53 protein-coding genes and 1 pseudogene (1 of these 54 only partly in view) are annotated in these 55,631 nt (G+C 73.3%); 27 read left to right on the top strand and 27 right to left on the bottom strand.

Features of this window, described 5'->3' with window-relative positions; genetic code table 11:
• Positions 1–573: the 3' portion of a phosphodiester glycosidase family protein gene (locus tag AC3EUJ_RS11965; protein WP_431961073.1), read on the top strand. It extends 669 nt beyond the left edge of the window; 573 of the gene's 1,242 nt are visible here — the last part of the coding sequence; its start codon lies off the left edge, out of view; it ends in the stop codon at positions 571–573.
• A 31-nt stretch (positions 574–604) separates the two neighbouring features.
• Here the strand turns inward: AC3EUJ_RS11965 and pspAB are convergent, their stop codons facing one another.
• From pspAB to AC3EUJ_RS11950, 3 genes are all read right to left on the bottom strand, one after another.
• Positions 605–1,189, bottom strand: coding sequence for a PspA-associated protein PspAB (gene pspAB, locus AC3EUJ_RS11960; RefSeq protein WP_431961072.1), 585 nt, complete (start codon positions 1,187–1,189; stop codon positions 605–607).
• Positions 1,189–2,091: a zinc metalloprotease HtpX gene (gene htpX / locus AC3EUJ_RS11955; protein WP_431961071.1), complete on the bottom strand. Its 903-nt coding sequence runs from the start codon at positions 2,089–2,091 to the stop codon at positions 1,189–1,191. The genes pspAB and htpX overlap by 1 nt, the downstream gene beginning before the upstream one ends.
• Positions 2,092–2,202: 111 nt before the next feature.
• A complete protein-coding gene (locus AC3EUJ_RS11950) occupies positions 2,203–3,165 on the bottom strand; it encodes a quinone oxidoreductase family protein (protein ID WP_431961070.1) in 963 nt (320 codons plus the stop codon).
• A 160-nt stretch (positions 3,166–3,325) separates the two neighbouring features.
• Here AC3EUJ_RS11950 and AC3EUJ_RS11945 point away from each other — a divergent pair, with 160 nt between their 5' ends.
• Together AC3EUJ_RS11945 and AC3EUJ_RS11940 are read left to right on the top strand one after the other, a co-directional pair.
• Complete coding sequence (locus tag AC3EUJ_RS11945) at positions 3,326–3,601, top strand: isoamylase early set domain-containing protein (protein ID WP_431961069.1); 276 nt, start codon at positions 3,326–3,328, stop codon at positions 3,599–3,601.
• 538 nt (positions 3,602–4,139) lie between these two features.
• Entirely contained in the window at positions 4,140–4,604 is a 465-nt protein-coding gene (locus tag AC3EUJ_RS11940; protein ID WP_431961068.1) for a GNAT family N-acetyltransferase, read from the top strand.
• Positions 4,605–4,629: 25 nt separating this feature from the next.
• On the opposite strand, the gene AC3EUJ_RS11935 is transcribed toward AC3EUJ_RS11940, so the two are convergent.
• Positions 4,630–5,820, bottom strand: coding sequence for a citrate synthase (locus AC3EUJ_RS11935; protein ID WP_431961067.1), 1,191 nt, complete (start codon positions 5,818–5,820; stop codon positions 4,630–4,632).
• Positions 5,821–5,891: 71 nt separating this feature from the next.
• Between AC3EUJ_RS11935 and AC3EUJ_RS11930 the strand changes: the two genes are divergently transcribed.
• The gene (locus tag AC3EUJ_RS11930) at positions 5,892–7,121 is read left to right on the top strand and encodes a citrate/2-methylcitrate synthase (protein WP_431961066.1); all 1,230 of its coding nucleotides are present in this window, start codon (positions 5,892–5,894) and stop codon (positions 7,119–7,121) included.
• Positions 7,122–7,256: 135 nt separating this feature from the next.
• On the opposite strand, the gene valS is transcribed toward AC3EUJ_RS11930, so the two are convergent.
• Entirely contained in the window at positions 7,257–9,815 is a 2,559-nt protein-coding gene (gene valS, locus AC3EUJ_RS11925) for a valine--tRNA ligase (protein ID WP_431961065.1), read from the bottom strand.
• A 106-nt stretch (positions 9,816–9,921) separates the two neighbouring features.
• On the opposite strand from valS, the gene AC3EUJ_RS11920 reads away from it, so the two are divergent.
• Both AC3EUJ_RS11920 and AC3EUJ_RS11915 read left to right on the top strand, forming a co-directional pair.
• Positions 9,922–10,401 (top strand): MarR family winged helix-turn-helix transcriptional regulator, encoded by a 480-nt coding sequence (locus AC3EUJ_RS11920; RefSeq protein ID WP_431961064.1) that lies wholly within the window; start codon positions 9,922–9,924, stop codon positions 10,399–10,401.
• A 9-nt stretch (positions 10,402–10,410) separates the two neighbouring features.
• Positions 10,411–10,866: a universal stress protein gene (locus AC3EUJ_RS11915; RefSeq protein ID WP_431961063.1), complete on the top strand. Its 456-nt coding sequence runs from the start codon at positions 10,411–10,413 to the stop codon at positions 10,864–10,866.
• A gap of 26 nt (positions 10,867–10,892) precedes the next feature.
• Here AC3EUJ_RS11915 and AC3EUJ_RS11910 read toward each other — a convergent pair whose 3' ends face one another.
• On the bottom strand, positions 10,893–11,852 hold the full coding sequence (locus tag AC3EUJ_RS11910) for an NADP-dependent oxidoreductase (RefSeq protein ID WP_431961062.1): 960 nt from the start codon (positions 11,850–11,852) through the stop codon (positions 10,893–10,895).
• Between the two features lie 227 nt (positions 11,853–12,079).
• On the opposite strand from AC3EUJ_RS11910, the gene trxA reads away from it, so the two are divergent.
• Complete coding sequence (gene trxA / locus AC3EUJ_RS11905) at positions 12,080–12,463, top strand: thioredoxin (protein ID WP_431961061.1); 384 nt, start codon at positions 12,080–12,082, stop codon at positions 12,461–12,463.
• Positions 12,464–12,776: 313 nt separating this feature from the next.
• On the opposite strand, the gene AC3EUJ_RS11900 is transcribed toward trxA, so the two are convergent.
• Complete coding sequence (locus AC3EUJ_RS11900; protein ID WP_431961060.1) at positions 12,777–12,956, bottom strand: hypothetical protein; 180 nt, start codon at positions 12,954–12,956, stop codon at positions 12,777–12,779.
• Between the two features lie 256 nt (positions 12,957–13,212).
• Between AC3EUJ_RS11900 and egtA the strand changes: the two genes are divergently transcribed.
• The 8 genes from egtA to AC3EUJ_RS11860 all read left to right on the top strand — a co-directional run bounded on the left by egtA (position 13,213) and on the right by AC3EUJ_RS11860 (position 20,385).
• A complete protein-coding gene (gene egtA, locus AC3EUJ_RS11895) occupies positions 13,213–14,469 on the top strand; it encodes an ergothioneine biosynthesis glutamate--cysteine ligase EgtA (RefSeq protein WP_431961059.1) in 1,257 nt (418 codons plus the stop codon).
• Positions 14,466–15,797, top strand: coding sequence for an ergothioneine biosynthesis protein EgtB (gene egtB / locus AC3EUJ_RS11890; protein WP_431961058.1), 1,332 nt, complete (start codon positions 14,466–14,468; stop codon positions 15,795–15,797). Before egtA ends, egtB begins: the two co-directional genes overlap by 4 nt.
• Before the next feature lie 28 nt (positions 15,798–15,825).
• On the top strand, positions 15,826–16,581 hold the full coding sequence (gene egtC / locus AC3EUJ_RS11885) for an ergothioneine biosynthesis protein EgtC (RefSeq protein ID WP_431961056.1): 756 nt from the start codon (positions 15,826–15,828) through the stop codon (positions 16,579–16,581).
• Positions 16,578–17,540, top strand: coding sequence for an L-histidine N(alpha)-methyltransferase (egtD, locus tag AC3EUJ_RS11880; RefSeq protein WP_431961055.1), 963 nt, complete (start codon positions 16,578–16,580; stop codon positions 17,538–17,540). Before egtC ends, egtD begins: the two co-directional genes overlap by 4 nt.
• Positions 17,541–17,543: 3 nt before the next feature.
• Positions 17,544–17,915 (top strand): hypothetical protein, encoded by a 372-nt coding sequence (locus AC3EUJ_RS11875; RefSeq protein WP_431961054.1) that lies wholly within the window; start codon positions 17,544–17,546, stop codon positions 17,913–17,915.
• A gap of 14 nt (positions 17,916–17,929) precedes the next feature.
• Positions 17,930–18,481 (top strand): MarR family winged helix-turn-helix transcriptional regulator, encoded by a 552-nt coding sequence (locus AC3EUJ_RS11870; protein ID WP_431961112.1) that lies wholly within the window; start codon positions 17,930–17,932, stop codon positions 18,479–18,481.
• 136 nt (positions 18,482–18,617) lie between these two features.
• Positions 18,618–19,409 carry a GNAT family N-acetyltransferase gene (locus tag AC3EUJ_RS11865; protein ID WP_431961053.1) on the top strand — a complete coding sequence of 264 codons (792 nt, stop codon included), beginning with the start codon at positions 18,618–18,620 and terminating at the stop codon, positions 19,407–19,409.
• A 52-nt stretch (positions 19,410–19,461) separates the two neighbouring features.
• Positions 19,462–20,385 (top strand): lysophospholipid acyltransferase family protein, encoded by a 924-nt coding sequence (locus AC3EUJ_RS11860; protein WP_431961052.1) that lies wholly within the window; start codon positions 19,462–19,464, stop codon positions 20,383–20,385.
• On the opposite strand, the pseudogene AC3EUJ_RS11855 reads toward AC3EUJ_RS11860, so the two are convergent.
• Positions 20,297–20,606 (bottom strand): annotated as a pseudogene (locus AC3EUJ_RS11855) (long-chain fatty acid--CoA ligase); the annotation flags it as partial. The gene AC3EUJ_RS11860 and the pseudogene AC3EUJ_RS11855 overlap by 89 nt on opposite strands.
• Positions 20,607–20,748: 142 nt before the next feature.
• Here AC3EUJ_RS11855 and AC3EUJ_RS11850 point away from each other — a divergent pair.
• From AC3EUJ_RS11850 to AC3EUJ_RS11835, 4 genes are all read left to right on the top strand, one after another.
• Entirely contained in the window at positions 20,749–20,991 is a 243-nt protein-coding gene (locus AC3EUJ_RS11850) for a hypothetical protein (protein WP_431952569.1), read from the top strand.
• A gap of 163 nt (positions 20,992–21,154) precedes the next feature.
• Entirely contained in the window at positions 21,155–22,630 is a 1,476-nt protein-coding gene (locus AC3EUJ_RS11845; protein WP_431961051.1) for an SDR family NAD(P)-dependent oxidoreductase, read from the top strand.
• Between the two features lie 92 nt (positions 22,631–22,722).
• Positions 22,723–25,065: an FHA domain-containing protein gene (locus tag AC3EUJ_RS11840; protein ID WP_431961050.1), complete on the top strand. Its 2,343-nt coding sequence runs from the start codon at positions 22,723–22,725 to the stop codon at positions 25,063–25,065.
• 6 nt (positions 25,066–25,071) lie between these two features.
• Positions 25,072–25,656 (top strand): SH3 domain-containing protein, encoded by a 585-nt coding sequence (locus tag AC3EUJ_RS11835; RefSeq protein ID WP_431961049.1) that lies wholly within the window; start codon positions 25,072–25,074, stop codon positions 25,654–25,656.
• A 202-nt stretch (positions 25,657–25,858) separates the two neighbouring features.
• Here AC3EUJ_RS11835 and AC3EUJ_RS11830 read toward each other — a convergent pair whose 3' ends face one another.
• Positions 25,859–27,139, bottom strand: a complete 1,281-nt coding sequence (locus AC3EUJ_RS11830; RefSeq protein WP_431961048.1) for a streptophobe family protein — start codon at positions 27,137–27,139, stop codon at positions 25,859–25,861.
• 89 nt (positions 27,140–27,228) lie between these two features.
• Between AC3EUJ_RS11830 and AC3EUJ_RS11825 the strand changes: the two genes are divergently transcribed.
• Positions 27,229–28,092 (top strand): DUF6777 domain-containing protein, encoded by an 864-nt coding sequence (locus AC3EUJ_RS11825; RefSeq protein ID WP_431961047.1) that lies wholly within the window; start codon positions 27,229–27,231, stop codon positions 28,090–28,092.
• A gap of 181 nt (positions 28,093–28,273) precedes the next feature.
• On the opposite strand, the gene AC3EUJ_RS11820 is transcribed toward AC3EUJ_RS11825, so the two are convergent.
• Both AC3EUJ_RS11820 and AC3EUJ_RS11815 read right to left on the bottom strand, forming a co-directional pair.
• On the bottom strand, positions 28,274–28,729 hold the full coding sequence (locus tag AC3EUJ_RS11820) for a Crp/Fnr family transcriptional regulator (protein WP_431961046.1): 456 nt from the start codon (positions 28,727–28,729) through the stop codon (positions 28,274–28,276).
• 47 nt (positions 28,730–28,776) lie between these two features.
• Positions 28,777–30,066: an alpha/beta family hydrolase gene (locus AC3EUJ_RS11815; protein WP_431961045.1), complete on the bottom strand. Its 1,290-nt coding sequence runs from the start codon at positions 30,064–30,066 to the stop codon at positions 28,777–28,779.
• A gap of 87 nt (positions 30,067–30,153) precedes the next feature.
• Between AC3EUJ_RS11815 and AC3EUJ_RS11810 the strand changes: the two genes are divergently transcribed.
• Positions 30,154–30,891 carry a DUF72 domain-containing protein gene (locus AC3EUJ_RS11810; RefSeq protein WP_431961044.1) on the top strand — a complete coding sequence of 246 codons (738 nt, stop codon included), beginning with the start codon at positions 30,154–30,156 and terminating at the stop codon, positions 30,889–30,891.
• Entirely contained in the window at positions 30,888–31,172 is a 285-nt protein-coding gene (locus AC3EUJ_RS11805; protein WP_431961043.1) for an acylphosphatase, read from the top strand. The genes AC3EUJ_RS11810 and AC3EUJ_RS11805 overlap by 4 nt, the downstream gene beginning before the upstream one ends.
• Here AC3EUJ_RS11805 and AC3EUJ_RS11800 read toward each other — a convergent pair.
• The 5 genes from AC3EUJ_RS11800 to polX form a co-directional block, all read right to left on the bottom strand.
• Positions 31,132–31,890, bottom strand: a complete 759-nt coding sequence (locus AC3EUJ_RS11800) for a Mut7-C RNAse domain-containing protein (RefSeq protein WP_431961042.1) — start codon at positions 31,888–31,890, stop codon at positions 31,132–31,134. The genes AC3EUJ_RS11805 and AC3EUJ_RS11800 overlap by 41 nt on opposite strands.
• Positions 31,880–33,310: a lipase maturation factor family protein gene (locus tag AC3EUJ_RS11795; RefSeq protein ID WP_431961041.1), complete on the bottom strand. Its 1,431-nt coding sequence runs from the start codon at positions 33,308–33,310 to the stop codon at positions 31,880–31,882. The genes AC3EUJ_RS11800 and AC3EUJ_RS11795 overlap by 11 nt, the downstream gene beginning before the upstream one ends.
• 95 nt (positions 33,311–33,405) lie before the next feature.
• A complete protein-coding gene (locus AC3EUJ_RS11790) occupies positions 33,406–34,188 on the bottom strand; it encodes a VOC family protein (protein WP_431961040.1) in 783 nt (260 codons plus the stop codon).
• A gap of 129 nt (positions 34,189–34,317) precedes the next feature.
• Positions 34,318–34,761: a hypothetical protein gene (locus AC3EUJ_RS11785; protein ID WP_431961039.1), complete on the bottom strand. Its 444-nt coding sequence runs from the start codon at positions 34,759–34,761 to the stop codon at positions 34,318–34,320.
• A 23-nt stretch (positions 34,762–34,784) separates the two neighbouring features.
• On the bottom strand, positions 34,785–36,518 hold the full coding sequence (gene polX, locus AC3EUJ_RS11780; protein ID WP_431961038.1) for a DNA polymerase/3'-5' exonuclease PolX: 1,734 nt from the start codon (positions 36,516–36,518) through the stop codon (positions 34,785–34,787).
• Positions 36,519–36,646: 128 nt separating this feature from the next.
• Between polX and AC3EUJ_RS11775 the strand changes: the two genes are divergently transcribed.
• Positions 36,647–36,862, top strand: a complete 216-nt coding sequence (locus tag AC3EUJ_RS11775) for a dodecin (RefSeq protein WP_431961037.1) — start codon at positions 36,647–36,649, stop codon at positions 36,860–36,862.
• Between the two features lie 77 nt (positions 36,863–36,939).
• Positions 36,940–37,389: a VOC family protein gene (locus AC3EUJ_RS11770; protein ID WP_431961036.1), complete on the top strand. Its 450-nt coding sequence runs from the start codon at positions 36,940–36,942 to the stop codon at positions 37,387–37,389.
• Positions 37,390–37,437: 48 nt separating this feature from the next.
• Here the strand turns inward: AC3EUJ_RS11770 and AC3EUJ_RS11765 are convergent, their stop codons facing one another.
• Genes AC3EUJ_RS11765 through AC3EUJ_RS11745 form a run of 5 tightly spaced genes read right to left on the bottom strand, consistent with a single transcriptional unit; the run spans position 37,438 to position 42,288 of the window.
• Positions 37,438–38,085 (bottom strand): DedA family protein, encoded by a 648-nt coding sequence (locus tag AC3EUJ_RS11765; RefSeq protein WP_431961035.1) that lies wholly within the window; start codon positions 38,083–38,085, stop codon positions 37,438–37,440.
• Positions 38,086–38,089: 4 nt separating this feature from the next.
• A complete protein-coding gene (locus AC3EUJ_RS11760; RefSeq protein WP_431961034.1) occupies positions 38,090–39,289 on the bottom strand; it encodes an ABC transporter ATP-binding protein in 1,200 nt (399 codons plus the stop codon).
• Between the two features lie 10 nt (positions 39,290–39,299).
• Positions 39,300–40,139, bottom strand: a complete 840-nt coding sequence (locus AC3EUJ_RS11755) for a carbohydrate ABC transporter permease (RefSeq protein WP_431961033.1) — start codon at positions 40,137–40,139, stop codon at positions 39,300–39,302.
• The gene (locus tag AC3EUJ_RS11750) at positions 40,136–41,020 is read right to left on the bottom strand and encodes a carbohydrate ABC transporter permease (protein WP_431961032.1); all 885 of its coding nucleotides are present in this window, start codon (positions 41,018–41,020) and stop codon (positions 40,136–40,138) included. The genes AC3EUJ_RS11755 and AC3EUJ_RS11750 overlap by 4 nt, the downstream gene beginning before the upstream one ends.
• Positions 41,017–42,288: an ABC transporter substrate-binding protein gene (locus AC3EUJ_RS11745; RefSeq protein WP_431961031.1), complete on the bottom strand. Its 1,272-nt coding sequence runs from the start codon at positions 42,286–42,288 to the stop codon at positions 41,017–41,019. Before AC3EUJ_RS11745 ends, AC3EUJ_RS11750 begins: the two co-directional genes overlap by 4 nt.
• 168 nt (positions 42,289–42,456) lie before the next feature.
• Here AC3EUJ_RS11745 and AC3EUJ_RS11740 point away from each other — a divergent pair, with 168 nt between their 5' ends.
• The 3 genes from AC3EUJ_RS11740 to AC3EUJ_RS11730 all read left to right on the top strand — a co-directional run bounded on the left by AC3EUJ_RS11740 (position 42,457) and on the right by AC3EUJ_RS11730 (position 45,669).
• Positions 42,457–43,716 carry an FUSC family protein gene (locus AC3EUJ_RS11740; RefSeq protein WP_431961029.1) on the top strand — a complete coding sequence of 420 codons (1,260 nt, stop codon included), beginning with the start codon at positions 42,457–42,459 and terminating at the stop codon, positions 43,714–43,716.
• Positions 43,717–43,736: 20 nt separating this feature from the next.
• A complete protein-coding gene (gene dapB, locus AC3EUJ_RS11735) occupies positions 43,737–44,543 on the top strand; it encodes a 4-hydroxy-tetrahydrodipicolinate reductase (protein ID WP_431961028.1) in 807 nt (268 codons plus the stop codon).
• A 148-nt stretch (positions 44,544–44,691) separates the two neighbouring features.
• A complete protein-coding gene (locus tag AC3EUJ_RS11730; RefSeq protein ID WP_431961027.1) occupies positions 44,692–45,669 on the top strand; it encodes a hypothetical protein in 978 nt (325 codons plus the stop codon).
• Positions 45,670–45,751: 82 nt separating this feature from the next.
• On the opposite strand, the gene chvE is transcribed toward AC3EUJ_RS11730, so the two are convergent.
• The 6 genes from chvE to AC3EUJ_RS11700 all read right to left on the bottom strand — a co-directional run bounded on the left by chvE (position 45,752) and on the right by AC3EUJ_RS11700 (position 55,231).
• A complete protein-coding gene (gene chvE, locus AC3EUJ_RS11725; RefSeq protein ID WP_431961026.1) occupies positions 45,752–46,858 on the bottom strand; it encodes a multiple monosaccharide ABC transporter substrate-binding protein in 1,107 nt (368 codons plus the stop codon).
• Between the two features lie 268 nt (positions 46,859–47,126).
• Positions 47,127–47,549, bottom strand: a complete 423-nt coding sequence (panD, locus tag AC3EUJ_RS11720; RefSeq protein WP_431961025.1) for an aspartate 1-decarboxylase — start codon at positions 47,547–47,549, stop codon at positions 47,127–47,129.
• A gap of 478 nt (positions 47,550–48,027) precedes the next feature.
• The gene (locus AC3EUJ_RS11715) at positions 48,028–49,509 is read right to left on the bottom strand and encodes a long-chain-fatty-acid--CoA ligase (RefSeq protein ID WP_431961024.1); all 1,482 of its coding nucleotides are present in this window, start codon (positions 49,507–49,509) and stop codon (positions 48,028–48,030) included.
• An 18-nt stretch (positions 49,510–49,527) separates the two neighbouring features.
• Positions 49,528–51,234 (bottom strand): aldehyde dehydrogenase family protein, encoded by a 1,707-nt coding sequence (locus tag AC3EUJ_RS11710; protein ID WP_431961023.1) that lies wholly within the window; start codon positions 51,232–51,234, stop codon positions 49,528–49,530.
• A 38-nt stretch (positions 51,235–51,272) separates the two neighbouring features.
• A complete protein-coding gene (locus tag AC3EUJ_RS11705; protein WP_431961022.1) occupies positions 51,273–52,826 on the bottom strand; it encodes an MFS transporter in 1,554 nt (517 codons plus the stop codon).
• 77 nt (positions 52,827–52,903) lie between these two features.
• Complete coding sequence (locus AC3EUJ_RS11700) at positions 52,904–55,231, bottom strand: arylsulfatase (protein WP_431961021.1); 2,328 nt, start codon at positions 55,229–55,231, stop codon at positions 52,904–52,906.
• Between the last annotated feature and the right edge of the window lie 400 nt (positions 55,232–55,631).

The following is a 55,631-nucleotide window of genomic DNA, read 5'->3' as shown; positions in this document are numbered from 1 at the left end:
ACCAAGCGCGCGGCGCCGTGCAGCGGCGACACCTACGAGGTCACGGTCAGCCAGGGCGAGGTCGTGGACGTCGGCGAGAGCCCGGGAGGGGGCGAGATCCCGCCCGGCACGGTGGTCCTCGTCGGCCGGGAGGCGGGCGCGGAGGCGCTGCGCCTGCTGGAGCCCGGCGACGCGGTCGACGTGCGGCAGCGGCTGGTGGCCTCCGCGTACGGCGGCGGCTACCGCTTCGCCGTCGGGGGCTGCCCGATCCTGCACGACGGCTACCCGCCGGCCGGCCTGGACGACGGCGTCGCGGCGACCCGCACCGCGGCGGGCTTCGGGGACGACGGGCACGTGATGTACCTCCTGGCCCTGGACGGCAGGGCCGAGTCCGGCGCCGGCCTCACGGTCCTCGAACTCGCGTCCGTGATGTCCGGCATCGGCGCCCAAGCCGCCGTCAACCTCGACGGCGGCGGCTCCTCCACCCTCGTCACGCGCGATCCCGGCGCGCCCCGCGTCAAGGTCCGCAACCATCCGTCGGGCGGCACGGAACGTCTCGTCGCCAACGGCATCGGCGTCTTCGCCGGCGGCTGAGTCCGCCCGCCACGGACGGCCACCCGGGGCGTCAGCCCCCCAGGCCCGGCGCGCCCCAGAGCGGGAACCAGCGGCCGAGGTCCTCCTCGAGGCGGAGGTCGTCGCCGAGCAGGGCCTTGACCTGGAGCTCCAGGGGGTTGTCGCGCTTCTCCCCCGGAAGCGGTGCGAACGGGTAGAACGAGCCGCGTTTGTAGAGGTAGACCAGCGCCAGGGTGCGCCCCGCGTCGTCGCGGAAGGCGGCCAGGGAGCAGAGCAACTGGGGGCCGTAGCCGTGCCCCTCCAGTGCCGAGTTGACCGCGTGGAGGTCCCCCACCAGAACCGGCAGGTCCTGCGCCGGGCGCCGGACGACCAGCCAGGTGTACCCGTACGCGTCGCGGACCGGCTCCACCGGGACGGCGCCCTGGCCGGTGTCCATGTCCAGGAGCGCCCGCACGTCCTGCTGCACCTCGGCGAACGCACCGCCCTCGACCGCGGCGAAGCACACCGAGCCCACACCGGTGGGCCGGAAGCCGGCCGCGGCCTCAAGGGTCACGGCCGCCGAGGGGAGCCCGAACAGCTGGTCGAGGTCGGGTCTGACGGGCTTGCTGCGGCCGAGCAGCGCGTCCAGGAACCCCATCAGCGCCGCCCCAGGTCGACGGAGATCCGGCCGAGCTGCTGCAGCCGCTGCTCCAGGGTGGGGTGCGTGGACAGCAACTGGGCCAGGCTCTGGCCACCGGCGAAGGCGGGGACGAAGTAGAAGGCGTTGAACGGCTCGGCCTTGCGCAGGTCCTCGGTGGGGATGCGCGCCATCTGGCCGGAGACCTTGGTCAGTGCCGAGGCCAGGACGGAGGGCCGCCCGGTGAGCAGTGCGGCGGAGCGGTCGGCGGACAGCTCGCGGTAGCGGGACAGCATCCGGGTCAGCAGGAAGCTGACGCAGTAGACGAGCGCGCTGACCAGCGGGATGAGGACGACCACGATCGCGGTGCCGGGGTCGCGGCTGTTGCGCCCGAGGCCGCCCCACAGGCCGATGCGGGTGACCACGCCGGCGAGAACGCCCAGGAAGGAGGCGATCGTCATGACCGCCACGTCCCGGTGCGCGACGTGGGAGAGTTCGTGGGCGATGACGCCCTCCAGCTCCTCGGGCTCCAGCCGGCGCAGCAGACCGGTCGTGGCGCACACCAGCGCCGCCTTCTCGTTGCGCCCGGTGGCGAAGGCGTTGGGGACGTCGCTGTCGGCGATGGCGACGCGGGGTTTGGGCATGTCGGCCAGGGCGCAGATCCGGTCGACGACGCCGTGCAGTTCGGGGGCCTGCTCGGGCGTGACCTCGCGGGCGCCCATGCTGAAGGCGGCGATCCTGTCGCTGAACCAGAACTGGGCGACGAACAGCCCGCCCGCGACGATCAGGATCAGCGGCCAGGCCCCACGCAGCAGTGCCAGCAGGACACCCACGAAGACGACGTAGAGCAGCCCGATCATGAACATGGTGACCACCATGCGGGTGGTCAGCCCCCGGTCGGGGGCGAAGCGGGTCCTGTCCATGGCCCCTCCCGTTCCTCCGGGCCGCCGGCCGCGGCTTCGTGCTCCGCTGTCGATTGTGCCTCCGCGCGGACGCGAACGGCGGCGGCGCGGACGCGGCCGGGCCCGTAGAGGTCAGCCTGCCGGGTCGAGCGTGAGCTTGCCGTAAGTACGGCGGGCACGCAGGTCCTCGTGGGCGCGGGTGACCTCGGACAGCGGGTACCTGACGCCCTCCTGGGGCCTCAGCCGGCCGTCGGCGGTCATGTCCAGCAGCTCGGCCATCGGCTCCCGGTACATGCCGGGGCGCCCCAGGCAGTGCATCAGCCAGAAACCGACGACGGCGCGGGAGCGGCCCATGAGCTGCGCCGCCTGGACCGGGGCCGGGGGAACGCGGGAGGCGAGTCCGTACGTCACCAGGCGGCCGAAGGGGGCGAGCGCGGCCAGCGAGGCGTCGAAGACCGGGCCGCCGGTCATCTCCAGCACGATGTCGACCTTCCTGCCGCCGTTGGCCTCGACGAGCCGCTCCTTCAGCCCCGCGGCGTCCGTGGGGTCCGCCTCGATCGCGACGTCCGCGCCGAGCTCCAGCGCGAGGTCGCGCTTCTCCTTGGAGGAGGCGGTGGCGATGACCCGTCCCGCGCCGAACTCCTTGGCGAGCTGCACGGCGAGCGAGCCGGTGCCGCCCGCGGCGGCGTGCACGACCACCGACTCGCCCTCCGCCATGCGGGCGCAGGTGCGCAGCAGGTGCCAGGCGGTGAGGCCCTGGACGACCAGGGCGAGCGCCTGGCCGTCGGTGACCCCCTCGGGCACGTCGTGGGCCAGGTACTCCTCGACGACGGCCCGCTCGGCGTAGCCGCCGTTGTCGGTGAGCGCGACAACGCGGCGGCCGCCGGCGGTGCGGCCGACCACCTCGGCGCCGGGCACGAGGGGCAGGGTCGCCTTGGCGAGATAGGAGTTCTCCACCATGTGCGTGTCGGCGTAGTTGACCCCCGCCGAGGAGACCTCGACCAGCAGTTGCCCCGGCCCCGGCACGGGTTCGGGCAGCTCGGCCTGCCGCAGCACCTCCGGCCCGCCGAACTCGGTGATCTGGATCGCGCGCACCGCGACTCCCTCCGCGTACGTACCTACGTCGTCCGGGCCACGATATCCCGTAACACCGACCAGTCGGTATGTGACTTTCCCCGGAGCACCGGGAGAATGTGGGGCACCCGCGCACCGCACGTCGTCCTCCGTCCCTCGTCCGGCATCGCAGGGAGAGCCCATGCTCAGGCGCACCAAACTGTTCGGCCGCAAGACGCGGATCACCTTCGCCCTCCCCGCCGGCCACCCGCCCGGCACCGTCAGCGTGGTCGGCGACTTCAACGGCTGGGAGCCCGGCCGGCACACCCTCGTCCCCCGCCGGGACGGCACCCGCACGGTGTCGGTGATCCTCCCGGCGGGTGTGCACCGCTTCCGCTACCTCGCCACTGGAGCGGTGTGGTTCGACGACGAGTCGGCCGACCGCGTGGACGGCCGGGGCAGCCTCCTGGAGCTGTAGTCCCGGCCCGCCCCGGGGGCGCGTCCGCACCCCGCCACCACGTGACGGCCGGATGCGCCGCCGGATGAGCGGTACGAGTCGCCGCACCGTATACGCATGGTCGCGCGTAGGTACGGCAGGGGTTGCGCCAGGGAGCGCCGCACGGCAGCGCGGGCGACCGCGGCGGAAGGGCACGAACGGCATGTGGCGGCGCCTTTCAGCGCGTCAGATCCTCGGTGCGGAACCGCTGTTGGCGGTCGCCCTGATCGTCCTGCGGCAGTGGCCGATGACGGACGCCGGTACCGGCCGGCTGGGTTCCGCCGACGCCGGGTGGCTGCTGGCGGCCGGGGCGGCGACGCTGCTCGCCCGAGTGTGCTCGGCGGCCGCCCGGCAAGGCGCGGTGCCGGAGCAACTGCCCGCGGGACGGCCTGGTCTTCTGCCGGCCACCCTTCGCCGCGCCCGCGGCCAACCACATCCTCCCGGCGGGCGTCTGCGGCGACGCCGTCAACCTGCGTTTCCCGTCGCCGGCGGGCGCGGCGCCGGCGTTACGGTACTCGTCATGTCCAGCAGCCCCGGCCCGGCAGCCGTCACCCGCCCCGCGCGACCCGCCGACCTGCCGTACCTGCTGCGGTGGGAACGCGAGTACATCCGTACCGTCGAACCGGCCGCCGAGGCGGCCTGGACCGGGGCGATCGACCGCAACCTGGCCCTGTGGGTGGACTGCCTGGACCGGACCCTGGTCCTGGAGGCCGACGGAGAACCGGGCGGCTCCATGATGTGGCTGCCCGCGGACGGCAGGGCGACGCTGGTCGGCATCCATGTGGTGCCCGCCCTGCGGCGCCGCGGCTTCGGCCGCCTGCTCCTCGACGCGTTCGCCACCCAGGCCCGCGCGGCCGGCCACGGGACGCTGGCGCTCGGCGTCCACCGGGACAATCCCGCCCTCCACCTCTACAAGGGCGCCGGCTACCACCGCACGGGCGAGGACGGCGACTACCTCCTGCTGGAACGCCCCGCGGCGCCCTGACCGGTCCGCGCGGCGGTCCGCGGCGTCACGCCGCGGGCACCGGCTGGGGCGGCACGGGGCCGACGTAGCGGGCCGCCGGGCGGATGATCTTGCTGTCCTCGGCCTGCTCCAGGACGTTGGCGCACCAGCCCACGACGCGGGCGCAGGCGAAGGTGGGGGTGAACATCTCGCGCGGCAGGCCGCACAGTTCCATGACGACGCCCGCGTAGAACTCGACGTTGGTGTGGAGTTCGCGGCCCGGCTTCAGCTCGGCGAGGATCGCCTCGACCCGCGCCTCGACCTGGACGGCGAGGTCGACGAGCGGCCCGCCGAAGGAGCGGGCGATCCCCTTGAGCATGCGGGAACGGGGGTCCTCGGTGCGGTAGACGGGGTGACCGAACCCCATGATGCGGTCGCCGGCCAGGACGCGTTCGCGGATCCACGGGTCGATGCGGTCCGGGGTGCCGATGGCGTCCAGGGTGTCCAGAGCGCGACTGGGGGCGCCGCCGTGGAGCGGGCCGGACAGCGCGCCGACGGCACCGGTGAGGCAGGCGGCGAGGTCGGCGCCGGTCGAGGCGATGACGCGGGCGGTGAAGGTGGACGCGTTGAAGCCGTGGTCGACGGTGGAGATCAGGTAGCGCTCGACGGCCCTGGCGCGGGCCGGGTCGGGCTCCTCGCCGGTGAGCATGTGCAGGTAGTTGGCCGCGTACGGCAGGTCGTCGCGTGGTTCGACCGGCTCCAGGCCCTGGCCGAGCCGGTACAGGGCGGTGAGCAGCGTGGGCACCGCGGCGGTCGCGGCGAGGGCGTCGGACAGCCGCCGCTCGGGGCCGACGTCGTACAGCGGGCGGAAGCCTTCGGCCGCCCCCAGCAGGGACAGTGCGGAGCGCAGCCCCGCGAGGGGGCCGCTGAGCGCGCCGGACCGGGCGACGGCCGGCAGCGCGTCGCGGACGGCGCCCGGGAGCCGGCGCAGCGGGGCGACACGCCGGGCGAAGGCTTCGCGCCCGGCCGCGTCGGGCAGCGTGCCGAGCAGCATCAGGTGCCAGACGTCCTCGAAGGTGCGGCTTCGCGCCAGGTCCACGGCCGAGTACTGGCGGTAGTGGTAGAAGCCCTCGGTGCCGCGCACGTCACCCAGCGCGGTCTCGGTGACGACGACTCCCTTCAGGCCGCGGGGTACGTCGGGGGTGACGGGCGTGACGGTCACGGTGGTCCTCCGGTCCTGCTGCGAACAACTCGACATTGATCAGACCATCCACCATTGATTCAATCCTCGTCAATATTGATTGGATCAATATGTGATGGGATGGAGTCATGACGACGGAGGAACGGCTGAGCACGCGCGCGGCGGCCGAACGGCTCGGGGTCAAGCCGGAGACGGTGTACGCCTACGTGAGCCGCGGCCTGCTGAGCAGCCGGCGCGCCCCCGGCGGCCGGGGCAGCACCTTCGACCCCGGCGAGGTCGACGCCCTGGCACGCCGCAACCGGCGCGCCGCGCAGCAGCCCGCCGAGGACGCCGGCACGGCCGCGGTGCGCACGGCGATCACCCTCATCGAGGCGGACCGCTACTACTTCCGCGGGGTCGACGCCACGGCCCTGGCCGGGCGGTACGGCTACGAGGAGGTGACGGAGTGGCTGTGGACCGGCGTCCTGCGCCACGGGGTGCGCTTCACCGCGCCGCCGGAGGCGCTGAAGGCCGCCCGGCGGGCGGTCGCGGCGCTGCCCGCGCACAGCGGCCCGATGGACCGCTTGCGGGCGACCGCCGTCGCGGCGGCCGTGGCTGACCCGCTGCGCTTCGACCTCTCCCCCGGGGCCGTGCTCGGCGCCGCCCGCGGCCTGATCCCCACACTCGTCCGCGCTCTGCCCGCGGCCGGGATCCCGCACCCGGGCGAGGGCCGGCTGGCCTGGCGGCTGTGGTCGCGGCTGTCCGGCCGGCCCTGCGACGAGGCGTCACTGCGGGTGCTGGACGCGGCACTCGTCCTGCTCATCGACCACGACCTGGCCGCCTCGACGCTCGCCGTGCGCATCGCCGCCTCCGCCCGCGCGCACCCGTACGCCGTCGTCTCGGCCGGCCTCGGGGCCCTCGACGGCCCGCTGCACGGCGCCGCCAGCGGCCTCGCCCACCGCATGCTGGCCGAGGTGCTCGACCGCGGCAGCGCGGCCGCCGTCGTCGCCGACCATCTGCGCGCCGGCCGCGGTGTCCCGGGGCTGGGCCACCGCCTCTACCGGGGCGAGGACCCGCGCGCCGTCATGCTCTTCCGGCTGCTCGAGGACGTCCCGTACGCGGAGCAGGCCCTGGCCGCCGCGCGCGAGGTGGCCGCCACGACGGCCCGCCACACCCCGCTCCACCCCAACGTCGACCTCGCCCTCGCCGTGCTCTCCGTCTCCGCCGGCATGGTCCCCGAGGCCGGCGAGACGGTGTTCTCCGTCGCCCGGACCGCGGGCTGGATCGCCCACGCCCTGGAGGAGTACGGGGAACCCCCGCTGCGTATGCGCCCGAGCGGCCACTATGTGGGGCCCCGCCCACCGGTGCCGGTGCCCTAGCCGTTCTCGTCCGGCCGGGGCTGGTGCGGTGCCCGTCAGCCGGCTGCCCGCCGCTTTGCGCCCGGAGGGCGCGAGACGGCCGGACATCTGACCCTCCGCCCGCGCCCACTCGCAGGGCCGACAGCGCGGGACCGGTCAAGGCGCCTGCGGCAGACGCACCTCGTACGTCAGGCCGTCACCCGGTGCCGTGCGGCGATCCACCGCCGCCGCGCGGGCGGCGGCGCGGACGTCGTCCTCGGCCAGGGCGAAGAGCGCCAGCTCCGGGGCCGGACCGGTGACGACGAGCCGGCCGCTCTCCGCCCGCATCGACAGCCGCGCCTCGGACTTGGCCCTGCGGACGGCGGTGATCGCGTCGCGGGCGGTGGCCAGCACGCGCGGGTCGCCGTCGCCGGCGAGGACCCGCAGCGCGTCCGCCTCGGGCCACTCGGCGCGGTGGACGGAGCCGTCCCGCCACCAGGACCAGACCTCCTCGGTGACGAAGGGGAGGAAGGGCGCGAACAGCCGCAGCAGGACGGACAGGGCGGTGCCCAGCGTGGCGAGGGCGGAGGTCTCGCCGTCGTACGCGCGGGACTTGACCAGCTCGACGTAGTCGTCGCAGAAGTCCCAGAAGAAGGTCTCCACGCGTTCCAGGGCGCGCGCGTGGTCGAAGTCCTCCAGGGCGTCCGTGGCGGCGGCGACGGTGGACGCGAGAGCCGCCAGGAGCGCGCGGTCCAGCGGCGCCGTGATCGCCGGGGCGTCGGCGTCCGCGGCGGCGCCGGAGGTGAGCACGAAGCGGCCGACGTTGAGGACCTTCATGGCGAGGCGGCGGCCGATCTTCATCTGGCCGGTGTCGAAGGCGGTGTCCGTGCCGGGCCGGGCGGCGGCCGCCCAGTAGCGGACGGCGTCGGAGCCGTGCTGCTCCAGCAGGTCGCCCGGGGTGACCGCCTTGCCCCGGGACTTGGACATCTTCTTGCGGTCCGGGTCCAGGATCCAGCCGGAGATCGCGGCGTGCCGCCACGGCAGGACGTCCTGCTCGGCATGGGCGCGGACGACGCTGCCGAACAGCCAGGTGCGGATGATCTCGTGGGCCTGGGGCCGCAGGTCCATCGGGAAGACCTTGGCGAACAGCTCGTCGTCGCTGCCCCATCCGGCGGCGATCTGCGGGGTGAGCGACGAGGTCGCCCAGGTGTCCATGACGTCCGGGTCGCCGGTGAAGCCGCCGGGCGCGCCGCGCTGCTCCTCGCGGTAGCCGGCGGGGACGTCGGTGCCGGGGTCGACGGGCAGCGCCGACTCCTCGGGGACCAGCGGCTTGTCGTGGACGGGCTCACCGGCGTCGTCCAGCGGGTACCAGACGGGGACGGGGACGCCGAACCACCGCTGCCGGCTGATCAGCCAGTCGCCGTTGAGCCCCCCGACCCAGCTCTCGTAGCGGACCCGCATGTGCTCCGGGTGCCAGCGCAGTTCGCGGCCGCGCTCCAGCAGCCGGTCCCGCAGGGCCTCGTCGCGGCCGCCGTTGCGCAGGTACCACTGGCGGGTGGTGACGATCTCCAGCGGCCGGTCGCCCTTCTCGTAGAACTTGACGGCGTGGACGACCGGTTCGGGCTCGCCCTCCAGTTCGCCGCGTTCGCGCAGCATCCTCACCAGCCGCTCGCGGCCGGTGTGCGCGGTGGCACCGGCCAGCTCCCCGTACGCCTCGCGGGCCCGCGCCGTGTCCAGGGCGGGCGGCGGCGCCGGCAGGAAGCGCCCGTCGCGGCCGAGGACCGGACGGGTGGGCAGCCGGAGTTCGCGCCACCAGGTGACGTCGGTGGTGTCGCCGAAGGTGCAGATCATGGCGATGCCGGTGCCCTTGGCCGGGTCGGCCAGCCGGTGGGCGTGGACGGGGACCGCGACACCGAAGACGGGGGTCGTGACACTGGTGCCGATCAGCCCGCGGTAGCGCTCGTCGTCGGGATGCGCGACCAGGGCGACGCAGGCGGGGAGGAGTTCGGGCCGGGTGGTGGCGACGACGACCCGGCCGCCGTCGGGGCGGTGGAAGGCCAGCCGGTGGTAGGCGCCGGGCCGTTCGCGGTCCTCCAGCTCCGCCTGGGCGACGGCGGTGCGGAAGGTGGTGTCCCACAGGGTGGGCGCCTCGGCGGAATAGGCCTCGCCGCGCGCCAGGTTGCGCAGGAAGGCGCGCTGGGAGGCGGCGCGCGAACGGGCGTCGACGGTCTGGTAGGTGAGCGTCCAGTCGACCGACAGGCCCAGGCGGCGCCACAGGTGCTCGAAGGTCTTCTCGTCCTCGGCGGTGAGGGCCTCGCACAGTTCGATGAAATTCCGCCGTGAGACGGGCTCCTGGTGCCTGCCCGGGCGCTCGGGCGGGGTGAAGCCGGGGTCGTACGGGAGCGAGGGGTCGCAGGCGACCCCGTAGTGGTTCTGGACCCGGCGCTCGGTGGGCAGGCCGTTGTCGTCCCAGCCCATGGGGTAGAAGACGGTCTGCCCGCGCATGCGCCGGTAGCGGGCGACGGTGTCGGTGTGGGTGTACGAGAAGACGTGGCCGATGTGGAGCGATCCGCTGGCCGTGGGCGGCGGGGTGTCGATGGAGAAGATCTCCTCGCGCGGCCGTGACCGGTCGAAGCGGTGTACCCCCGTCTCGTCCCAGCGCCGCGACCATTTCGCTTCGAGCCCGTCGAGGGAGGGCTTGCCGGGGACGTCGTGATGAAGAGACGGGGGGTTCATGCCCCCTCATGGTAGGCAGGCGGGCCCGCGCGGCCGAACGATTTATCCGCCGGATCATTCGTGCCACCGACGATTCGGTAACGGACCTTTTTGCTAGGCTCGGACCATGGGTCCCACGGCATCCGCGCCCGACTTCACCGGGCTGCTGCAATACGCCAGCCACGCCATGACGAACCGGCTGGCGGCCGCGCTGGCCGAGGTCGGGCTCACCCCCCGCGGGTACTGCGTGCTGCTGCACGCGCTCCCCGGGCAGCTGACACAGGCTCAACTCGCCGAGATCTCCCAGCAGGACAAGACCACGATGGTGGTCACCGTGGACGAGCTGGAGCGGGCCGGCCTCGCCGAGCGGCACCCCTCCCCCACGGACCGCCGGGCCCGCATCATCACCGTGACCGAGGCGGGCCGGGAGCTCGTCGCCCGCGGCAGGGAGATCACCGCGCGCGTCCACGGCGACCTGCTGGGAGCCCTTCCCGAGGACGAACGGGCGGTCTTCGCCTCCGCGCTGCAGCGGCTGGTGGACGGGCATCTCGCCGCCGCCGTGGATTCGCCGCGCCCGGTGCGGCGCGCGCGGCAGTCGCGCAAGTAGGCTCGGAACGTGAGCGACAAGGCGGCTTTCGAGCGGGGCACGGACGGTCCCAAGGTGATCGTGGCGGGACTGGACGGCTCGGAGTCCTCGTGGCGCGCCGTGGCGTACGCGGCGGGGCTGGCGCGCCGCCAGAATGCGCTGCTGGCGATCGTGTACGTGCAGCCGGTCCTGGCGGCGGGGGCCGCCTTCGGCGCCCCGGTCGCGGAGGCGACCGCCGAGATCGCGGACCAGCTCAAGGCGGAGATAGAGAAGGCCGCCGCCCGCTTCCAGGCGGTGTCCAGCCTGCGCTGGGAGTTCCACACCTTCACGGGCGACCCGTTCGGCGGGCTGTCGCAGGCCTCGAACGAGCTCAAGGCCGACGCGGTCGTCGTCGGCGCCTCCGAGAAGGCCGGGCACCGGATCGTGGGCTCGGTCGCGGTGCGGCTGGTCAAGGCGGGCCGCTGGCCGGTGACGGTCGTCCCGTAGGCTCCGCCCCGTCCCGGCCCGGGCGGTCAGACCCCGTCGGCGACGTGGATGACGACCTTGCCCCGGCGGTGCTCGTGCTCCAGTGCCTCATAGGCGGCGCGGGTCTCGGCGAGCGGGACCACGCGGTCGACCCGCGGGGTGAGCTTGCCGCCGTCGATGAGCCGGGAGACCGCCTCCAGGCCCGCCCGGTCCGGCTCGACGACGAAGAAGACACCGCGGGCGCCGTGTGCGCGGGCGCTCTCCGGGTCGGGCGGGGACACGATGCTGACCAGCAGTCCGCCGGGTCGCAGCACCGACCAGGAGCGGTCCTGCGTGTCCCCGCCGACGGCGTCGAAGACGACGTCCACGTCCGTCACCTCGTCCTCGAAGCGGCTGCCGGCGTAGTCGACGACCCGCTCCGCGCCGAGTGCGGCGACGAAGCCCGCGTCGCGCGCGGCGGCGGTCGCCGTGACCCGCGCGCCGAGCGCGGCGGCGATCTGGACGGCGAAGGAACCGACGCCTCCCGCCGCGCCGTGGACGAGGACGTGCCGACCCGGGGTGACTCCGGCGTGCCGGGCCAGCGCCTGCCAGACGGTGAGCGCGGCGAGCGGTACCGAGGCGGCGGCGTCGTGGTCGATCCGCCGGGGCTTGGGGGCCAGGATGCCCGCGGGGAGGGTGACGAACTCGGCGGCGGCGCCGTCGTGGACGAAGGGGATCAGCGCGTAGACGGCGTCCCCGACCCTCGGGGTGATGACGCCCGGGCCCACCTCGGCGACCACTCCGGAGACCTCGTGCGAGGGGATGGTGGGGGTGCGGTCGCGGCCCGAGCCGTCGAAGCTGTCGGTCCAGGTCGCGTCCCAGTAGAGCTCCCCGGCGGTCACGGAGGCGGCCCGCACCGCCACCAGCGCCTCGCCCGGGTCCGGCACGGGGCGGGGCGCGAGCTCGTAGTGGAGCTGTTCGGGTCCACCGCGCCGATGGGCCCGTACGGCGTGCATCGTCGTCACCATCGGCCGCTCCCGTGGTTCGCTCCCGCGCCTGCCCGGCGGGGGCGCATCGTGTCCCCGCTCCTTCCAGCATCCGGCCCCGGACGGCTCCCGGCATCCCGTTCAGCGGGGCGGCCCGGGGGGACGCGCCGGGGGACGCGCCGGGGACGGCGTCCGGAATAGCGCAGCGCTGCCTTCGGTTACGGTCAGTGGGTCCCGACCGACGGCACCCGGAAGCAGGTAAGGGAAACATGAGCACTGTTGAGCTCACCAAGGACAACTTCGACGAGGTCGTGGGCAACAACGATTTCGTACTGATCGACTTCTGGGCGTCCTGGTGCGGCCCGTGCCGGATGTTCGCCCCCGTCTACGAGGCTGCCGCGGAGAAGAACACCGACCTCGTGTTCGGCAAGATCGACACGGAGGCGCAGCCCGAGCTGGCCGCCGCGTTCCAGATCCAGTCCATCCCGACGTTGATGATCATCCGCGACAAGGTGGCCGTCTTCTCCCAGCCCGGCGCGCTGCCCGCGCCCGCGTTCGAGGACCTGATCAAGCAGGCCCGCGACCTGGACATGGACGAGGTCCGCAAGTCCATCGCCGAGCAGGGTGCGGGCCAGGAGGCCCCGAAGGGCTGACCTCGCACGAGGCACCAGCTGTGGTGCGACCGTATGGCGCGCACCGTCGCGGAGTCCGTCCAGCGCCAGTGAGGTGATCGGCGCCCCGGGCCGCCGTACGGGGCGCGCGGGCTCAGCCGCCATGACGTGGCAGCGGCTTCCGCCGCCCGCACGGCGCTCCTGGGCCCGCTGCCGCCCGGCGCCGAACCGCACGCGGGTACTCCTGGGCAACGTCCCGGAGTTCCCGCTCCGGCCCCGGCGCCGCGGCGTGTGCGGGGGCCTGGGCGGCCCGTCCCGGCGCGGTGCGGAGCCGGCCCGGGACATCACGCGCGCCTCATGCTCGCCGCGGGTCCCCGGTCGCGCGCACCTTTCGTCGCCGCGCGGACATCGCGCTCTCGCTGCCCGGGAACGGATCCTGGCCGTGGACGACCCGGCGTGTGCGGCCCAGCTCCGCCCGTACCAGGTCGCCGGTCCGCCGCGCGGCCGCGGACATCTCGTCGGCGAGGTTCCGCATCCGCCCCTTACCTGGGCAGACGCTCTCTGGAGATGCGCGCCGCCGGGTGGCGGTCCACTCTTGATTCGGACCGGACGGCAGAGGCCCCCCTCGACTCGGGTGTCACCTGCCGTCCCTCGCCCGTTCGTATGGGGCGCTCTTGAGCGGCCCGCACCGAAGGGCTTAGGTGGTACGGACACCGCCCGGCCGCGGCCGGGCGGATACGGAGAACCGCCTTCGACGGGAGGTCCCGCCCATGCCCGGCACCAGTCAGCGGATGGAGACATCCGAACCGATCAGCGAGACAGCGGCGGAGGATCATATACAGGGCATCTGTTTCAAGACCGGCCCGCCCCGCCGCATAGGCGTGGAACTGGAATGGTTCCTCCACGACCCGCACGACCCGGCCCGCCCGGTGGGCCCCGCACGGCTCGGCGCCGCCGTCGCCGGACTGCGTGACCTGTACCTCCGCTCCCGGCTCACGACCGAGCCCGGCGGACAGCTGGAGCTCAGCTCGCTGCCCGCCCCCTCACTGACCGCGTGCGTCAATGCCGCGGCCGCCGACCTCCACTCCGTACGCCACCGGCTCCGCCGGGAGGGCCTGGCCCTGGCGGGCCACGGCCACGATCCCTGGCGGCGGCCCCGCCGGCTGCTGGACGAGCCCCGGTACGCGGCGATGGAGGCGTATTTCGACCGCTCCGGACCCGCGGGCCGGGCCATGATGTGCTCCACGGCCTCCGTCCAGGTCTGCCTGGACTCGGGCACGGAGGAGCCCGGGCCCTTCGGGCTCGGCAGACGCTGGCTGCTGGCCCACCTGCTGGGCGCCGTCCTGGTGGCCGCGTTCGCCAACTCCCCGCTCAGCGAAGGCCGTCCGACCGGCTGGCGGTCCACGCGGCAGGCGGTGTGGAGCGCACTGGACCCGGGGCGCACCCTCGCCCCGCCCGCCGGGACCGACCCGCGGACGGCCTGGACGGCCTACGCCCTGGACGCCCCGGTGCTGTGCATCCGCGGCGACGAGGCACCCTGGACGGTGCCCGACGGGCTCACCTTCCGCGACTGGATCCGTGACGGGTCGCACCGGCGCCCGACCCTCGCGGACCTGGACTACCACCTGTCGACGCTGTTCCCGCCGGTGCGACCGCGCGGATACCTGGAGCTGCGCATGATCGACGCGCAGCCTGGGCGGGACGGCTGGATCGTGCCGCTGGCCGTCGCCGTGGCGCTCTTCGACGACGCCGCCGCCTCGGAGGTCGCCTACCGGGCGGTGAAGCCGCTCGCCGACGCGGCGGGCGGGGACCCGGCCCCCCGCAACCCGCTGTGGCGGCGCGCCGCCCGGTACGGCCTGGCCGACCCCGAACTCCACGCCATCGCCATGACCTGCTTCGCCGCGGCCCGCGAGGCCCTGCCCCGGCTCGGCGCGGACCGGGCAGTGCTGCGGGCGGTGGACGACTTCACCGAGCGCTATGTCGAGCGCGGTCGATGTCCCGCCGACGACCTGCTCGACACCTTTCGACGCAAGGAGAGCCGCACGTGACCGCACCCGCGCTCGACCCCGAAGTCCTGCGCCGGCGTGCGCTGGACGCCCTGACCACCGCCCGTGACCGCACCCGGGGACTCACCACCTGCGTCGACGATCATGAACTGACCGCGCAGCACTCCCCGTTGATGTCCCCCCTGGTCTGGGACCTGGCGCACATCGGCAACCAGGAGGAGCAGTGGCTTCTGCGCAACGTCGGCGGCCGTGAGGCACTGCGGCCCGACATCGACCCCATCTACGACGCCTTCGAGCACCCGCGCTCGGAGCGGCCCACGCTGCCGCTGCTGCCGCCCGCGGAGGCGCACGCCTACGCGGCGCAGGTGCGCGGCCGGGTGCTGGACATCCTGGAGCGGGCGCCCCTGCACGGCACCCCGCTGACCGACGCGGCCTTCGCCTTCGGAATGATCGCCCAGCACGAACAGCAGCACGACGAGACGATGCTGATCACCCATCAGCTGCGGCGCGGACCGGCGGCCCTGACCGCGCCCCCGCCGCCACCCGCACCCGCGGACGCGGCGCTGCTGCCGGCCGAGGTCCTGGTCCCCGGCGGTCTGTTCACCATGGGCACCTCGACCGAGCCGTGGGCGCTGGACAACGAACGTCCCTCGCACGTACGCGAGGTGGCGCCGTTCTTCATCGACACCGTGCCGGTGAGCAACGGCGCGTACCTCGCCTTCCTCGAGGACGGCGGCTACGAGGACGAGCGCTGGTGGACCGCGGCCGGCTGGGCGCACATCCGCGAGCACGGTCTGTTCGCCCCGCTGTTCTGGCGCCGGGAGGGCGGTGTGTGGCTGCGCCGCCGCTTCGGGGTGACCGAGCCGGTGCCGCACGAGGAGCCCGTGCTGCACGTGTGCTGGTACGAGGCCGACGCGTACGCCCGCTGGGCCGGGCGCCGGCTGCCCACCGAGACGGAGTGGGAGAAGGCCGCCCGGCACGACCCGGCGACCGGCCGCTCCCGCCGTTACCCGTGGGGCGACGCGGATCCCGGCCCCCAGCACGCCAACCTCGGACAGCGGCACCTGCGGCCGGCCCCGGTGGGCAGCTACCCGGCCGGTGCGTCACCGCTGGGCGTTCGGCAGCTGGTCGGCGACGTGTGGGAGTGGACGGCGAGCGACTTCCTGCCCTACCCGGGCTTCGCCCCCTTCCCGTACAAGGAGTACTCGGAGGTCTTCTTCGGCCCCGACCACAAGGTGCTGCGCGGCGGCTCCTTCGCCGTGGACGCCGTGGCCTGCCGGGGCACGTTCCGCAACTGGGACTACCCGATCCGGCGGCAGATCTTCTCCGGCTTCCGCACCGCCCGCGACGCCCGCCCGGAGCAGGTGTGAGCGCCGCGACGAGAGGGGGGCGCGGCTGATGTGCCGGCACCTGGCGTACGTCGGCCCGCCCGTCGCGCTCCGCGAACTCGTCATCGACCCGCCGCACTCGCTGTACCGCCAGTCGTGGGCGCCGCGCCGGCAGAAGTACGGCACGGTCAACGCCGACGGCTTCGGTGTCGGCTGGTACGCGGACGGGGATCCGCTGCCCGCGCGCTACCGGCGCTCCGGGCCGGTCTGGGACGACCCGTCCTTCGCGGACGTGTGCCGGGTGACGCGTTCGGGAGCGCTGCTCGGGGCGGTCCGCGACATCACCGAGGGCTCGGTCGCCGACGAGTCCGCCGCCGCCCCGTACACGGCGGGCCGCTGGCTGTTCAGCCACAACGGCGCGCTGCGCGGCTGGCCGCACTCCGTCGCCGAGGCGGCCCGCGCGCTGCCCGCGGAGGAGCTGCTGGCCCTGGAGGCGCGCTGCGACTCGGCCCTTGCCTGGGCGCTGACCCTGCACCGGCTGCGGGCCGGCGCCCCGGCGGACGAGGCACTCGCCGACACCGTCGGCCGGCTGGCCGCGCTGACCCCCGACTCACGTCTCAACTTCCTGCTGACCGACGGCCGGGCGATCGCCGCCACCGCCTGGGGCGACACGCTCTGGTACCTGGAGGTGCCCGGCCGCTCCCTCGTCGTGGCCTCCGAGCCGTACGACGACAGTCCGCGCTGGACCGAGGTCCCCGACCGCCACCTGCTGTACGGCGATCCCACCGAGGTCCTGCTGATCCCGCTCAAGGAGCCGCACCTGTGAGCCCGTTCACCCTCACCCGCACCCTGCCCGCCGACGCCACCGCGGCCGCGTTGCGCGCCGACGTGGCCCACGGGCTGACCCGCGCCCCCAAGCAGCTCCCGCCCAAGTGGTTCTACGACGCCCGCGGCAGCGAGCTGTTCGAGGAGATCACCCGGCTGCCCGAGTACTACCCGACCCGCGCCGAGCGGGAGATCCTGCAGGCGAGGGCGCCGGAGATCGCCGAGGCGACCGGCGCCCGCACCCTGGTCGAGCTGGGCTCCGGTTCCTCGGAGAAGACCCGGCTGCTGATCGGCGCGCTGGGCGCGCCGCTGACGTACGTGCCGGTCGACGTCAGCGAGTCCGCGCTCACCGGCGCGGGCGAGGCCCTCCTGGCCGACCACCGGGACCTGACCGTGCACGCGCTCGTCGCCGACTTCGAGCACGGGCCGGCCCTGCCCGAGACGCCCGGCCCACGGCTGGTCGCCTTCCTCGGCGGCACGATCGGCAATCTGCTGCCGCAGGAGCGGGCGCGCTTCCTCGCCTCGGTCCGCGCGCTGCTCTCCCAGGGCGACGCGCTGCTGCTCGGCACCGACCTGGTCAAGGACGAGGCGACGCTGGTGGCGGCCTACGACGACGCGCAGGGCGTCACGGCCGCCTTCAACAAGAACGTCCTGTCGGTCATCGACCGCGAGCTCGGCGCGGACTTCCAACCGGACGACTTCGACCACATGGCCGTGTGGGACCGCGAGGAGGAGTGGATCGAGATGCGCCTGCGGGCGCGCGCCGACGTGACCGTGAAGGTCCCCGCGCTCGACCTGTCCGTGGACTTCGCCCGTGGCGAGGAGATGCGCACCGAGGTCTCCGCCAAGTTCCGCGAGGAGGGCGTGCGGGCCGAGCTGGCCGCCGCCGGTCTCACCCTGCGGCACTGGTGGACCGACGCCGAGGGCCGGTTCGCGCTGTCGCTGGCTTTCCCCGCCTGATCCGTGCGAAGCGGTGGCCGGTCCCGGAACGGGGGGCCGGCCGCCGCGTTCGCGGGCGCGTGGCCGGCCGGCCGCCGGCTGGACACCCTCGTCGGCGCCGCGGCGGACCTGCCGGCCTTCGCCGTGCCGAACCGCCGGGCGGGGCACCGGGCGGGTGCCGCGCTGCGGCGCCTGGCGGAGGATCTCGCCGCTTTCGTCACCCGCGAGGCCGGCTCACGACGGCCCTGCTGGAGCTGCGCGAGGGCCGCCGGCACCGCCTCCGGCGAGTGGCGGACCCGGGCCCTGCCCCAGCGCCGGATCGCCGCCGCGGAGGAGCGCGGGCGCCTGCTGCCGGCAGGTCGGCGCGGGGACGACTGGTCCGTCACCGTGCCGTGACGACGCGTACGATCATGCGGACGCCGCCGGAGCCGCCGGCGTACGGAGGAAGGACGACGCGCGTGGAGGACGCCCTCGCGACGGTGCTGCGCCAGTGGCAGGACGTCTACCCGGACCTGGACTTCGGGCCGGTCGCCGTCATCGGCAGGCTGACCCGCTGTGCCGCCCTGCTGCAGCAGGTCACCGAGACGCCCCTGGGTCGCGAGGGCCTCACCCGCCCGGAGTACGACATCCTCATCGCCCTGCGCCGCGTCGGCGGCGAGCTGACACCGGGCCGGCTCGCCCGGGAGACCTTCGCCTCGGGTGCCGCGGTCACCAAGCGGATCAAGCTGCTCGAGGAGCGCGGCCTGGTCGCCCGCCGCCCGGACGGCCGCGACCGCCGGGTCTCCCACCTGCGACTGACCGAGGAGGGGAGGGCGCTCGTCGACCGCGTACTGCCCGAGCAGCTGGCCTACGAGACGGGGCTGCTGTCCGGGCTCCCGGAGGGCCGCCGCGAGGAGCTGGCGGACATCCTCGGCGAGCTCCTGCTGCTGCTCGAAGGCCACCTGGGCGCGCTTTCCGGGTGAAGCGGGCGGCCGGTGGACCCACGGCACCGGCACTTCAGCGAGCGCACATCTGCGCGCTCCGCCAAGGACACGCCAAGGCAAGGCCGCGACGGGACAGATAGGGGTGTCCCCCTCCCCCTGACCAGGGAATCGCGCCATGACCGCTTCGTACGAACTCGCTCCCGTCGTCGACACCCCTACCGACCGTCCCCGCTACTCGGTGAGCCTCGCCCAGGACGAGGCGGAGGTGCGGGCCGCGCAGCGTCTGCGGCACCAGGTGTTCGCCGGGGAGATGGGGGCCGTGCTGGACACGCCCGAGCCGGGCCTGGACGTCGACGCCCTCGACGCCTCCTGCGACCACCTGCTGGTGAAGGAGGACGCGACCGGCGAGGTCGTCGGCACCTACCGGCTACTCACCCCCGCCAACGCCCGCCGCGCGGGCCGCACTTACTCCGAGTCCGAGTTCGACCTGAGCCGGCTCGCGCCGATCCGGCACGACATGGTCGAGGTGGGCCGCTCCTGCGTGCACGCCGCCCACCGTGACGGGGCCGTCGTGGCGCTCATGTGGGGCGGCATCACCCGCTACATGGCGACCACCGGCCACAAGTGGCTCGCCGGCTGCTGCTCGGTGGGACTGGCCGACGGCGGCGCGACGGCGGCCGGCGTGTGGGACCGGGTCTCCGCGAGGAACCTGGCCCCTGAGGAGTACCGGGTCAACCCGCACCGCCCCTGGGACCCGACGGGCACAGCCCGCCCGGCCCGCACCGTACTGCCCCCGCTGCTCCGCGGCTACCTGCGGCTGGGCGCCTGGGTGTGCGGCGAGCCCGCCCATGACCCGGACTTCGGCGTCGCCGACCTGTTCATCCTGCTCTCGCTGGAGCGCACCGACGAGCGCTACCTGCGCCACTTCGGCGCCCTCGGCTCGCCCGGGTCGCTCGGGTCGGTCTGAGATGGCCGCTGCGTGGTGGTCGCCGGTCGCGCCCTGCACCCCGCGGGCGTGCATGACCGGCGACGGGCCGGAGGTGGGCCGGGTCCGGCGGCTGCTGCGGTACGCCGCCGCGCTGGTGGTGCTGCTCACCGGCGTCCTGCTGTCCGTGCCGCTCGGCGCGCTGTGCGGCACGGCGGGGCGCGAGCGGCTGATCCGGCGGTGGACCCGCTCGGTGGTGGCGGCCTTCGGCGTCCGGGTGCGGCTGCCCGAGCCGGCGCCGCGTGAGCCGGGCCGCGGCCTGCTGGTGGTCTCCAACCACGTGTCGTGGCTGGACGTCCCGCTGATCGCCGCGGTCTTCCCGGGCCGCAACGTCGCCAAGCGGGAGATCCGCGACTGGCCGGTGATCGGACGGCTGTGCGTGCGCGGCCGAACGATCTTCATCGACCGGGAGCGGATCCGCTCGCTGCCGGACACGGTGGCGGAGATCGCGCAGGCGCTGCGCTCGGGCGCGACGGTCGTGGCCTTCCCTGAAGGCAGCACCTGGTGCGGCCGTGAGGAAGGCCGTTACCGCCGGGCGCTGTTCCAGGCCGCGCTGGACGCGGGCGCCGACGTGCAGCCGCTTCTCATCCGCTACCGGCACGCCGACGGGACGCCCAGCACCGAGGCGGCGTTCCTCGGCGAGGACACCCTGATGGACTCGGTGCGCCGGGTGGTCGCGGCCCGCGGCCTGAGCGCGGAGGTGGCGGCGTTCCCGCGCATCGCGGCGAACGCGCTGCCTGACCGGCGTTCGCTCGCGGCCGCCGCCCGTCACGCCTGCGTCGTCCCCGCGCCGCGCGCGGCCGTACCGCTCCAGGCCGGTCCCCACCAGGGCGGGACGGGCGGCCGGACCGGCGCTCCGCCCGCCGGCCGGACGAGCGGGAAACGGGAGCGGGCTGCGCCCCGGTCGTCCACAGCGCGAAGTCGAACGGCGTCCACTCGTACCGGGCGCGCGACATGATCCCCAGCCGGTCCCCGAAGGCACCCGTACGCGAGCGGCCCCCTGGCCAGGGCCGTCACCTCGGCGCGGAACTCGGCCGCGGTCACGTCCCGCCGGCGGCCGTCCTCCTGGCGGCCCAGCCGCGCCCCGTCCGGGGCCTGCGCCGCGGTCTCGAACACCACGTCGGCGAGGCCGCCGGCGAGGGTGGCGGGGACCGGCGCGGGCAGACTGGATTCGCGCACGCGGGCACCTCGTGGGAGCCGGCGGGCGGAGAAACGTGACGTAACGGATCTCTCACGCACTGTCGGCCCGGGGTCGGTCACCGTCCTCCTTCTTCACCAAACCTCCCCCGGCGAGAGATCATGGATACAGGAGGTGACCTCCATGACCACCAGGATCCGACTCCACGGCGGCCCCGGGGACGGTCTCACCCTCGGCATCGCCCTGCGAGCCGGGGGGCAGCCCCCCGAGGGCATCCTGTACGACCCGCTGGCCATCAGCGTGCAGGACGCCGGGGCGCATCAGGCGTGGCCCGACAGCGCCGCGTACTACAAGCGCCTCGAGCACATGGCCGACGAGCCGTGGGACTACGAGTACGAGAGCGAGGCCACCGCTCCCCTGGAGTGACCCACCGGCACGCCGCGGACCGCCCCGGTGGCGCCCCGGGGAGCCGCCTGCGGCCGCCGGACACCGCACGGGCGAAAGCCGCCGTTTTGGCCGGGCGCCGATGCCTCCGTAGAGTTCCGCAGGACACCAGTGGGAACACACGATCCAGGGAACGACGGCGGGCATGACGGCGACCGAGAACGAGCAGAGCACGGCCACGGCATGGGACGGCGTCCCCGGCATAGACCCGGTACGCCTCGAACTGTGCCTCAGCGTGCTCAGGGAACTCGACGAGCTGCCGCTGGACCACCCCGACGCGATCACCGTGCGCAAGGCCACGGCCGGCATCTACCGGACCGTGAAGCAGCGCCGCCGCCAGGAGCGCCGGTCCGCCAAGACCGCCCACGACAAGTCCGTCACCGAGGCCACGGCCACCGGCTCCGCGGAACGCATCGACGACGAGACCCAGGGGCTGCTGCCGTCCTCGTCGACGATCGGCGAGATCGCCGGCATCCTGCAGCGGCCGCGCTCCTGCTACGTGTGCAAGAGCCGCTACGTCGAGGTCGACGCCTTCTACCACCAGTTGTGCCGGGACTGCGCGGCCTTCAACCGCGCCCGGCGGGACGCGCGCACCGACCTGACCGGCCGGCGCGCCCTGCTCACCGGCGGCCGGGCCAAGATCGGCATGTACATCGCGCTGCGGCTGCTGCGCGACGGTGCCCACACCACCATCACCACGCGCTTCCCCGCGGACGCCATCCGCCGTTTCAAGGCGATGCCGGACAGCGACGAGTGGATCGGCCGTCTCAAGATCGTCGGGATCGACCTCCGCGACCCGGCCCAGGTGGTGGCGCTCGCCGACTCGGTGGCCGCGCAGGGCCCCCTCGACATCCTGATCAACAACGCGGCGCAGACCGTGCGCCGCTCCCCCGCCGCGTACGCGGAACTGGTGGCCGCCGAGTCCGCGCCGCTCCCGGCCGGGGCTTTGCCGGCCTCCGAGGTCTTCGGCGCCTTCGGCAGCGGTGCCCAGCCCGCGCTGCCCGCCCCGCGTGCGGAGCTGTCGGCCCGGGCCCGGGAGGTCACGGACCTGGCTCTGGTGAGCGGTTCGGCCTCGCTCGCCCGGATCGAGGCCGGCACGGCGATCGACGCCGGCGGGCTGATCCCCGACCTGGACGCGGCGAACAGCTGGACCCGGGCCGTGGGCGAGGTCGACCCGGTCGAGATGCTCGAAGTGCAGCTGTGCAACGAGACCGCGCCGTTCATCCTGGTCAGCAGGCTGCGCCCGGCGATGGCCGCCGCCGCTGCGCGCCGCAAGTACGTGGTGAACGTCTCCGCGATGGAGGGCAAGTTCAGCCGCGGCTACAAGGGCGCGGGCCACCCGCACACCAACATGGCGAAGGCCGCGCTCAACATGCTGACCCGCACCAGCGCGCGGGAGATGCTGGAGACCGACGGCATCCTGATGACCAGCGTCGACACCGGCTGGATCACCGACGAGCGCCCGCACCCCGACAAGGTCCGCATGGCCGAGGCCGGCTTCCACGCCCCGCTGGACCTCATCGACGGCGCGGCCCGCGTCTACGACCCGATCGTCCGCGGCGAGCAGGGCGAGGACCTGGCCGGGGTGTTCCTCAAGGACTACGCGCCGACCGAGTGGTGAGGGCACCGGCACCGTCCCCCGGGGCCATGTGACGGCCCGTCGCGGGACGGACGGGACAGGCGGGGCGGCCGGTCCGCGGCTACGATCGAAGCGTGGCCGAGCGAGGTTTCGCGCCCACGGCGCCCAAGCTCGTGCTCGAGACCGACGGGGACACCCTGATCCTGGTCCCGGGTCGGGACTACCACGTCGGTCGCGACCCCGACGGGGACGTCGTCCTCGACGACCCCCGGGTGTCGTGGCACCACGCGGTGATCCGGCCCGCGGGGGACAGCTGGATGCTGAACGACATGGGCAGCACCAACGGCACCTTCGTCGGCGGCAGGCAGGTCCGGCAGTGGGGTGTGGGTCCGGGCAGCGTCATCCGCTTCGGGCACGCCGAGCAGGGACCCTGCGCCCGGCTGAGCAGCGCCGAGGCCCCCACCGGCGTCTACCGGGCGCCGCCGATGGCATCCCCCGCGGCGACCGGCACCTTCCGCCGGCCGACGTCGGTGCGGTCGCTGCCGCACCGCACGATCCACATCGGGCGCGCCGCCGACAACGATCTGGTCGTCTCGGACCTGCTGGTCTCGCGGCACCACGCCGAACTGCGGTCGCTGCCGGACGGCGGCTACGAGATCGTCGACCTGCACAGCCACAACGGCACCTACCTGGACGGCCGGCGCGTCGAGCGGGCGCCCGTGCACCAGGGCGACATCATCGACGTCGGCCACGCGGTGTTCCGGCTGGTCGGCGACAAGCTGCAGGAGTTCACCGACACCGGCGAGGTCTCGCTCAACGTCCGCGACCTTTCGGTGCGGGTGGGCGACGGCGGCAAGGTGCTGCTGGACGACATCAGCTTCCCCGTCGGCGAGAAGTGCCTGCTGGCGGTGGTCGGGCCGAGCGGCTCCGGCAAGTCGACGCTGCTGAACGCGCTGACCGGGCTGCGTCCCGCGAACGAGGGCACGGTGCTCTACGACGGGCGCGATTTGTACCGCGAGTACGCGGACCTGCGCCAGCGCATCGGCCTGGTCCCGCAGGACGACATCCTGCACCAGCAGCTCCCCGTGGGCCGCGCCCTGTCGTACGCCGCCGAACTCCGCTTCCCCGGCGACACCGCCAAGGAGGAGCGGCAGGCCCGGGTGGACGAGGTGATCGCCGAACTGGGCCTGGAGGCCCGGGTGAAGCAGCCGGTCCACACGCTCTCCGGTGGCCAGCGCAAGCGGGTGAGCGTTGCCCTGGAACTGCTGACCAAGCCCTCGCTGCTCTTCCTGGACGAGCCGACCTCGGGCCTGGACCCGGGGATGGACCGTTCGGTGATGACGATGCTGCGAGAGCTCGCCGACGACGGCCGCACGGTCATCGTGGTGACGCACAGCGTGCTCAGCCTGGAGGTGTGCGACCGCTTGCTGGTGATGGCCCCCGGCGGTCGCATGGCCTACTACGGGCCGCCCAGCAAGACGCTCCCCTTCTTCGGCTTCCGGCAGTGGCCGGAAGCCTTCGAGGCGTTCGAGAACGAGGAGAACCGCGACTGGGCCGGCCAGTATGAGGCCTCCCCGCTCTACGACGAATACATCGCGGCGGCACTGGAGCCCGCCGGCCCGGGGACCCCGGCGGAACTCGAACCGCTCGAGCCGCCCAAGCCACAGAGCTGGGGCGGCCAGTTGTGGACGCTGGTGCGCCGCTACACGGCGTCGCTGGCCGCCGACCGCACCTTCCTGGCGATCATGGTGGCGCTGCCCTTCGTGATGGGCGGGATGGCGCGGGCCCTGGCCGGCGGTTCGCTGGGCCGGAACAACGCGCTCAACGTGCTGCTGATCCTGTGCGTCGGCTCGGTGCTCACCGGGGCCGCGAACGCGGTCCGCGAGCTGGTCAAGGAACGCGTCATCTACCAGCGGGAGCGGGCGGTGGGCCTGTCCCGCTCGGCGTATCTGGCGTCCAAGGTCGTGGTGCTGGGGCTGGTCACCGTCGCCCAGGCAGTGGCCCTGACGATGGTCGCCCTCGTCGGCGTGCGTCTGAGACCCCAGGGCGGCAGCGGGGTCCTGATGCCGCCGCTGCTGGAGATCACCCTGGCGGTGGCGCTGCTGGCGTTCACCTCGATGATGCTCGGGCTGCTCATCTCCGCCCTGGTGCGCAAGGAGGAGGTGACCATGCCGCTGCTGGTGCTGCTCGCCATCGTGCAGGTGGTCTTCTGCGGTGCGCTGCTCCCCCTGCACGGGGTCCCGGGCCTGGAACAGCTGGCCTGGCTGGTGCCCTCGCGCTGGGCGCTGGGTGCGATGGCCGCCACACTGGACCTGCATGCCATCACGCCGAGCACCGTGACGTCGGACCCGCTCTTCCGGTCCGTCCCCTCGATGTGGCTCCTGGACATGGGCATGCTCGTGGTGCTGTCGGCGGTCTTCGGTCTCGTCGTCACCAGGCTGCTGCGGCGCCAGGAACCGGCCGTCATGCGGAGGTAGCCCGTGATGTACGAGCCGGAGTTCGTCCCGACCCACGTCGCACCCGCCGCGGGGCTGCCCACCTGGCGGGCGCCGGACGACTCCAGCCCGTCCGCCGGGCTGGACCCACTGCTTCCGGTGCGCGTCACCGAGCACCGGGGCGACTGGGCGCGGATCGTGTGCTCCAACGGCTGGTCCGCGTGGGTGGACGGGCGCCTGCTGATCACGGTGCCGCAGAGCCCCCCGGCGGTGGGCGGCTCCCCGGCGCGCACCGCCGACGCCCGCCCGCTGCTGGGCAGGCTCGTGGAGGCGCTCGACTCGTACCGGGCCATGGTGCAGGACCTCGCGGCCGGGAGGATCGACCTGGAGACCTTCGACCGGGTGACCAGCGGGATACGGATCGGCGCCGTCGTCGACGGCGACGCCGTCTGGCTCTTCGACGCCGAGCACGACCGCTGGTGCTACTGCGACGGCGCCCGCATGGCGACGTACGCCTCCGCCGAACCACCCGCCATACGGCCCGGCGACGCCCCGACCCCGGCGGAGCCGCCGCCCGCCAGCGACTCGTCCCCGACCCAGACCCATCCCATCACCTGGACGCACGAGCCCTGAGAACTCGCGAGCGGGCAGGCCGCGCCGCCCACCGCCGCGCGAAGCCGAACGCGGGCGACATGCCTCCGAGACCGGCCGCCGGCGCCCGTGCGCCGGCACCTGGACCGCGACCGGTCCGACCTGGCGGAGGGCCGACGCCCCAGGCACGTGCACGCGGCGGCGGGCGGGGGGGAGCCCTGAGGACGGCCGCCGCGAGGCGGCGTCAGCGGGGTGGGCGGGATCGTGCCAGGAGGCGGGTGGCCATGCTGCCCAGCAGGCCGGCCGCCACGCCCCACAGCGCGGCGATGCCGATCGCGGGGAGCAGGTTGGGGAGCAGGACGATCGAGCCGCCGAGGCCACCGGTGTCGGAGGGGTCGCCGATGCCGAACAGCGACAGGCCGTAGTGCGCGTCGATCCGGGTGAGCACGCCGATCAGCAGCATCGCCACCGCGGACGCCGCGGCCAGATGGAGGGCGTTGCGCACGTGCCCCGTGCCGGGCGGCGCGCGCCGGGCGGTGGCCCAGCCGGCGCCCAGCATCGCGACGACGGCGGCGACCACCAGCCACCACGCCCTGCCGTCGCGCTCGGACAGCGACGCGAGGTCCAGCGTGACGTCACCGTCCCCGCTGCGCAGGACGGCGGCCAGCGCCTCCGGCATCGGCACACCGAGCGCCCCCTGCACGCTGCCGTGCCAGGAGGCGCCCATGCCGATACCGAGGGCGAGCCAGGCCACGTTGGGCAGGCCGAGGAAGACGACGGCGAAGCTGTCGGCGGGCTCCGCGCGGGTGAAGGCGGTGACCACCGCGATCACGGCGCCGACGGCCACGTAGACGAGCAGCACGCCCACCATGGCGCGGGCGGCCGGCCGGACGACGCTGTGCACGGGCACCAGCCGGGAGGGCAGCGGCGCCCTCCGCGACACGGCGAAGGCCAGCAGGAGGACGATGGCCAGCCAGAGCAGCCCGGCGACGACCGTGACCGGGACGTCGGCGCGGAAACCGACGGTGGGCGTGATCCCGAGCAGATCGCCGAGGTCGCCCAGGAAGTCCTCGCCCGTGGAGACGGTGAAGGTGTGGCGCGCGCCGAGGGCGATCAGCAGCGTGACGAGGGCCCACAGCACACCCGTGCGGACGAAGAGCCACAGCAGCCGGTCCCCGGAGACCACCGCGTGCCGGCGCAGCGGGCGCACGACCACGTAGGCGGTGACGAGCGCGCCGGCGAGGGCGACGGACAGCGGGACGGCGGTCACCGCCGCGTCCGACTGGGCGATGGCTCCCGCGCCGCCCTCCAGGCCGATGCGGCCCCCGACGGCCATGACCACGGTGGCCGCGATGACGGGCAGGAAGGCGCCCTGCGGCAGCTCGGAGGCCCCCGCGAGCCAGAGGCCCAGGGCCGCCAGGACCACCATGACGGCGTACCCGGCCACCACCGCCGCCAGGGCGTGCAGCCAGCCGTGGGTGAGCCCCGGGGCGGGGTGCGGGGCGGGGGCCGGATGCCGGGTCACGGTGTCAGGCTAAGCAGCCCGGCGACAGCCCGCCCGTCCGGATTGCCCCGGCTTGCGGTCCCGTCGGAGCGTGGACGGAGAATGCGGGAGTGACGTCGCCCCCGCCCCAGGAGCCCCCCGGCGCGCCCGGCCCCGGCCAGGACCCGCCCGCGCACGCGCGCCGACGCTGGTGGACGTCGAGTGCCGGGCTGTCGGCGCTCGCGGCGCTGGGGGCCGCCGCGCTCGTCCTGGCGGTCTTCCTGGCCACACGGGGCGGGGACGGGGGCTCGGCCGCGCCGGAGCGGAGCCCGTCACCCACCCGGCCGCAGATCGTCCTCCAGCCGGCGCAGGCGGCGGGCCTCGACGCCTTCACCACGGGCACGGCCAGGGAGTTCCTCCCCCCGGACGCACCGGCGCCCACCCTGACCCCCAAGCCCTCCGCCACCTACGGGGCGCCGAGCGTCTCCGGGGGAACGCGCGCCCTGTACGGCGGCACCAAGGGCAAGGCGCCCTGCGCGGTCACCGAGCAGGCCGAGCACCTGACCGCGGACCCCGGCAAGGCGGCCGCCTTCGCCCGGGTGGCGGGCGTCCACGCCGACGGGATCGGGCGGTACCTGAAGTCGCTCACCCCCGCGCTGCTGCGCGCCGACACCCGGGTCACCGACCACGGCTTCGCGGACGGCTCCGCGACCTCCTTCGCCGCGGTGCTGGAGGCGGGCACGGCGGTGCTCGTCGACGACCGCGGGGTGCCCCGGGTGCGCTGCGCGGGCGGCAATCCGCTGTCGGCGCCGAAGGCGATCGCCGGTGCCGGCCACACCGGCCAGCCGTGGCCCGGCTTCCGGGCCTCGGAGGTGGTCGCGGTGCGCCCCGCCCCCGCGGCGCACCGGTCGTTCGTCCTGTACGACGCGGGACGCGACGAGCTGTTCCGCCGCCCGGTGGGAACCAGGGGCGCCGACGACACCTGGGTGAGGTGAGCCCCGGCTCCGGGGCTTGAGCCTCCAGCCGCTGGAAGGTCCAGACTCGTCGCCGGCCGTGCGGAGCGCTACCGGCAGTTGCCGGCGGTGCTCGCCGGTGAGCCGCCGCGTCCCACACGTGGCCGAATTCCGATGGCTGGCCGAGGCCCTCAGGTCGCGCCCCTGACGGCCGGCGGTGCCCTCAGGAGTGCTCCTGCAGGCGCGGCCCGTACATGTCGAGCATCCGCGCCCGGGCCGCCGCGAGCCGCTGGGAGATGGTCTGGGCCGCGGCCAGCACGATGGCCTGGCCCAGCACCGGGTCGTCCCGGCACAGGTCGCGGATCTCGGCCGCGTTGAACTCGTACGCGCCCACGGAGCCCAGCGCGTGGGCGCCGACCTGCCAGCGGTAGGGAGGGAACAGCCAGGACCAGCCGATGAGTTCGCCGGGACCCAGGGTCTCGACGGAGACCGCACCGCGGCCCGGCACGTCCATGTCGATGGAGACGGCGCCCGACTCGACCACCCAGAACCGGTCGGCGAATCTGCCCTCGCCGCAGATGCGCCAGCTCTGCGGGAAGCTGACCTTCCTGGCGTGTTCCAGGAAGGTCCTGCGGTGGGCCGGCGGGAGTGAGTCCAGCATGGTCACCGTGCTGCTCATCGGCGCATCCTCCTACTCCCGTCCGCACCCCTGACCTCAGGGTACGGTCATGGACCGGCCGTCGCAGGGAGGTGCCCGGCCAACCAGTCGCGGGCCAGGTGCGCCACCTCGTCGAGCGCTCCGGGCTCCTCGAACAGGTGGGTGGCGCCGGGCACCACGTGGAGCAGGCTGGGGCAGCTGAGCGCTTCCTGGGCACGCTGGTTCAGCTCCAGGACGGTGGTGTCCCGGCCGCCGACGATGAGCAGGGTGGGCGCCCTGACCTCGCCGAGCCGGGGCATGGCCAGATCGGGACGGCCGCCCCGGGACACCACCGAGGAGACGTACGGGGCGGCCCGGGGGTCGGCCGCGGCCCACAGCGCGGCGGCCGCGCCCGTACTGGCCCCGAAGTAGGCGAGCGGCAGGTTCTCCCCGCGGGCCCATTCGGTGACGTCGACCAGGCGGGCGGCGAGCAGTTCGATGTCGAAGACGTTGGCCCGGTCCGCCTCCTCGGCGGTGGTGAGGAGGTCGAACAGCAAGGTGCCGAGGCCGGCCTGGTTGAGGGCGGCGGCCACGGCCCGGTTGCGCGGGCTGTGGCGGCTGCTGCCGCTGCCATGGGCGAAGATCACCAGGGCCCGCGCGTCGGCGGGCATGGTCAGCGTCCCGGCGAGCCGCGCCCCTGTCTCGCCGCCCACGGCCAGATCCACCTCGGTGGTCCGCGGTCCCCGGGCGGCGGCCTGCTTGAGCAGCCCGGACACCTCGTCGTCGGCGGTCTGGGAGAAGTCGTCAAACCACTCCCCCACCGCGAAGAAGGCGCTCGGCGCCGACAGGCACACCACGTCGTCGGCGGCGTGCCGCAGGGCGGGCAGCGCCTGCGGCGAGGCCACGGGCACGGCGAGCACGACCCGGGCGGCGCCCTGGGCGCGGGCCACCTCGCAGGCGGCGAGGGCGGTGGCGCCGGTGGCGACGCCGTCGTCGACGAGGAGCACCGTGCGGCCGGCCAGTGGCGTGCGCGGGCGCCCCTCGCGGAAGCGGTGCGCCTGCCGGGCCAGCTCGGCCTCCTCGCGGTGCTCGACGGTGTCGATGTCGGCGCGCGAGACGTGGCTCATGCGGACGATGTCGTCACTGAGCACCTTGGCGCCGCCCTCACCGATGGCGCCGAAGCCCAGTTCCCGGTGGTACGGGACGCCCAGCTTGCGGACGACGATCACGTCCAGGGGGGCGTGCAGGGCCTGCGCCACCTCGTAGGCGACGACCACGCCGCCGCGCGGCAGGCCCAGCACGATGGGGTTGTCGAGGTCCAGATGCCGTAGCCGCTCGGCGAGCTGCCGTCCGGCATCCGCGCGGTCTGTGAAGTGCATGGTTCCACCCCCGCGAGCGGGGAGATGCGCGACTCCTTACGTCCTACCCTGAATAGGGACCAGCAAGCAACCGGCAGGGACCACGCGATGTCCGTGCTCGTGGGAACCTCGGGGTGGCAGTACCGGGACTGGCGCGGCGTGCTGTACCCGCCCCAGGTGCCGCAGCGGCTGTGGCTGGAGGTGTACGCGCGCCGGTTCGGCACGGTCGAGTGCAACAACGCGTTCTACCGGCTGCCGTCCCGGGAGACCTTCGCGAGCTGGCGCGAGCACACGCCCGAGGGCTTCGTGATGGCGGTCAAGGCCAGCCGCTACCTGACCCATATGAAGCGGCTGCGCGACCCCGAGGAGCCGGTGCGGCGGCTGCTGTCCCACGCGGCGGGCCTCGGCGACCGGCTGGGCCCGGTCCTGCTGCAGCTGCCGCCGAACCTCAGGGCCGACGCCCGCGTCCTGGAGACGTGCCTGCGCTGCTTCCCGCAGGGCGTGCGGGTGGCCGTCGAGCCGCGGCACGCTTCCTGGTGGACCCCCGAGATCCGCGCCCTGCTGAAGCGCCGCGGCGCCGCGCTCTGCTGGGCCGACCGGCGGGCACGCCCGGTGACCCCGTTGTGGCGTACCGCGGACTGGGGCTACGTACGCTTCCATGAGGGCATCGCCCGGCCGTGGCCCCGCTACGGCTCCCGGGCGCTGACCACCTGGGCACACCGCATCGCGGACACCTGGCCGGAGGGCTCCGACGTGTTTGTGTACTTCAACAACGACCCCGGCGGAGCGGCCGTCCTGGACGCCGACGCCTTCCGCGACGCGGTCCGCCAGGTGCGGCCGTCGTGATCCGGCGGCGGGTGGTCGTGTCGGGTGACGTGCAGGGGGTGTACTTCCGGGACACCTGCCGCACGACGGCGGCCGACACCGGTGCCGCGGGGTGGGTCCGCAACCGGCCGGACGGCACGGTCGAGGCGGTCTTCGAGGGCCCACCGGAGGCGGTGGAGCGGATGGTGGCGTGGTCACACGAGGGCTCTCGGCTGTCCATCGTGGACCGTGTGGAGGTCGTCGAGGAGGAGCCGGAGGGGCTCACCGGCTTCGAGATCCGTCCCACCCCGTGGCGCGGCTGAGGGCCTGCGCGACGAGGGCGTCCAGCCGCCCGTGGTGGGCGCCGGGCCAGTAGATCCGGGCGCAGTCGGCGCAGCGCGCGAAGGCGTCCTGGGTCCTGCGGGTGCCCGGTTGCAGCAGGTGGGCGATCTCGTCCTTGGCCACCGGCGCCAGGACGCCGTTGCAGGCGGTGCAGCGGGTCCACGGCGCCAGCGGGGGCGCGAACCGGTCCAGGACGTCGGCCAGTTGCTCGTCGGCGCGGTCACCGCGCACATAGGCCCCGCGGCGCAGGGCGCGGCGCGCCAGCAGGCCGCGGTCGCGGGTCAGCAGCACCCGCCCCTCGGCGTTGGCCCTGGCGACCAGTGTCGCGTCGTCGAGGTCGTTGCCGTACGCGGTGTCCAGGCCGAGGATCCGCATGCGCCGGGCGAGCTTGCCCAGGTGCACGTCGAGCAGGTAGCGGGCGGCGGCGGGCTGGGGCCTGGTCGCGGCGGCGACCTCCACCAGTTCCCCGCCCCGCGGCCGGTACGCCGGCCCGGCCGGACGCCCGTCCGCCGCCATCGCGCCGACCTCGGTCAGCGGCACCCCCAGCGACTGCACGACGTGCCCGAGCGTGGACACCCCGTCGGCCGCCACCCGCACCTCCCGTCCGCGCCGGGGCGCGGAGAGGAACGTCCCCAGTTCCGCGGCGAACCGCAGCCGCAGCCGGCTCCGGGGCGTGCGGCCGGGGCCGTCACCGGACATGGCGCAGGCTCTCGAGGTCGACCGGGGGCAGGTACTCGCGCACCAGGCTCCGCTCCCACCAGGCCCCCGTGGCGCGCAGGGTGCGCCAGTCGGTGAAGCGGTAGTGGTAGAGGCGGGCACGGACGTAGGTCGGCGGGGCGTGCGGGAAGGGGTTGCTGCGCAGCAGGCGGAGCGTGCGGGGATCGTTCTCCAGGAGCTTGACGACGAACGGGATGAACCAGCCCCACGCGTAGGCCGAGGAGATCCCGGCGAACCACATCAGCCAGTCCAGCCTCAGGTGGTACGGGGCGAACTGGCGCGGCATCCGGTGCCGGTCGGTGGGCTTGCCCTTGAAGCCGTACTCCTTCCACACGGCCTCGGGGCCGGGTTCGGCGGCGTCGGTGCCCTCGACGACGACCTCCAGGCGCATCCGGTTGATGCTGCCGAAGGCGCCGTAGGAGTTGACCAGGTGCAGCCGGTTGAAGGACACGTTCATCATCTGGCCGCGGGAGACCAGGTTGCGGGCCGGCCAGTAGCTGAGGACGGCGACGAGGACGGTGGCGGCGATCACCAGGGCCGCGTACCAGGCGGGCGGGGGGGCGGACGCGGCGGGCGGCGGCGCGGCGAGGTACGAGCCGTCGAGCGCGGCGACGGCGAGGACGATCGTCAGCCAGTTCAGCCAGGCGAAGTTGCCCGAGAGCACCAGCCACAGCTGGGTGACGATGACGACGCAGGCGGCGAGGCTCGCCACCGGTTGCGGGGTGAACAGGGCGACGGGCACCACCAGCTGGGCGAAGTGGTTGGCGGCGGTCTCCACCCGGTGGGCTCCGCGCGGCAGGTGGTGGAAGAACCAGCTGAGCGGGCCGGGCATGGGCTGCGTCTCGTGGTGGTAGTACAGGCAGGTCAGGTCGCGCCAGCAGGCGTCGCCGCGCATCTTGATCAGTCCGGCGCCGAACTCGACGCGGAAGAGCAGCCAGCGCATCAGCCACAGGACCAGCACCGGCGGCCCGGTGTCGCCGTTGCCGAGGAACACCGCCAGGAAGCCGGCTTCCAGCAGCAGGGACTCCCAGCCGAACGCGTACCAGGTCTGGCCGACGTTGACGATCGACAGGTAGAGCAGCCACAGCGCCGTCCAGATCACCATGGCGGCCCACAGCGGCACGAGGTCGGTCGCGCCCGCGACGACGGCGGCGGCCAGCGCGACACCGCCCCACGCGACGGCGGCGAAGAGGCGGTCGGAGTAGCGGAGGTGGAACAGGCTCGGCGCGTGGCGGAACGGCACTCGCCGCAGGAAATGCGGGACGGGCAGCAGTCCGTGCTCGCCGATGAGGGCGCGGAACTGGTTCGCGGCGGCGAGGAAGGCGACCAGGTAGAGCACGCCGAGACCGCGCTGGACGACGACGCGGCTCAGCCAGTGATCGGGTGCCGTGAACCAGTCCATGGCCGCTGCTTCTCCATTGCCCCGCCGGGGTGTCCGCGACCCGGCGGGACGCCGGCGGGGGGAGGTTCATCCGATGGGACGCGGGCGGGCGCGGGCTACTGGTGGTCGGCGACGAGGGAGAGCAGTCCGCCTTCCGGGTCACGGATGCCCGCGACCCTGCCGTAGGCACTGTCGAGCGGTTCGCCGGTGACCTCGCCGCCGAGGTCCTTGGCGCGCCGGACGGCCTCGTCGACGTCGGTGACGGTGAAGAAGACGTGCCACCGCGGGCGGACCTTGGGGTCGGCGGCCGCCTCGACGCCGCCGCCGCGGATGCCCGCGACGCTGTGCCCGTCGACGTAGAGGACGACGCGGTCGTTCTCCCATTCCACGACGTAGCGGGGGCCGCGCCGGTCCCAGTGGAAGACCTCGCCGTAGAACAGCGCCGCGGCGAAGGCGTCGCGGGTGCGCAACTCGATCCAGGAGGGGGCGCCGTGCAGCCGCAGTTTGCGGGCGGGGCCCTGCTCGCCCTCCCAGAGGCCGAAGGAGGCGCCCATCGGATCGGCGACCAGGGCGAGGCGCCCCGCGTCGAAGTCGAGCGGGCCGACGGCCACCGTGCCGCCGCGGTCGCGGATGTCCGAGGCGGTGGCGTCGGCGCTCTCGACCCCGAAGTACGTGGTCCAGGACACCGAGGTCTCCCAGTCCCTGGCGATGGCCCCGATGCCGGCGACCTCCGTGCCGTTCACCAGCGCGCGTTCGTACGCGCCCCAGCGCGAGGGCCCGGGTTCGAACTCCCAGCCGAGCAGTGGTCCGTAGAACGCCTTCGCCACGTCCAGGTCGCGTGCCATCAGGCTGACCCAGCACGGGGCGCCCGCCACACAGCAGATCTTCGTGGTGGACACGTACCGGCCTCCTTGTCCTGCCCCGTTCCCAGAATGGCGGCAGCAGGTCCCCGAGGCATCTTCGGCGGGTCCGTCGCACGAACGTCGTACGTACTGGTGGGCGGGTGCCACGTACTCCGGCCCGGTGGGTCAGTGGCCGAACAGGTGCATGCCACGGCGGCGGCCCGAGGCCGTGGGGGTCTTCTGGGCGGTGTCCGTCTCGTCGTCGGTCCTGGCGGTACCCGCGGCGGTCGTGGTACCGGTGGTGCCAGTGGTCGCGGTGGTACCGGTGGTGGCGGCCCGGCGGCGCAGCCGGCGCAGCTCCGCACGGCGGCTGCGCTCGCGTCCCGCGCCGGCCAGGGCGATGACCGAGGCCAGACAGAACACCAGGGCGAGCGCGAGACCGGCGAGGAACGCGCCGAGGGTGTCGACGGTGGCGACGTCCGAGCCGAACAGCGTCACGGTGTAGTCGGGACCTCCGCCGAGGTTCTCGGCGATCAGGAGTCCGGTGAAAGCGGCGGTGGCGCCCATGAGCACGAATCCCAGCAGCAGCATCGTGTCCTCCTCGATGTCGGGCGTGGTACGGGCCCTCACTGCCGCGCCTACCCCGGGCACGGTCACGGATGCGTACGGCTGCCCTTGCGCAGGAAGCGCCGCAGCCGGGTGAGCGGCCAGGCGTTGACGACGTCCTCCTCGGTGAGCCAGCCCCGCTGGGCCGTTCCGACGCCGTAGCGCATGAAGTCCAGGTGGACGGTGGAGTGCGCGTCACTGTCGACGGCGAACTTCACGCCGTACCGGCGGGCCCGCAGGATCAGCTCGTCGCCGAGGTCCAGCCGGTCGGGCTGGGCGTTGACCTCCAGCGCGGTGCCGGTGCGGGCGCAGGCGGCGAAGACCTCGTCGAAGTCGGCGTCTACGCCCGGGCGCCTGCCCAGCAGCCGGGCGGTGGGGTGGCCGATGATGTTGACGTAGGGGTTCTCGGCGGCCCGCACCAGGCGCCGGGTGAGGGCCTCGCGGTCCTGGTTGAAGTGCGAGTGGATCGAGGCGACGCACAGGTCGAAGCCGGCCAGGAACTCGTCCGGCCAGTCCACGCCGCCGTCGGGGTCGATGTTGAGCTCGGTGCCGTGCAGGACGCGCATGCCCTCGTGCGCGCGGTCCAGGCGGCGGGCCTCCTCGCGCTGGGCGAGGATCTTCTCGTCGGTCATGCGCTGCATGTACAGGTTGGGCGCGTGGTCGGTGACCGCGTAGTAGGCGTAGCCGCGCGCGGCCGCCGCGGCCACCATCTCCTCCAGGCCGGCGAGACCGTCGGTGAGGTCGGTGTGGGTGTGCAGGTCGCCGCGGACGGCGCGCGGGGCCAGCGGCTCGGGGAGCTCCCCGGCCAGCCCCGCCTGGATCTCGCCCCGGTCCTCGCGCAGGGTGGGCGGTATCCAGGGCAGGCCGAGCCGGGCGTAGACCTCCTCCTCGGTCCGGGAGACGACGCGCTCGCCGGTCCCGGTGTCGAAGAGCCCGTACTCGGAGAGCTTGAGGCCGTGGTGGACGGCCATTTCGCGGGTGCGGATGTTGTGGGCCTTGGAGCCGGTGAAGTACTGCAGCGCGGCGCCCCAGGATTCGGGCGGCACCACCCGCAGGTCGACCTGGAGGCCCTTGGTGGTACGGATCGAGGTCTTCTTGGCGCCCCGCACGATGACCTCGGCGGTGGTCGGCATCCGGGTGAACGCCTCCATGAAGGGCCCGGACCGCTCGGCGGCGACGAGGACGTCGACGTCGCCGACGGTCTCCCGCATGCGACGCAGCGAGCCGGCGTAGGTGCAGCGTTCGCAGCCGGGGAGCGCGGAGAGTTCGGCGACGACCTCCTCGGCGACCTCGGTGGCGACGTTCAGCGGGACCCGGCCGCCCGAGGACTGCATCAGGCCGATGCCGTGCAGGATGTTCTCCTCGGTGCGGGCACCGAAGCCGGGCAGGTCGCGCAGGCGTTCGGCATGGATGGCGTCGGCGAGTTCCCGCACCGAGGCGATGTGCAGCTCCTCGTAGAGCATCATGGCCCGTTTGGGGCCGAGCGACGGGATCGCGGTCATCTCCCGCACGCCCGCGGGGATGCGGGCACGTAGCTCCTCGACGGCGGGGACGGTGCCGGTGCGCAGGTACTCGGTGACCTTCTCGGCCACGGACTTCCCCACGTTGGGGATCTTCCGCAGCTCCTTGTCGTCGAGCCGGGAGACGTCCTCGTGGTAGCCGCCGATGGCGCGGGCGGCCTTCTCGTAGGCGCGCGCCTTGTAGGCGTCGCCGCCGGTGATCTGGATGAGGTCGGCGTACTCGCGGAGCAGGGCTTCGACCTCGTCGTTGGCCCTGGCCATGTGGAGCCCCTTCCCGTGACACGCCGTGGGCTAACGCCCCGGGGCGTCCTTCCCCTCGCGGCCCGACGGGCGGTGAGGCACCGTGGAGGAGCGGCGTCACCGCCCGTCCCACCGATGAGGGAGGCCCCATGACCGACCACACCTACCGGGTGACCGAGATCGTCGGCTCCTCCAGCGAGGGCCTGGACGCCGCCATCCGCAACGGGATCAGCCGCGCCTCGGAGACCCTGCGCAACCTCGACTGGTTCGAGGTGACGCAGATCCGCGGTCACCTGGAAGGCGGACGGGTCGGGCACTACCAGGTCGGGCTGAAGGTCGGCTTCAGGATCGAGGAGAGCGGCTGAGCGACTGTCGTACCCGTCGGGCAGCATGGGCCCCACCGGTGCAGGCACCGGGCGGGCCACTTCGACGGAGGCACACCATGGTCGCGTTCCAGCTCACGATCGACTGCGCGGATCCGGAGGTGCAGGCGCGCTTCTGGGCGGACGCGCTACGTTACCGGCTCGAGGACGCGCCGGACGGCTTCCCCACCTGGCGGGAGTACTGGCTCTCCATCGGTGTGCCCGAGGAGGAGCTCGGCGACGGGGACTGCTGCGACTCCATCGTGGACCCGGCCGGTGACGGGCCCCGGATCTGGTTCCAGCGGGTGCCCGAGGGCAAGGTGGTCAAGAACCGGCTCCACCTCGACGTCAAGGTGGGCGGCGACCGGGCCGAGGTCCCCCTGGAGACCCGCAGGGAACGGGTCGAGGCCGAGGCCGGCCGGCTGGTCGCGGCGGGGGCCTCCCGGCTGCGCGTGCTCGCCGAACCGGGCGTGGACCACTACGGGGTGGTGATGCGGGACCCGGAGGGCAACGAGTTCTGCGTGGTGTAGCCGGCGGGCCGGGGAGGGACCATCGGCGACGAGCCGCGCCGGCCGCGCTCAGGAGCCGGCGTCGCGGCGGCGCGGACGGCGGCGGATGTGGCGGGCGGTCAGGACGGCGGCGAGGAGGGCCACGGCGATCAGGGCGTAGAGCTGGAAACGGGTGAGCCAGGCGTAGAGGGCTCCGATCCGGGTTCCGGCGGCGTAGCCGAGGGCGGCCCAGACGCCGACCCAGAGGATCGCGCCGAGGGTGTTGCAGAGCAGGAAGCGCCACCAGGGCATGCCGGCGGTGCCGGCGATGATGCCGTTGGTCTGGCGCAGGACGTCGACGAAGCGGGCGAGGAGGACGACGAGGTCGCCGCGCCGGGCGAAGAACTCCTCGCCCCGCCGGAAGCGTTCGGGGGTCAGCAGGACGTAGCGACCCCAGCGGTGGACGAAGGCGCGGCCGCCGCTGCGGCCGATGAGGTAGCCGAGGCAGTCGCCCGCGACGGCCGCGGCGACGGCGACCGCGACGACGCCGGCGAGGTCCGTCCGCCCCGTGCCCGCGTAGGCTGCCGCGACGACGAGGATGGTCTGGCCGGGCACGGGGATGCCGCAGTTGTCGAGCACGACGAGGACGCCGACGGCCAGGTAGCCCCCGGCGTCGAGGAGCGGGGCCAGGTCCGCGAGGGGGCCGGGGAGGGGTGATGGGGCGGTGGCCGGGGCCATGCGCTCAGCCCGCGGTCGTGTCGCGTGGGCGTCCGGGAAGCGTGAGGTTGTCGCCGGTGGCCGGGTCGAAGACATGGGCCTGTGCGGTGTCCAGCCACAGCCGCAGGCGTTCGCCCTCGCGGGCCCGGGTCCTGGTGGAGAGCCGGGCGACGACCTCGGGCCCGCCGGCGCCGGTGTCGGCGAGGCCGGAGTCGGCGGCGAGCTCGGCCAGTTGCTCCGCGGCGGCCGCGCCGCCCTCCTGGGCGAGGTGGACGTAGACGTCGGAGCCGAGGGACTCGCGGACGTCGACGGTGGCGGTGAACGTGGCGCCGCCGCGGTCCCGGCCGACGAGCGCGGCGTCCTCGAAGTGCTCGGGCCGGAGGCCCACGACGACCTCGCGCGGCCCGGCGCGGCGGGCCAGGGCGGCGCGGAGGCGGTCGTCGAGGGGCAGCTCGCCGAGCGGGGTGCGCAGTCGGTCCTCCTCCACCACGGCGGGCAGGAAGTTCATCGCAGGCGAGCCGATGAACCCGGCGACGAAGAGGTTGCGCGGGCGGTCGTACAGCTCCTGCGGCGAGCCGCTCTGCTGGACGACCCCGCCGCGCATGACGACGACCCGGTCGCCGAGGGTCATGGCCTCGGTCTGGTCGTGCGTGACGTACACCGTGGTGGTGCCCAGGCGCCGCTGCAGCCGGGCGATCTGGGTGCGCATCTGGACCCGCAGCTTGGCGTCGAGGTTGGACAGCGGCTCGTCCATCAGGAAGGCCTTGGGCTCCCGGACGATGGCGCGGCCCATCGCGACGCGCTGGCGCTGCCCGCCGGAGAGGTTGGCGGGTTTGCGGTCGAGGTGGCCGGTGAGGTCGAGGACCCGGGCGGCCTCCTCGACCTTCTCCTTGATGACGGCCTTGTCCACGTGGGCCAGCCGCAGGGCGAAGCCCATGTTCTGGCGGACGGTCATGTGGGGGTAGAGGGCGTAGCTCTGGAAGACCATGGCGATGTCACGGTCCTTGGGGGCCTTGTCGTTGACCACCCGGCCGCCGATGCGGAGGGTGCCCTCGGTGATGTCCTCCAGCCCGGCGATCATGTTGAGGGTGGTGGACTTGCCGCAGCCGGACGGCCCCACCAGGATCACGAACTCGCCGTCGGCGATGGCGAGGCTGACGTCGCGGACGGCGACTGCGCCGTCGGGGTAGCGCTTGGTGACGCCTTCGAGGGTGATCTCGGCCATGTGCGGTCCTTCAGCCCTTCACTGCGCCGGAGGTCAGCCCGGCCACGATGCGCCGCTGGAACAGCAGCACGAAGACGACGATCGGGACGGTGATGACCACGGCGGCCGCCGCGATCGAGCCGGTGGGCTGCTGGAACTGGGAGCTGCCGGTGAAGAAGGCGATCGCCGCCGGGACGGTGCGCGCGGCGGTGGTGGAGGTCAGCGAGATCGCGAACAGGAAGTCGTTCCAGCAGAAGATGAAGACCAGGATGGCCGTGGTGAACACCCCGGGCGCGGCGAGCGGTGCGATGACCAGCCGGAAGGCCTGGGCGGGGGTGGCCCCGTCGACCTTGGCCGCCTTCTCCAGGTCCCAGGGGATCTCGCGGAAGAACGCCGAGAGCGTGTAGATCGCCAGCGGCAGCGAGAAGGTCATGTACGGGATGATCAGCCCGGCCCAGGTGTCGAACAGCCCGAGGAAGCGCTCGATGTCGAACAGCGGCGACACCAGGGAGATCGGCGGGAACATCGCGATCAGCAGCGAGGTGCCGATCAGCAGGCCCTTGCCGGGGAAGCGCAGCCGGGCCACGGCGTAGGCGGCCATGGTGCCCAGCGTGACGGCGACGACGGTGGAGATCAGGGCGATCCCGATGGAGTTGACCAGCGCGCGGGTGAACTCGGAGGTCGCGAAGATGCCCCGGTAGTTCTCCAGCGTCCAGGCGCGGGGGACGAAGCTGCCGTCGGAGAGCGTGGCGGGGTCCTTGAAGGACAGGGCGACGATCCACCACACCGGGAACAGCGCGTACAGCACCACGACGGTGTTGACCACGCTCCACCGGGCGATCCGCCGCCGCTGCGCCGGGCTCGTGCTCATCGACCGGTGTCCTCCGATCCCGGGGCGGCCGTGCCGAACAGCCGGATGAAGGCGAAGGCGATGACCGCCACGCAGAGGAAGATCAGCACGGAGATCGCCGAGCCGATGCCGAGGTTCAGGGCCGTGAAGAGATTGTCGTAGCCGAGGATCGACACGGAACCGGTGCCGTTGGAGCCCTGGGTGAGCACGTAGATGTTGTCGAAGATCCGGAACGCGTCGAGGGTGCGGAACAGCAGCGCCACCAGGATGGCGGGTTTCATCAGCGGCAGCGTGACCAGCCGGAAGCGCTGCCACCGGCCGGCGCCGTCGACCATGGCCGCGCGCAGGGTCTCCTCGGGCACCAGCGCCAGCCCGGCGAGCAGCAGCAGCGCCATGAAGGGCGTGGTCTTCCAGACCTCGGCCAGGATGATCAGCCCGATGGCCTTCCACTGGTCGGTCAGCGGGGCCTCCCCCGCCGCGTCGACGAGGTAGCCGATTCCGGGGGTCCAGGCGTACTGCCAGGAGAAGGCGGCGACGACGGTCACGATGCCGTACGGCAGCAGGACCGCGGTGCGCACCGCGGAGCGGCCGAGGATCGCCCGGTGCATGACGACGGCCAGGCCCATGCCGAGGGCCAGTTCCACCGCGACGGAGACGACGGTGATCAGGCAGGTCACCCAGAAGGCCTCCCACCAGAAACCGGAGCTCAGGACCGCGGCGTAGTTGTCCAGGCCCACGAAGCGGGCGAGCTGCGGGAAGCGCAGGTCGTAGCGGTGCAGGGACAGGTAGACGGCATAGAGGACGGGGTAGGCGGTCACGGTGAGCATGACGAGCACGGCGGGGGCGCAGAGCAGCAGGCCGAGCCGCCGCTCCTGCCGGGCACCCTCCGAGCGCCGCGTCACGGGACCAGCCCCTTGGACTGCAGGGCGTCCTCGATCTGCTCCCGCAGGTCCCGGATGGACTCGGCCGGCCGGATCGCGGCGGGCGGTGACAGGGTGTGGGACACCGCGATGGACACGTTCTGGTACGCCGGGGTCTGCGGGCGCAGGGCGGCGTTCTCCAGCTCGGCGAGGATGTCCTGGGCGAAGGGATAGCTGCGCTCGATCTCGGGATCGGCGTACAGGGGGCGCAGGGTCGGCGGCAGGCCGCCCCGCAGCGCGGCGGTCCGCTGGTTGTCCCGGTCGCGCAGGCACAGCGCCGCCTCGAAGGCCAGCTCGGGCCGCCGGCTGTAGGAGCCGACGGCGAGGTCGATCCCGCCGATGGTGACCCGCGCGGGGCGGCCGGCGTCGACCCGCGGGTAGCGGGCCCACCGGAAGTGCCGGAACAGCTGTGGGTTGTCGGCCTTCATCGCCGGATACACGAAGGGGTAGTTCAGCTCGAAGGCGGCGCTGCCGGACTCCATGGCCAGCCGGTTCTGGTCCTCCATCTGGTTGGGCAGCGACGGGTCGGCTGCCGGTGAGACGGCCAGGTCCCGCATGACGCCCGCGGCCCGGACCGCGGGCGGGCCGAGCGAGGGCGCGGTCGCTCCGGCGTCGAGGATCGATCCGCCGGCGCTGGCGACGAGCGTGTTGAACCAGACGGTGAGCCCCTCGTACTGGGCGCCCTGGACCTCGATCCGGTGGGGCTTGCCGGCCTTCGCCAGGGCGCGTGCCGCGTCGAGCATCCCGGCCCACGTCGTGGGTGGCTCCGGCACGAGGTCCGCGCGGTACCACAGCAACTGGACGTTGGTGTTGTACGGGACGGCGTAGAGGCGGCCCTTCCACATGGCCGTGCGCAGCGGGGCGGAGAGGGTGTCCCGGACGGCCTCGGCACGCCGGGTGCCCGTCCACGGGCGGATCCAGCCGGCCTCGGCGAATTCCGGGGCCCAGGTGACGTCCAGGCCGAGGATGTCGAGCGCGGGGTCGTGCGCGGCCAGCCGGCGTACGAGCTGCTGCCGTTGGCCGTCGGCCGTCCGGGGGAGTTTGTTGTAGCGGATGACGTAGCGTCCGCCGGAGGCACGGCTGCAGCGGTCGGCCGCCTGCTGCAGCGCGCCGGAGTCGTCGGGGAAGTTGTACCAGTCGAGTGTCGCCCGTCCGGAGGTCCGCGACGCACCGCCGGCGCACGCGACCGCGGCGGCCGCGAGGACGAGGACCGCGGCAAGGGCCCGGGAGCGCCGCACCGCGCACGCCATAGGCACCTCGCTCCCCTGCTCGGACACACTCCGGCCCCAGGCCATGAAGCCCCCGCCGGGGCCGCCGACGGCGTCTCAGAGGCGTGTCGGCGCCGGGTATTCACGCGGTCGGCGCAACCGTCCCCGCTGCCCCGGTGCCGACGTCCCGCCCCCGGGGAGACTGGCAGGGTGCCCGGCGTCCTCCCCGCCCCGCTCGCCGACCTCCTGCGGCGCAACAGCGACCCGATCGTCGTGCAGACGGTGCGCTCCACCGTGGCCGCGGTGCTGTCGTACGCCGTGGCCGTCTGGCTGCTGCCCAACCCCGCGCCCCTGACAGCGCCGCTGACGGCCCTGCTCGTGGTGCAGGTGACGCTCTACACGACGGTGACCACGGGCATCCGACGGGTGGTCAGCGTGGTGGCGGGCGTCCTCATCGCGGTGGGTTTCGCGGAGCTCATCGGGCTGACCTGGTGGAGCCTCGGGCTGATCATTTTGGCGTCGCTGGTGGTCGGTCACTGCATCCGCGTGGACGAGTTCGTGGCCGAGGTCGCGATCAGCGCCATGCTCATCCTGGCCGTCCCCGCCCCCTCCGGTGAGGCGGTGGACCGCATCCTGGAGACCCTGGTCGGAGCGGTCGTCGGGGTGCTGCTGAACGTCGTCGTGCCGCCCCCCGCCTTCGTGGAGCCGGCCGGAGACGCGGTGCGCGAGCTGGCCGAGCACATGCGGGCGCTGATGCTCCGTATGGGCCGGGAGGTGCGTGGCGGCGCCACCGCCGGGCAGGCCCGCTCCTGGCTGATGGACGCACGCCGGCTGGACAACGAGATCGCGCGGTTCGACGCCTCGCTGCGCAGGGCGGAGGAGGGGACCCGGCTCAACCCGCGGGTGAAACCGGCGGAGGGCGCGATGGCCCGGCTCCTGCTGCGCAGCGGGCTGGACACCTTGGAGGTGTCGACCGTGCTGCTGCGGACGCTGTGCCGCTCGCTGACGGAGCTGGACCGCGAGCGCGGTGTCCGGGAGCCGCTGTTCACCGGCGGGCTGGCCGTCGGCGTCGACGAGTTGTTCGCCGACATGGCCGACGCCGTCGACAGTTTCGGCCGGCTGATCGCGGCCCAGGTCACGGAGGGCGCGGACCAGGCGGAGGCCCGGCTGGAGGACGCGCTGCGGCGCGGCCGGGAGGAGCGGGACCGGATCGCGGCGCTGCTGCGGGCGGAGGCGGAACGGCGCTGGGAGAGCTGGGACCTGTACGGGGCGCTGCTGGCCAACATCGACCGACTGCTGGACGAGCTGGACCTCGAGAAGCGCTCGCTGTGGCTTTCGGAACAGCTCGTCGCCGCCGCGCCGCGCCCGCCGACGCTGTCCGGCCGGATACGCCGTCAGGCCCGCTCCGCCGCCGCCCGGCTGCGCCGCAGGTCACCCGGGGGGACCGGTTCCGGGCGGGACGGTCACTGATCATGCGTCATGCTGGAGGGATGGACCTGCTGAACGTGTGCGTCGCCGGGGCGACCGGCTGGACCGGGGAAGCGGTCGCGCGTGCCGTCCTGGAGTCCGCGGACCTGCGGCTGCGGACGGCGGTCGCGCGGTCGGCCGCCGGCGCGGACCTCGGGGCGGTGTGGGGCGGTCCGGAACTCGGGGTGCCGGTCTTCAGCACGGTCGACGACGCGCTGGACGGCGTGGACGTGTTGATCGACTACACCTCGCACACCGCGGTCGGGCGTCACGTGCGCAGCGCCGTGGTCCGGGGGGTCAACGTCGTGGTCGGCTCGTCGGGCCTGTCCGGCACCGACTACGAGGAGATCGCCGCGCTGGCCGAGGAGCACGGGGTCGGTGTCGTGGCCTCGGGGAACTTCTCGCTGACCGCCGCGCTGGCGCAGGCGGCGGCCCGGCTGGCGGCCCGTCACCTGCCGCACTGGGAGATCATCGACTACGCCTCCGCGACCAAGCCCGACGCCCCCAGCGGCACCGCGCGTGAACTCGCCGAACAACTGGCCGCCGTACGGCGGCCCGAGTACGCCGTGGACCCACAGCACACGGCCGGGCACCCCGAGGCCCGCGGCGCGTCGATCGCGGGCACGCAGGTCCACTCGCTGCGGCTGCCGGGCTACACCCTTGCCGTCGAGGCGCAGTTCGGGCTGCCGGACGAGCGTCTGGTGATCCGGCACGAGGCGGGCGCCTCCCCCGCCCCCTACGTCGCGGGGACCCTGCTCGCCGCTCGCGCGGCCGCGGCACACCGGGGTCTGGTGCGCGGTCTCGACGCGCTGTTGCTCAGCGGGGACTGACGTTCCGTAGCTCGTGGCACTGCGTCACTTCCTTGGCCACGTTGTCGCCCGGACGCTCCGCTCGACGGGCGGCCGTTTGCCGCGCGACGTACGACTGGATCGCGGGGCGGCGTCCGCCGCCCGCCACGCGTCCGAAGGAAGGACCCTCATGCGAACCAGTCTGATGCGCCGCAGCGCTCTCGGCGTCGCGACCGGACTTCTTGCAACCAGTCTATTGGCTGCCTCGACCGGCAGCGCCGTCGCCGCGCCGGGCAGTGACGACAGCAGGAACGGCTCCCACAGCAAGGGCAGTGACGACTACGGCGACGACGACAACGGCTACGGCGGCGGGGACAACGGCTACGGCGGCGGGGACAACGGCTACGGCGGCGGGGACAACGGGGACAACGGCTACGGCGACAACGGGGACAACGGCCGCGGCGGCGGGAACGGCCGCGGCGGTGGCGGGGGCAACGGGGACGACGACGGCGGGTACGGCGGCGGAAAGGGCGGCAACGGCCGCGGCGGTGGCGGGGGCGATGGCGGGTACGGCGGCGGGGGGAACGGCCGCGGCGGTGGCGGGGGCAACGGGGACGACGACGGCGGGTACGGCGGCGGCGGGGGCGATGGCGGGTACGGCGGCGGCGGAAAGGGCGGCAACGGCCGTGGCGGCGACGACGAAGACGACTGGGGCGACTACGGCTCCCGGGGTGGCGGCGGCGGCAAGGGCGGCAAGGGCGGGGGCGGCAACAACGACAACGGCGACAAGGCGACGTACAAGGACAAGGACGAGGACCACGGGAAGGGCGACAGCAAGGGAAAGGGCAGCAAGGGCAAGGGCAATAAGGGCAACAACAAGGGCGGCAAGGGGAGCAAGGGCCACGACAAGGGCCACCACAAGAAGCACAAGAAGCACAAGAAGCAGTGCAACGAGCACTTCCGGTTCAACTTCAGCTACCACTACAGCGTGAGCTATGGCTATGGCATCGGGTTCGGCAAGGGCGTCCGCACCCTCGGTCTCGGCAAGAGCCACGGCGGCCACGGAAAGGATGCCCGCTACGACGACCTCGGCTACGGGTTCGGCGACAAGTTCGGCCGCGGCTACGGCGGCCTGTACGACTACGGTCTGCTGAACGTGCTGATCTGACGCGGGGCTGCCGCCGGACACGACGAGGGCCGGGAGGAACGCTGTGTTCCTCCCGGCCCCGCGTATGTGCGGCCCTCCAGCCTCAGTTGAGGTCGGAGGCCTTGATGTAACCGCTGTCGACAAGCAACTTCTTGTAGTTGGACTTGTCGACGCCGACCGGGTCGAGGAGGTACGCCGGCACGATCTTGTTGCCGTTGTCGTTGGTCTGGTTGTCGTTGATCTCGGGCCGCTTGCCGCTGAGGATGTCCTGGGCCATCTTGACCGCGACGGCGGCGAGCTTGCGGGTGTCCTTGTAGACCGTCATCGACTGATCGCCGGCGATGATCTCCTTCACCGATTCGGTCTCGGCGTCCTGACCCGTGACGATCGGCATCGGCTTGGCGCTGGTGCCGTAGCCGGCCTTCTTCAGCGCCTTGATGACACCGCGCGCGATGCCGTCGTTGGGGGACAGGACGGCGTCCACGGTGGAGCCGCCCTTGTAGTGGTCCTTGAGCCGGGTCGACATCGTCTCGGTGGCGATGTCCGCTTCCCACTTGTAGGTGGTGACCTGGCTCAGCCGGGTCTGACCGCTCTTGACGACCAGCTGGCCGTCCCTGAGGTAAGGGGCCAGCGTGTCCATCGCGCCGTTGAAGAAGCCCAGGACGTTGTTGTCGTTGGCGTCGCCGGCGAACACCTCGAGGTTGAAGGGGCCGGCCTGGCCGCCCTTCTTCAGCCCGAGCTCCTTGATGATGTACTCGGCCTGGAGCTCCCCGACCTTGTAGTTGTTGAAGCTCGCGTAGTAGTCGACGTTGCTGGAGCCCAGCAGCAGCCGGTCGTAGGCGATGACCTTGACACCCGCCCGGTTCGCCTTCTGGAGGGCGTCACCCAGCTCGAACCCGTCGACCGCGCCAATGATCAGGAGCTTGTCGCCGCGGTCGATCATGTCCTCGACCTGCTGGACCTGCTTGTCGACGCTGTCCTCGGCGTACTGTTTGTCGGTCTTGTACCCCTGCTCCTTGAACAGCTTTTCCATGTTGTCGCCGTCGGCGATCCACCGGGTCTGCGCCCGGGTGGGGAGGGCGATGCCCACTGTGACTTCGCCACCCTGCCCACCCGAATCGTTGCCGCAGCCGGTGGCCGCGGCCGTCAGGGAGAGCGTGAGGACTGCCAGGGTCACGGTGCGCAGTCTGGCAGTGCCGCCAGCGTGCATGGGACTCAGTTCCTTTCGGGCCGAACAAAAGTGTGCTCTCATCGCCCACCCCCGAGAGCGACAGTGTCCGGGCCCGTCACGGAGGTCCGTGGCAGCCCAGCGATCCGCCGGAGCCCGGTGAACTGCTGATGCGTCAGGCCCGAGGAGTGCTGTGGGAGGACGACGGCAGCACGCCGCGCTCCCGGTGAGGTCCGTGACCACCGGACCTCACCTGGACGGATACCTCGAAGTTGGATCCGGACAATAGCACAGCCGCTCGTATGGACGTTCAGCCGACCGGCACCGCGTTCGGGCTCGCCTGGGTGGAGCTCCCGGGGACCGGCTCGGAGGCGTCGTCGCCCAGGGCGACGATCCGGTTGTCCGCGTCGACGTGCACCACCCGCGGCCGCAGCGCACGGGCCTCGGCGTCGTCGACCTGCGCGTAGCTGATGAGGATGACCAGGTCCCCGGGGTGCACCAGATGGGCGGCGGCACCGTTGATGCCGATCACCCCGGAACCGCGGCGGCCCTCGATGACGTAGGTCTCCAGGCGGGCACCGTTGGTGATGTCCACGATGTGGACCAGCTCGCCGGGCAGCAGGTCGGCGGCGTCCATCAGGTCGGCGTCCACGGTGACGGAACCGACGTAGTGGAGGTCGGCCTCGGTCACGGTCGCACGGTGGATCTTGGACTTGAACATTGTACGCATCATCGAGGCACTCCTGGATATAGGCTCCCTGCCTACGTTTTTGCAGGTCAAGGGCGGTTTCCTTACCCTACAACGAGTCGCATGCCCGGGCAGCATTCCCCAGGTTCTCCAGGATCCACGCTGCCCATTTGCCGACCTTCCTGATGCTTCGCCAGGCAACGGCAGGAGGGCTTCGCCCGCTCCGCCTGACCCACCGCGACAACGGCACAAGCCTACGCAGCACTCACCAATGGCGTCCGTGAGCGCCGTCACTCCGGCGGTCCGGGTGGCAGTCGGGAACGAGGACGGTCGACCGGGAGTCGGGTCGCGTACCGCCATGGATCGGCTGGCACCACACGGTCCTGCAAGCCTCGGCCTCCAGGCAACTCCCACCGAGATCACCGTCCATCGTGCCGGACGCGACCGCTCCCTGCCCGTGGGCCTGCCACGGGCAGGAAATCACCGTCCTGGACTGCGAATGACCGCCGACAACGAGGCCGGGTCAGCGGCTCTCGGGGGCGGCGATCTGCCGCTTGAGGATCTTGCCGGTGGGCCCCTTGGGCAGAGCGTCGACGAACCAGACCTCGCGCGGGTACTTGTAGGCCGCCACCCGTTCGCGGACGAACTCCCGCAACTCGTCCGCGTCCGCCACGGCGCCCGGGCGCAGGGCGACCGCCGCGGCCACCTCCTCGCCGAGGGAAGGCCGCGCGACGCCGATCACCGCGGCCTCGGCCACCGCGGGGTGCTCGTACAGCACCTCCTCGATCTCGCGCGGGTAGACGTTGTAGCCGCCGCGGATGATGAGGTCCTTCTTGCGGTCGACGATGTAGTAGTAGCCGTCCTCGTCGACGCGGGCCAGGTCGCCGGTGCGCAGCCAGCCGTCGACGATGGTCTCGGCGGTCGCCTCGGGACGGTTCCAGTAGCCGGCCATCACATTGTGGCCCCGGACGCAGAGCTCGCCGACACCGTCCTGCGGGTCGAAAAGACGCATCTCGACGCCCTCGACGGGTGTGCCGACGGAGCCGGGCTTGCGGGGCCGGCCGGGGTGGTTGAAGGAGGCGATCGGGGAGGTCTCGGACATGCCGAAGCCCTCCAGGATCGGACATCCGAAGGCGGCCTCGAAGGCGTGCAGCACCTCGACCGGGAGGGAGGCGGCGCCGGAGACGCACATGCGCAGCGAGCTCGTGTCGCGCTGCTCCGTACTGCGCTCGTGTTCGGCCAGTATGGCGGCGTACATGGTGGGCACGCCCTCGAAGACGGTGACGCCGCGCTCGTCGATGGTGCGCAGTGCCTCACCCGGGTCGAAGCGGGCGAGCAGGGTGAGTCGGGCACCCACCGCCACGGCGGCGTTCATGGCGCAGGACTGTCCGAAGGCGTGGAAGAGAGGCAGGCAGCCCATCACCACGTCGTCGGGGGTGAGCCGGAGCAGGGCGCGCCCGCCGATCTCGGCGTTGCGGGCCAGCCCGGCGTGGGTGAGCATGGCGCCCTTGGGCGTGCCCGTGGTGCCGGATGTGTAGAGGATGACGGCGAGGTCGTCGTCCTTCCGCGGGACGGCCGCTGCCGGGTCCGGGTGCCCGGCCAGCAGCGTCTCCAGCCCACCGGGCACGATCGGCACCACCGGGGTACCGGTGTCGTCGGCGCCGGCCCGGGCCTGGTCGGCGACGCCTTCCCAGGCCAGGAGCAGCGCCATGCCGGAGTCGCTCACCTGGTGGGCGATCTCACGCGGCTTGAGCAGGGGGTTCATCGGCACCACGACGGCACCGGCGCCCAGTACGCCGTAGTAGAGGGCGGGGAACTCGGGCAGGTTGGGCAGCATCAGGCCGACCCGGTCACCGGGGCCGACCCCATGAGCGGCGAGGAGTGCGGTGGTACGACCGGCAAGGGTGGCCAGCTCGGCGAAGCTCAGTCCCTGGTCGCCGAGTTCGACGGCACGGCGGTGGCCGTGCTCGGCGGCGGCGCGGACGAGGAAGTCGTTGAGGTTCATGAGAGGATCGGTTTCTGGTCAGCCGCGGAGTGCGGAGGCGAACACGGCGGGCAGTTGGCTGACGCCGGGTGCGGTGGTGAAGCCGGTGACGCGTTGCAGGGTGGTGCGCCCGGTGCGGTTGGTGACGAAGTACGGGGGGCGGGGCGAGAGCGACGGCGAGCCGGTGAACAGGCCACGCGGGGCGGGCGCGAAGGGCGCGCGCACCACGGTCTTCTCGACGTCCTCGAGCATGAAGGCGTTGTTGACGAAGCCGATGCCGCTGCCGACCGCCTGCCGGGTGTTGCCCGGGTAGGCGCCCCAGGGCGTGTAGCCGAGCAGGAAGCCTACGGCGGACCAGCAGTTGACGCCCAGGGTGCCGTAGCGCAGCTCGGCGATGGCCGCCTCCACCGCGGCCCGGTGGGCCCGCTCGGTGGCCGGGTGGACGATCAGGGTCGCGCCGAGGGTGCCCGGCAGGGTGCCGTTGGCGAAGTCGACGGCGTTGCCCAGGAACTCGGCCGGCGTCTCGCCGGACAGGCGCACCACGCCGAGGGCGCTGGCGAACACCTCACCGCTGAGCAGCACGTCATCGTGGTCGGCGATGTCCGGCACCAGCAGCCGACCGCCGTCGCCGTAGCTCTCGGCGTCCGGATGTGCCGCGCGGACCGCGGCCAGCCGCCGGTCGGCGCCCGGGTAGTAGTCGCTGCGGGCCGGCAGGGTGCGCAGCACCTCGCGGATCTCGTCGAGCAGCCGCTCGGTGCCGTCCCAGGCGCGGGGCAGCACCAGCACCTGGCTGGCGATGCAGTTGTGGCCGGAGTTGTTCATCTTGCTGGTGACGATGTGCTCGGCCTGGAAGCGGAAGTCCGCCGCGCTCCACTGCCCCGGCACCACGATGCACGGGCTGACTCCGCCCAGCTCGCTGGTGAACGGCTTGTCGACCAACGGCCGGTCGTCGCGGCGGCGCTGCTCGGACTGGTCGTCGGTGCCCCACAAGATGGCGTCGTGGGTGCGCTCGCTGCCGGTGACGTGGATGGAGTCCACGCCGTCGTGGGTGGTGAGGTACGCGCCCTCGGCAGGGCCGCCGTCGACGAACCGCAGCCAGCCGCGCTCGGCGAACTCGGCGAAGATGCGCTCGAAGTGGGGCCTCAGATAGGCGTTGACCGGGTTCATCTTGGCGACGACGACCTGGCCCTCGGCGTACAGCTTGTGCAGGATGTCCACGGCGGTCATGGCGGCGACGTTGCCCGCGCCGAGCACCAGCGCCACCCCGGCCGGCTCCGGGCGGCCGCGGTGCAGTGCGGCCGCCCGGTGGCGCACCTGCTCGGCGGTGGTGCCCGCCCCCATCCGGACCTGGGCCGAGTAGCCACTGAGCAGCAGCCGGTCCCAACCGGTGGCGGGGAAGACGTCCACCCGGGTACGGCCGCCGTGTTCGTGGACGGCCCGCGCGGGTAGCGGGTCCTGGCCGGCGGCGATCCGCCGCAGTACGTGGAGGCGTGCGCTGACGTTCTGAGCCAGCGCCCATGGGCCGCCCGCCCAGTCCTCGGCGGCCCAGGGAGAGTCAGGGCTGTACCCCTTGGCGGCGGCGCCGGCCGCGGCCAGCCCGGCCGCGGCGGCGCGGATCCGCGGCATCAGCCGCTCCAGCAGGCCGATCCGTTCGGCGAGCGGTGCCGCGGCCCATGAGGCGGCGTTCTCCCGCAGTTCGTGCAGGGCGCGGTCGAAGGCGGCGGCGTCGAGGGGGGTGCTGTTCACGTCACTCCTTGGGTGGCGAACAGAGGGAACGGAGTGCGTCATGCGGCCAGGCGGCGTGCGTCGCGGGCCGGGTCGATCAGGGTGACGGCAGCGGTGCCGCCGAGCAGCAGGAGCGCGCCCACGAGCAGGACGGCGTGCCGGTAGCCGGCCGGGCCCTGGGTGTCGACGAGGTGCCCGGTCAGGACGGGGGCCACCAGGCCGGCCGTCGTGACCACGGCGGTCATCAGGCCCAGGGCGCCCCCGCGGCGCCGGCCGGGGACGAGTTCGGCCACCGAGGTCACCGCCACACTCACCATGAGTCCGGGCAGTCCGAACCCGGCGAGCAGGAGCACGACGGCGAATGCGCCGCCCGCCAGTTGGGACAGGCCGAGACAGCACAGGGCACAGGCGATCAGCGTGATGCCGCCGACGCGGGCGCGGGCCCAGCGGCTGCTCACGCCGCGGCGCAGCAGCCATCCGGTCAGTCCGGCCTGGCCCAGCATGGCGACGCCGTTGACGGCCCAGAGCCCGGCGACCAGGTTCGCCGCGGTGGTGTCCGAATAGCCCAGCCCGTCGCGCAGGTAGGAGGGCACCCACACCAGCGCCAGCGCGGTCAGCCAGTAGGTGCTGAAGAAGGCGACCGTGCTGCCGATCCAGCTACCGGTGCGGAGGATGCGCAGGTAGGGGGCATCGGGGGCGGGGCTCGGGCCGCCGTCCTCCGTACCGGCATGCGCGGGGGTGTCCGCCGCGTGGCCGCCGTCCCGTCCGAGGACGACCCAGATCGCGGCCCAGACCACGCCCACTGCCGCGACCACGCCGAAGGCGGAGCGCCAGCCGTGCTGGTGGATCACCCAGGTCAGCCCGGGGGCCGCCACCACGACGCCCAGGGTGGTGCCGACGGTGATCAGGGAGCCGGGCAGGTTGCGCTTGCGGTCGGGGAACCAGGACAGGGCGCTGTGCTGGGCGACGGGGAAAGCCGGCCCCTCCGCGGCCCCGAGGAGGATCCGGGAGGCGACCAGCACGGCCACTCCGCCGCCCAGTGCCATGGGCAGCTGGGCGACCGACCACAGCAGCGCCATCCCCAGCAGCAGCCACCGCGGCCGTACCCGGTCCGCCAGCAGCCCGATCGCGGCGCCGCAGACGGAGAACAGCAGGAAGAACGCGCCGTTGGCCAGTCCGAAGGACGTCGCCGACAGGTAGAGGTCACGGCGGATCGAGTCGGCCGCGAGTCCCATGACCGACTTGTCGGCGAAATTGATCATCATGAAGACCACGAGCAACCCGGTGACGATCCACGCCCGTCGCCTGGAGTGGGGTGCCGCTGGGGAGGGGTCGGCGGTTCTGACGGGGACGACGTCGTTGTCGGTCACGATGGCTCCGGGAAGTCGGCTGTTGCGGACAGGGATCGAACGGGGCTCGGGGGGCGGGACGCCGGCGATCGCGATGCGCTCCACGACGCGCCGCTGCGGGTGGTGACGGCTGATGGCGTAGCGCTGGACGGCGATGTCGTCCCGGATGACGGTGGGGTCGGGCGGCCGGCGGAAGCGGACCTGGGACTCGGGAACGCGGGCTTGCGGGCCTGCGGGCCGGGCTCGTGCAGCAGCTCCCGGCACTCCCCGTCGGACAGCCCCACGGTGCTGGGTGATGAACGGCTGCGGTGTGCGTCCCCGCAGCACGCCGATCACCGGGACTACTGCACGGACACCATGGCCTGTGCCTCACCCGCCGGGTCCTCGCAGAGGTCGTCGCCGGCCTCCAGGACGACGTTCTCGATCCGCCCGCTGAACCGGCCGCCCGGGGTGCCGTAGTCGGTCACGGGTACGCCGTTGTCCTCGCCGACATCCAGCCAGTCGGTGGCGTGGTAGATGAACGGAACGGTGTGGTTCAGCCGCACCGACCCGGCCGGCTTGCCGTCGACGAACAGCTGACCAAGGCCTCCCTTGCCCACGCCGCCGCCGTCGTACGTGAAGCGGTAGCGCAGGGTGTGCCTGCCGGGGCCCAGTGGCTCGGGCGCGCTGATGTCGTAGTGCTCGCGGTCCACCCAGCTGTAGTGGAACGCCGGGGCGCCCTCGCGCAGGAACAGGGCCCAGCCGGCGAACCGGCCGCCTTGTGCGACCACCGCGCCGCGCGCCGGCTCGTCGCCGACCTCGATCTGCGCGGTCACCGTCCAGGACCGGTTCTTGGTGTCCGGCAGCACGCTCTCGTTGAGATGGCGCATTCCCGGGTAGAGGGTGACCGAGCGGCCGTTGCCGAGCCGCGGGCGGCCCACCAACTCGCTGTCCATCCGCACCACCTTGCGGTCGTCCAGCGGGAAGACGTCGTACTTGGCGGCCTCGATCAGGAACAGGTCCTGCAGCTTGCGCAACCGCTCCGGCTGCTCGGCCGCGAGGTCGAGGCACTGCGCGTGGTCGTCCGGCGCGTACAGCTCCCACACGTCCTCGGCGAACGGCCCCGGCCTGCCGGCGAGTTCCCACGGCACCTCGTGCTTGGTGCACGCCGACCAGCCGTTGTGGTAAATGCCGCGGTTGCCGAAGATCTCGAAATACTGGGTGGTGTGCCGCTCCGGGGCGTCCGCCTCGTCGAAGGCGTAGGCCATGGAGACGCCTTCCATGGGCTTCTGGGACACGCCGTTGACCGAGGTGGGCTCGGGGATGCCGGCGAGTTCGAGGATGGTCGGCGCCACATCGTTCATGTGGGTGAACTGGTGGCGGACCTCGCCGCGGGCCCGGATGCCGGCCGGCCAGTGCACGATGGTGCCGACCCGGGTACCGCCCCAGTGGGAGGCCATCTGCTTCGTCCACTGGAACGGGGCGTTCATGGCGTGGGCCCAGGCCACCGGGTACTGGGCCAGCGTGTCGGGGCCGCCCAGCTCGTCTACGCGCGCGAGCATCTCGGGGACGGTCTCCTTGACCCCGTTGTAGGACGCGTACTCGTTGATGCACCCGTGCGGGCCGGCCTCGGCGCTGGCGCCGTTGTCGCCCATGATGTACAGGATGATCGTGTCGTCGAGGACGCCCATCTTCTCGAGCGCGTCCACGACCCGCCCGACCTGCTCGTCGGTATGGGTGGCGAAGCCCGCGTAGCTCTCCATCATCCGTGCGTACAGCCGGCGGGCGTCCTCCGGCTGGTCCTCCCAGGCGCCGATCTCCGCCGGGCGCGGGCTGAGCTCGGTGTGCTGCGGGACGATCCCCAGCTCCTTCTGCCGGGCAAGGGTCCGCTCCCGCTGGTCGTCCCAGCCGTGGTCGAACTCGCCGCGGTAGGCGTCGATGGACTCCCGGGGCGCCTGCAGTGGCGCGTGGCAGGCACCGAAGGACAGATAGCTGAAGAACGGCTGGTCCGGACTGAGCGCCTGCTGCTCGCGGAGGTCGGCGATCAGCCGGTCGACCAGGTCCTCGCTCAGGTGGTAGCCGGGCCGGTCCGGGGTGGGGATGGGGCTGGTGCCCTCGAAGAGGGTGGGGCGCCACTGGTCGGTCTCGGCGCCCATGAATCCGTAGAAGCGCTCGAAGCCCTCACCGGTCGGCCAGCGGTCGAACGGGCCGGTCCGGCTGGTCTCCCAGGTCGGCGTCTGATGCCACTTGCCGAAGCAGGACGTGTTGTAGCCGTTCATCCGCAGGATCTCCGGCAGCGTCGCGCAGGACGCCGGGCGCGAGGAGGTGTAGCCGGGCTGGCTGGTGGCGATCTCGGTGATGCCGCCGGCTCCCACCGTGTGGTGGTTGCGGCCCGAGAGCAGGCTGGCGCGGCTCGGCGAGCACATCGCGGTGGTGTGGAAGCGCGCCAGGCGCAGGCCGTTCTCGGCGAGCCGGTCGGCCACAGGCATCCGGCAGGGGCCACCGAACGAGGACGAGGCTCCGTAACCCATGTCGTCGATGAGGATCAGGAGCACGTTGGGTGCGCCCTTCGGCGGTCGCAACCTGGTGACGGGCTCGGGCCTCCCGGCATCGCGCACGTCCATCGGCGTGGCCATCGGCCGCCTCGGCTCGTTGATGGGGAGTGTGGCGCGGTAGGCCGGATTGACCACGGGATGGTTCCTTTCCGAGTGCTGGGTGGCACGAATCACAAGCGGGGACGGAGCGTCGGCACGTGCCCGCGAGGTACGCCCGCCATCACCATCGCGAAGAACCCCGCGATCGGTCTTGCCTTCGGATGCCGACAATTTGGCTTCGCGCGACACCGTGCACCGGTGGTGCTGCCCAGTGCGGGGTGGATCGGGCGGAAGGGACGGACGGCACAACCGATGTGCGGCGGCACGGTCCGCCGCTCCGGTGTTGTGCGCGCGCACAGTGTCGCTCCCCGGTCGGCTGTCTAAGCTTTTCCGAAATGCACCGGCGACGACGTTCCGGGCCGGTCGGGGCCGCCTCCCCGGGCTGTCCACAGCGGCCACGGCGGCGGCGCCCGGCACCCCAGCAGCCGATACGGGC

This window comes from Actinacidiphila sp. bgisy160, assembly GCF_057707815.1.
The sequence above is the reverse complement of the archived record's forward strand: the minus strand, read 5'-3'. Positions and strand labels throughout refer to the sequence as shown.

What these genes read in the sequence shown, in the direction of transcription:
- pspAB (WP_431961072.1), bottom strand. Translation starts at nt 1,189, where the DNA reads ATGGGGTTCCTGGACGCGCTGCTCGGCCGCAGCAAGCCCGTCAGACCC.
- htpX (WP_431961071.1), bottom strand. Translation starts at nt 2,091, where the DNA reads ATGGACAGGACCCGCTTCGCCCCCGACCGGGGGCTGACCACCCGCATG.
- AC3EUJ_RS11945 (WP_431961069.1), top strand. Translation starts at nt 3,326, where the DNA reads ATGCTCAGGCGCACCAAACTGTTCGGCCGCAAGACGCGGATCACCTTC.
- AC3EUJ_RS11940 (WP_431961068.1), top strand. Translation starts at nt 4,140, where the DNA reads ATGTCCAGCAGCCCCGGCCCGGCAGCCGTCACCCGCCCCGCGCGACCC.
- AC3EUJ_RS11935 (WP_431961067.1), bottom strand. Translation starts at nt 5,820, where the DNA reads ATGTCGAGTTGTTCGCAGCAGGACCGGAGGACCACCGTGACCGTCACG.
- AC3EUJ_RS11930 (WP_431961066.1), top strand. Translation starts at nt 5,892, where the DNA reads ATGACGACGGAGGAACGGCTGAGCACGCGCGCGGCGGCCGAACGGCTC.
- valS (WP_431961065.1), bottom strand. Translation starts at nt 9,815, where the DNA reads ATGAACCCCCCGTCTCTTCATCACGACGTCCCCGGCAAGCCCTCCCTC.
- AC3EUJ_RS11920 (WP_431961064.1), top strand. Translation starts at nt 9,922, where the DNA reads ATGGGTCCCACGGCATCCGCGCCCGACTTCACCGGGCTGCTGCAATAC.
- AC3EUJ_RS11910 (WP_431961062.1), bottom strand. Translation starts at nt 11,852, where the DNA reads ATGGTGACGACGATGCACGCCGTACGGGCCCATCGGCGCGGTGGACCC.
- trxA (WP_431961061.1), top strand. Translation starts at nt 12,080, where the DNA reads ATGAGCACTGTTGAGCTCACCAAGGACAACTTCGACGAGGTCGTGGGC.
- AC3EUJ_RS11900 (WP_431961060.1), bottom strand. Translation starts at nt 12,956, where the DNA reads ATGCGGAACCTCGCCGACGAGATGTCCGCGGCCGCGCGGCGGACCGGC.
- egtA (WP_431961059.1), top strand. Translation starts at nt 13,213, where the DNA reads ATGGAGACATCCGAACCGATCAGCGAGACAGCGGCGGAGGATCATATA.
- egtC (WP_431961056.1), top strand. Translation starts at nt 15,826, where the DNA reads ATGTGCCGGCACCTGGCGTACGTCGGCCCGCCCGTCGCGCTCCGCGAA.
- AC3EUJ_RS11870 (WP_431961112.1), top strand. Translation starts at nt 17,930, where the DNA reads ATGCGGACGCCGCCGGAGCCGCCGGCGTACGGAGGAAGGACGACGCGC.
- AC3EUJ_RS11865 (WP_431961053.1), top strand. Translation starts at nt 18,618, where the DNA reads ATGACCGCTTCGTACGAACTCGCTCCCGTCGTCGACACCCCTACCGAC.
- AC3EUJ_RS11860 (WP_431961052.1), top strand. Translation starts at nt 19,462, where the DNA reads ATGACCGGCGACGGGCCGGAGGTGGGCCGGGTCCGGCGGCTGCTGCGG.
- AC3EUJ_RS11850 (WP_431952569.1), top strand. Translation starts at nt 20,749, where the DNA reads ATGACCACCAGGATCCGACTCCACGGCGGCCCCGGGGACGGTCTCACC.
- AC3EUJ_RS11845 (WP_431961051.1), top strand. Translation starts at nt 21,155, where the DNA reads ATGACGGCGACCGAGAACGAGCAGAGCACGGCCACGGCATGGGACGGC.
- AC3EUJ_RS11835 (WP_431961049.1), top strand. Translation starts at nt 25,072, where the DNA reads ATGTACGAGCCGGAGTTCGTCCCGACCCACGTCGCACCCGCCGCGGGG.
- AC3EUJ_RS11820 (WP_431961046.1), bottom strand. Translation starts at nt 28,729, where the DNA reads ATGAGCAGCACGGTGACCATGCTGGACTCACTCCCGCCGGCCCACCGC.
- AC3EUJ_RS11815 (WP_431961045.1), bottom strand. Translation starts at nt 30,066, where the DNA reads ATGCACTTCACAGACCGCGCGGATGCCGGACGGCAGCTCGCCGAGCGG.
- AC3EUJ_RS11810 (WP_431961044.1), top strand. Translation starts at nt 30,154, where the DNA reads ATGTCCGTGCTCGTGGGAACCTCGGGGTGGCAGTACCGGGACTGGCGC.
- AC3EUJ_RS11800 (WP_431961042.1), bottom strand. Translation starts at nt 31,890, where the DNA reads ATGTCCGGTGACGGCCCCGGCCGCACGCCCCGGAGCCGGCTGCGGCTG.
- AC3EUJ_RS11795 (WP_431961041.1), bottom strand. Translation starts at nt 33,310, where the DNA reads ATGGACTGGTTCACGGCACCCGATCACTGGCTGAGCCGCGTCGTCGTC.
- polX (WP_431961038.1), bottom strand. Translation starts at nt 36,518, where the DNA reads ATGGCCAGGGCCAACGACGAGGTCGAAGCCCTGCTCCGCGAGTACGCC.
- AC3EUJ_RS11775 (WP_431961037.1), top strand. Translation starts at nt 36,647, where the DNA reads ATGACCGACCACACCTACCGGGTGACCGAGATCGTCGGCTCCTCCAGC.
- AC3EUJ_RS11770 (WP_431961036.1), top strand. Translation starts at nt 36,940, where the DNA reads ATGGTCGCGTTCCAGCTCACGATCGACTGCGCGGATCCGGAGGTGCAG.
- AC3EUJ_RS11765 (WP_431961035.1), bottom strand. Translation starts at nt 38,085, where the DNA reads ATGGCCCCGGCCACCGCCCCATCACCCCTCCCCGGCCCCCTCGCGGAC.
- AC3EUJ_RS11760 (WP_431961034.1), bottom strand. Translation starts at nt 39,289, where the DNA reads ATGGCCGAGATCACCCTCGAAGGCGTCACCAAGCGCTACCCCGACGGC.
- AC3EUJ_RS11755 (WP_431961033.1), bottom strand. Translation starts at nt 40,139, where the DNA reads ATGAGCACGAGCCCGGCGCAGCGGCGGCGGATCGCCCGGTGGAGCGTG.
- AC3EUJ_RS11745 (WP_431961031.1), bottom strand. Translation starts at nt 42,288, where the DNA reads ATGGCGTGCGCGGTGCGGCGCTCCCGGGCCCTTGCCGCGGTCCTCGTC.
- dapB (WP_431961028.1), top strand. Translation starts at nt 43,737, where the DNA reads ATGGACCTGCTGAACGTGTGCGTCGCCGGGGCGACCGGCTGGACCGGG.
- AC3EUJ_RS11730 (WP_431961027.1), top strand. Translation starts at nt 44,692, where the DNA reads ATGCGAACCAGTCTGATGCGCCGCAGCGCTCTCGGCGTCGCGACCGGA.
- chvE (WP_431961026.1), bottom strand. Translation starts at nt 46,858, where the DNA reads ATGCACGCTGGCGGCACTGCCAGACTGCGCACCGTGACCCTGGCAGTC.
- panD (WP_431961025.1), bottom strand. Translation starts at nt 47,549, where the DNA reads ATGATGCGTACAATGTTCAAGTCCAAGATCCACCGTGCGACCGTGACC.
- AC3EUJ_RS11715 (WP_431961024.1), bottom strand. Translation starts at nt 49,509, where the DNA reads ATGAACCTCAACGACTTCCTCGTCCGCGCCGCCGCCGAGCACGGCCAC.